This window comes from Clostridium sp. Marseille-QA1073 (assembly GCF_054863625.1).
Map to the genome: position 1 here is coordinate 288358 of NZ_JBSVQM010000001.1, position 57671 is coordinate 346028.

A 57671-nucleotide genomic window follows, 5' to 3' on the forward strand; every position below is an offset into this window, starting at 1 on the left:
CCAGAAAATTCAGCTTTTATACCTAACTCTTTTAAAACACCTATGATAGGCTGTAAAAACTTTTCAAAATCAGTAAAACTTTCTCCGTCATCTCTAACTATAAAAGTAAAATTAAGATTTCCCAAATCATGAAATACAGCGCCACCACCACTTTGTCTTCTTACAACCTTAATATTATTAGTTTTAACATAATCCACATTTATTTCTGACAGTGTATTTTGATTTTTTCCTACAACTATACAAGGCTCATTTCTCCATAAAACAAAATACTCATCATTTCTTTCTTTTAATAAATACTCTTCTAAGGCTAAATTAAAATATGGACTTGTACATGTATTATCTATATATCTCATAACTGTTTACCCCTTGTAAATCTATTTATTTATGCTGTGTATCGCTTCTCCATTTAAAGCTAGTATTGCTTCATAAAAGGCTTCCCCTAAAGTTGGATGACTATGAACTATATCTTTTATATCATAAGCCTTCATTTTTTTATCTATAGCTAAAACCCCTTCATGGATTAAATCCGAAGCATGAGGTCCCATAATGTGAATTCCTAACAATGTATTGTCTTCACTATTGCATATTGCTTTAACAAATCCTTCGCCTTCTCCAAGCGCCAGTGCTTTTCCATTAGCACCAAACAAGAATTTACTCTTTTTATAAGGTATGCCTTTTTCTTTAGCTTCTTCTTCAGTAATTCCAACTGTAGCTATTTCCGGGAATGTGAATATACAATTTGGAATAGAAGGATTGTGGATCTCTTTATTTAATAATATTTTTTCTACCACTTGTACACCTTGATGAGAAGCAGCATGAGCTAATTGGCATATTCCATTTACATCGCCTATAGCATATATACCTTTTATTGAAGTTTCATAATCCTCATTAACTTTAATTTTTTTCCTATCAAAATCTACTCCTATTTTATCTAGGTTCAATCCGTCAAAGTTAGCTATCCTTCCTTTAGCAACCAGCACCATGTCAGCCTTAATTTCTACTTCCCCTTTTTTACTGTCGCACTTTATAATAACTTCTTCTTCTCCACTAATACTTTTTACCACAGTAGAAGTTTGTATTTGAATTCCCGTTCTTTTAGCCATAGCTGTATATCTTTTAGTAATTTCTCTATCTACATCATATAATATAGAATCTCTTGCTACTATAACTGTTACATTAGAACCCAATGCATTAAAGATACTAGCAAATTCCATGCCTATTACTCCACCGCCTATGACAGCTAAAGTTTTAGGAATGTGATCAAAGTCTAAAAGTTCATCACTGGTTATAACTTTAGGATTATTAATTCCTTCTATAGGTGGAATCTCTGATTTAGAACCACTAGCTATAATTATGTTCTTTCCCTTTAATATTGTCTCACCTTCTTTAGTCATGACATTAATAGTATTATTATCAATAAAAGAAGCCTCTCCACTTATAAACTCTACACCATTTCCTTCTATAAGTTTCTCAATACCACCAACTAAAGTATTTACAATCTCGCTCTTTCTATTTTGTATTTTTTCTACATTCACTTCATAGTTATCAACTTTTATACCAAAATCCTCAATATGTTTTAAATTATTTAAAAGTTCAGCTGTTCTATATAAGGTTTTAGTTGGAATACATCCTCTATTAAGACAAGTACCTCCAACTCTATCTTTCTCTATAACACATACTTTTGCACCTAATTGAGCTGCTCTTATGCCAGCTACATATCCACCAGGTCCACCGCCAATTATAATAATATCTTTTATATTATCCATATAAATGCACCTCCACTATTTTAAACAATTCTAATGAAAACCTTGAAACTTTATAATTAATCATCTATAAAATTTGTAGTTTAAGTAAAGGCGTGACTAAACATCACGCCTTATTTTTACCACTTTAATATAGGGGTTCTAGCTGCTTTAACTTGATCTAATCGTCTCACTGGTGCATTATGAGGTGCATCATGTAGTAATTCTGGATTTTCTTTTGCTTCCACAGCTATTTTTTTCATTACCTCGATAAACTCATTAATAGTTTCTATACTTTCACTTTCAGTTGGCTCAACCATAAGTGCTTCTTCAACTATTAATGGGAAATATACTGTTGGAGGATGAACTCCATAATCTATCATTCGTTTTGCTACGTCTACTGTAGAAAGTCCGTTAGGATTATCTTTTAACCCTGCAAAAATAACTTCATGCTTACATACTTCGTCTATAGCTACCTTATAATAATCCTTTAAGGCTTCTTTTATATAGTTAGCATTTAATACTGCATTTTCAGATACTGATTTTAAACCATTACTGCCCATACTTAATATATAAGTATAAGCTTTTACTAGCACACCAAAATTACCATAAAAACTTCTTATTTTTCCTATAGATTCTGGTAAATTATAATCTAAAGAAAATTTATTATCTTCCTTTTTAATTAATGGAACTGGAAGGAATTTAGCTAGTTTCTTATTTACTCCTACTGGAGCTGCTCCTGGTCCCCCTCCACCATGTGGTGTAGAAAAAGTCTTATGAAGATTTAAATGACAAACATCAAATCCCATATCTCCAGGTCTTGCAATTCCCATGATGGCATTCAAATTTGCACCATCATAGTACAATAATCCGCCTGCTTCATGAACTAAATCACTTATAAGCTTTATATCTTTTTCAAACAATCCTAAAGTACTAGGATTTGTAAGCATAAGCCCAGCTATCTCATCATTTAACACACTTTTTAAATCATCTATGCAAACTCTGCCATGTTCATCAGATTTGATTTCTACTATATCAAATCCTGCTACAGCCGCACTAGCTGGGTTAGTTCCATGAGCTGAATCAGGAACTATTATTTTATTTCTTTTATAATCTCCTCGACTTTCATGATAGGCCTTTATAAGTAAAAGACCTGTAAACTCACCATGAGCACCTGCAGCTGGTTGAAGAGTATATTCATCCATACCAGTAATTTCACAAAGTCTTAAAGATAAATCATACATAAGTTCTAATGAACCTTGTACTGTATCCTCATTTTGATATGGGTGTATCTTTGAAAATCCTGGTAAACTTGCTATATCTTCATTAATTTTTGGATTATATTTCATAGTGCAAGATCCTAATGGATAAAATCCTTTATCTACACTATAGTTTTTATTTGAAAGAGCAGTATAGTGTCTTACTACATCTACTTCACTAACTTCTGGAAGATTTAAATCTTCTGTTCTCAACATATCTTTTGGTACTAAATTCGCTATATCAATATCAGGTACATCTAAAGCAGGAAGTTTATAACCTTTTCTACCCTCTGATGATAGTTCAAATATAATTTTATTATACTTTTTCATTATATCTCCTCCATCACTTTTACTAATGTATCAATTTCTTTTCTTGTTCTTTTCTCTGTTACACATAAAAGCATTGAATTTTCATAATGAGGGTATGCTTTAGCTAAATTATATCCACCTAATATATTTTCATTTAATAACTTCTTATTAATTTCACAAGGTGAAGTTTCTGATTTTATTGCGAACTCTTTAAAGAATGGTTTATTAAATAATGGTTTATATTTGCCACTACTTGTTAATGCTTCATAAGCATAATGAGATTTTTTAATACATTGAGTTGCAATTTCTTTTATTCCTTCTTTTCCTAAAGTAGCCATGTACACAGCTGCACCTATAGAAATTAAAGTTTGATCTGAGCATATATTGGAAGTAGCTTTTTCTCTTCTTATATGTTGTTCACGAGCTTGTAATGTTAGAACAAAGCCTCTCTCCCCATCTACGTCCTCTGTTTGACCTGCTATTCTTCCTGGCATTTTTCTCATAAGCTTTTTAGTAGTATTTAAAAATCCTAAGCCTGGTCCACCAAAGCTTATATTAGCGCCAAGTCCTTGTCCATCACCAACTACTATATCTGCCCCAAGTTCACCAGGACTCTTTAATATACCTAATGATATAGGATCTACACTCATAATTAAAAGTGATTTATTACTATGAACTAATTTTTCTATTTCTCCAATTTCTTCTATGATCCCAAAGAAATTAGGACTTTGTATAATAACAGCTGCTATGTCTTTATCCAAAACACTTTGAAGTTTTTCAATATTAGTTGTACCTTCACATTCCTCAATTTCCACCATATTATATCCCTTAAACTTTAGATAAGTCTTAAGCACTCTTCTTGTTTCAGGATTTACTGTGGAAGAAACAGCTATAGTTTTTCTTCTAGTTGCATCTATAGCCATTACTGATGCCTCAGCAGCAGCTGTAGCTCCATCATACATAGCTGAATTTGAAACTTCCATACCTGTTAAATTACAAATCATACTTTGATATTCAAATACACTTTGAAGTGTACCTTGACTTATCTCTGGTTGATATGGGGTATATGCTGTATAAAACTCAGATCTTCCTATTAAATGTTTTATTGTAGCAGGTATATAATGATCATAACTTCCAGCTCCTAAAAAACAAGTAATATCATCTATAGATTTATTTTTTCTTACTAACTCTTTTATTCTATTAGTAACTTCTATTTCTGATAAGGATTTTTCTAAATTCAACTCTCTATTTAGCTTAACTTCACTTGGTATATCTTTAAATAAATCATCCATAGATTTTATTGAAAGAAAATCAAATATTTCCTGTATTTCTTTTTCTGTATTAGGTATATACGGAAACATATTATTCCTCCTTATCACAAATATTTTCATACTCTTTCGAACTTAATAACTCTTTAAGTTCACTTTCATCTTGTAATTCCACTGCTATCATCCAGCTTTCATAAGCATTTTCATTAACAGACTCTGGATTATCAATTATTTCTTCATTAAACTCAAGCACATTACCACTAACTGGTATATAAATATCAGATGCAGCTTTAACAGACTCAACTACTCCAAAAGCGTCACCTTTAGAAAATTCTGTTCCTTCTTCTGGCAACTCTATAAATACTATATCTCCTAGTAATTTTTGAGCATAATCAGTAATTCCAATATAAGCCTTATTTCCTTCCATTTTTATCCATTCATGATTTTTTGTATATAATAAATTATCTAAAACTAACATCTTAAATTCCTCCTTATTTTTGTGTTTTTTTACTATAAAATTTCTTATTAATAACTACAGCCTTTAACTCTCTGTTTCTTACTTTAATAAATATTTCGTTGCCTAATGCTGAATATTTTTCATCAATTAATGCAAATCCTATATTCTTTTTTAATGTAGGTGACATGTAACCTGTAGTAACATGTCCAATATCTTTACCATCTACTATAACTCTATAACCATGTCTTGCAATTCCTTTATCAAGTAATTCAAATCCAACTAATTTTCTTTTTACTCCATCTGACTTTTGCTTTACTAATGCATCTCTACCTATGAAATTATCTTTATTAAGTTTTACAAAGAAACCAAATCCCATTTCTAAAGGTGTTATTGTAGCATCCATTTCATTTCCGTATAATGGTAGAGTTGCTTCAAATCTTAAAGTGTCCCTAGCACCAAGACCAACTGGTTCAACTTCTAAATCTTTTCCCTCTTCTAAGATGGCTCTCCACAATTCAACTAAATTTTTAGGGTCAGTATATATTTCGAAACCATCTTCTCCAGTATATCCTGTTCTTGAAACTAAGCATTTTTTACCTTTAACTTCTACATTTCTTCTAAATTTAAAGAAACCTATTTCTGATAGATCTATAGAAACTAACTTTTGAAGGATTTCTTGTGCTTTTGGCCCTTGAAGTGCCAACTGCCCAATTTCATCAGAAATATTATTTAATTCTATGTCATAGTTTCCTTTATTGTCTAACATCCATTTATAGTCTTTTTCCATATTGCTGGCATTTACTACTAAAAAATATTCTTCTTTTGAAAATCTATAAACAAGCAAGTCATCTACTACACCACCAGTTTCATTACACATGAAGGTGTATAATACGTCATTGTCTTCTAAGGTTTTTACATCATTAGTTATAAGATAATTTACGAAAGTTTCTGCATCTTTTCCCTTGATGATTATTTCTCCCATGTGTGATACATCAAATAATCCGGCTTTCTCTCTTACTGCCTCATGTTCTTCTAAAATTCCCCTAAACTGCACAGGAAGTTTGTATCCTGCAAAATCAACAACCTTTCCTCCATAATTTTTATATTCCTCTATTAGAGGGGTAGTTTTTAATGTATCCATCTTAATCCCTCCTACTATTATAGATTTACTTTTCGGAATACGTTTACACCTCAATTTTATGAAGTATATTATCATAGTATGCCTAAAGTACTTAGCCACTAATTAATCCCTCGAAATATAATGTAAGGAATCTTTAGTAACTTTTTACTCTACAATACATATTATAATATTTATTTCACAATAATTCAAACTATTCTAACTAATTATTAATATATTTTTTAAATTTTATTATATAAATTAACGACTGGATAAACATATTTTGATAATTTATTAACACTTTTTCTTTTTTATTTTATATGTAAATAATTATAATAAATTAATCATATATAATCTATATTAAAGACCTTGTGATTCTTATAATAATTATTATTTTGTTTATTCTTTAACTGTGTATCTTCATAGTTAATGATTATTTTATAGTTAATATTAATATTTTATTAATTCCTAACATTTTATCCATTTTCTTATCAACTATATTTAAAGAAAATATTTTTTCTGTTTATAGTATAGATTTTAATACAAAAAGTCGTAACTAATAGTTACGACTTTTTGTATATATAGTATATTTTTTCTTAATAATTTTCAACCTGAAGTTGTTGTAATTTGCACCTATTTATATATTGATTTAATATTATATTCCCCACCATAAGACAAGCTTATAGAATACACCATATCTTTTCTTATACTCTTTTAATTTATTGTCTTGTATATATTCTTTATGAAGATTTTCAATAGAACTTATTAAATCTTTAGTGGATATTTCATCTTGTAAATATCTACAACTTGGTATTGAATTTATTCTTTTAATATATTTTCCTATATACATCATTTGATGAAACTCATATAAATGATGCTGAGGTATAGTTCCCTCATAGTGACCATTATGGGGATAGCAGAAGAAATCACAAACAAAATGCAGTATTGCACCTAAATCTCTTAAAAATTTATTGTAATTTATACCTTCTTCAATATCTCCATAAATTTTATTAATTAGATTATATGCATATTCAGTATATGCTTCTTTTGTATGATTTCTCATAGTAGTTTCAATCTTTATATCTGGTCTTATATTACCGTAAAAAAAGTTAATCTTTTTAATATTTACATCTAATTCTTTTTCAAATCTTGGTGTAAAATGTGATGCTAAAATTATATGTGTAAATACATTCATCTTCATTACCTCTTATCTAAATTTGTATAAGCAAATTAAAATTTATATTAGGTTAATTTTTAATAGTTGTTTACATAAAAAGTAAAACAATTTGATAGTCAATCTATAACTAAATTTAAGATATAATTTTCTTAGTTTCTAACCTAATACTATTCTTATTATATTAATAATAAACTCATTTTCAAATTAAAATTTTATTAGAAAACATTATCATCCTTAATAATTAATTGTTTTATTATAAGTCTTTATGTTTTATAACTATCTAAGAAGTAAAACTTTTAGATTAAGTATTTGAAATTACATTAAACATAATAAAGCACTATTAAATTATTGAAATTAGATAATTTAATAGTGCTTATTTAAAACTATAAAAGTTTATTAATAAATCTTTTAACAAAAATGTCTTTAAAAAAGTCTTTTTATTTATTCACTTTCTAAAGTATTTGCTAATTTTATGCTATCTAAATTTGTATTATTATTTTCTCTTTCTACTACATTAATAATGACTTTTTTATCCTTATTTTTATTCTCTCCTTCTACACTTTCTATAGCATCATTTTCTTCCGCCCTATATAAAGCTTTCTTAAATCCTAATATAGAAACGAACAATATTGATGCTGCTATACTTATACAAATCCATGATTCGATTCTGTCAAATAAAAATCCAAATATCATTTGTCCTAGTGGAATAGCAGCCATAGCTCCTGTGCTGATTACAGCTCCAACTCTTCCCATCATAGATAGTGGTACAATTTGATTTATCATAGTTCCTGTGGCTATATTCCCAATAACTATCACTAGTCCAATAATAAACATATTAATACTCAAAGTAATATATGGTATAAAATTGCTATTAAATAAATCTAAATATAAAGATGATGATATTATTGCCATTATGCCCATAAATATAGATGTAATAAAAATATCTAAAAATAATATTTTACTTAATTTAACCTTTTTAGAAACTATACTACACAAAAATGGAGCAATAATCATAGCTACTACAATGATTGATTGTAAAGCTCCATATTGATAGTCATTAATTTTTAATATTTCTTTTGAAATATATGGTAGACCTATAGAAAATATAGGATTAAATGCAAAATTAATTATTAGACTTAAAATAATTATATTAAATATTATTTTATTTTGATAAAATTAACACCATCTATAAAATATTTAGAAAAAGATTTTATATTTATTTTTTCAGGTTTTATTAACTTTCGTGGTATATTTATAAACATCTCACTTATTGAAGATAAAATAAAGCTTACTGAATTTATAATCAATATTATAAACATATCAAAAATCCTAATAAAAATCCTGCCAATAGCGGTGCTATAAAATTACCTAAATTCATAATAAAAGAATTTATTCCATTTGCATCTACCAATTCTTCCTTTTTAACAAGAGTTGGTATAACAGTGTTTATAGCTGGATTAAATAATGTTGATATTATAGACATTAAAATGACTATAACATATATATGTAATAAAGACAGCCCTCCATTTATCTTATATATAATAGCAAAAATCCCAATCATGATACCATTTAACATATCTAACAATACTATAATTTTCTTTCTATCAAACCAATCAGCAATCACTCCTGCAATAGGTCCAAAAATCAATTGGGGTATTAAAGCTATAGCTAATACCGATGCAAATTTAGTAGCAGAACCGGTAATTTTAAGTACATAAAGTGAAAGTGCAAAACTTTGCATTTGGCTTCCTATTAATGATACTAATTTTCCTAACATTAATAAGAGAAAGTCCTTATCTTCTAATGGTTCTATTTTCATTTCATTTACTCCTTTTGATGATATTTTCTTTAATCTTTACCTCATCATAAGTACTTAAGATAAATCGTATATTTCTTAGAAACTTAAATTCTAAGAAGATAGTTTATTATAATAAAATTCTTTTGTTTAAATATTTCATTTACCTTAATATTACCATACATTATATTACATTTAAAATTATTTTTTACATTTATTCATTTTTTGCTGCAATCACTGACTAATTATTTGATTTAAGATGATAATTAAAAAGCAGCGACATTAAATCACTGCTTTTAGCTATTTTTTATAGCAATCTACTATTTCTCCATAATATAATACATGGATATCATTATCGCTATATATAGTATTTTTTATTTCTTCATCTAAAAGATTTATATCTAACTCTTGTTTATAAACTATCTTACATTCATAGTGCATAATATTTTTTCCACCTATTACTGGAGTTTCTACTATGTTTGATTTTTCTATGGCTAAATCACACTCTTTAAATTTATTGTAATCTCTTCCAGATTTACTTCCACAAAAGGCTAATTCACTCTTTTTAGAATCATCAAGAGGTACACTTACCGTAAAATTATCACTGTTTTCTATAAATTCATAAGTATATCTTGACTTTCTAACAAGTACAGTAAATATAGGTCTTTTCCACTGATATCCTATATCTCCCCAACTTATTGTCATAGTATTTATTTTGTCTTTGGATTTTACTGTTAAGAATGCTCCTCTAGTATGTAGATTTTCCATAGCTTCTTCTAAATGATTAGTAAAATTTGCTTTCATACTATCACTCCTTTATATTACTGCTATAATAATTATTGGTATCGTTATCATAGAAATTAGTGTGCTTACAAAAACCGCTTTAGAAGCATAACTAGCATCTTTTCCATATCCATTAATAATAATTGGTGCTAAAGTTGCACCAGGCATTGCTTCTATTATAACACAAATTTCCATTAAACTATTATCTATTCTAAAGGTTTTCATTACAAATAAAACTATAAATGGAACTAATATCAAAATATTAAAACTTCCATAATATAAAGATAAATCAGAAAATAAATCTTTTATATTAACTTTAGATAACATAGAGCCTATTATAATCATAGAAATAGGAGTAGTTGTATTACCTAAAAGTTTAACTCCTTCCTTAATTGGTAATGGTAAATCCAATGGCGTAATAAAAAGAATAACTCCAATTAAAACTGCTATCATTGATGGATTGGTCATAGCTTTTTTGAAACTTCCCTTTTCATTACTATCTAAAAGTCTTACTCCTATAGTCCACAGAAATAAGTTAAACCCCATATTAAACATGGCAGCATAAAACACTGCAATTGGGCCTAAAACACTATTTAAAATTGGATATCCCATAAATCCTACATTAGAAAAAGTAGTTACAAATCTTAAAACTCCTTGTTTTTCACTTTTGTTTTTTATATATAAAAGTTTTGTAACTAATAAAAGACTTCCATGTATTATAATAGAATAAATTAAAATTTTTAATGCATTTCCTAAAAGCTCTTTATTATAAGCAATATTAAAAGAAGTAACTATAAGAAAAGGTAAGGTAATGTTAAGTAATAATTCAGACATCCCTTTCTCTACTGTTTTATTTATAAAGCCTTTTTTAGCTCCATAGTAGCCCATAAGCATCATAAAAAATAAAGTTAAAACTTGATTTATTATTTCAATATTATTCACATAATTCCCACCATTTATTTCATATTAACTTTTATTCAATATAATATTTACTTACATAAGATGAAGTCATGGCCTGTAATAAACATCCATATTTTACATCAAACTCTACAATATCTCCAACTTTGTACTCATATTGACATTCTGTTATATCTAAAATTAAATGATCACTACTTGCTCCTAAAATTCTCATTTTTTCATCTCTGGGGTCCATAGCATCCATTTTAATATCTTGTCTACCTACTGCAACTATAGCTCTTTTTCTAATTCCAAGATCTTCAAACTCTGGAACTTCCCCAAAAGCATTTAATCCTATTGTACCTATAGGTATAGAAGGTTTGCTTTTTACCTCAACAACTTCTGCTTTTAATGTAAAAACATCACTGTGAGTATTAGGTATTCTTTTTGCAAAGGAAGATTCTGTACCTAAAAGTATACCTTCTCCAATTCTAAGTTGAGTAATTCCTTTTGGAATTGTACCATTCATAATCATATAAAGACTACTAGAATTTCCACCTGAAACTATTGGAAGATTTATATTTAATGTCTCTTCTAACATTTGTTTCATTTTAATAAGGTTTCCTAGATTATTTTCATCAGCTAATACTCCACCATAACAAGTTAAATTAGTACCTAATCCAACTAACTCTATATTAGGTAATTTTATTATTTCCTTTACTGTATCTAAAAGGTCTTCTTCAAATATCCCTTCTCTTAAGTCACCTAAATCTACCATAAGTATTATTTTATGATTCTTATTTACACTTTCAGCTGCTTCTGAAAGCTTTTTAATAACTTCAAGCTCAGAGTTTAAACTTATATCAGAATACTTGACAACATCTAAAGCTTCACTTCCCATAGGAATTCTCACAGTATATTTTGTACATTCTAAATGTTCCGAATTTTTTAGATTTAAAAGTCTTGCATCACCAACATTCTTAAGCCCTGCTTCTACAAGAGCTTTTGTTATTGGTTCTTTTGCACAATATCCTTTTGTAATACCAACAACTTCAATATTATGTTCACCACAGATATTCATAATAGTCTGAACATTATGCTTTATTTTGGGTAAATTTACTTCTATACACGGATAAACTCTCTTCATATGCCTAAACTCTCCTTTAATAATAAACTAGCTGCCTCTTTATCTTCTACAGATAAAACGCCTGCACAAGCCATTATATACATATTATCTAAAAGTATCTTAGCTCCAACCTTAGGGTACATAGTTAAATCTTCATTTAAAGCTCTAACTCCACTTAAAAATTCTTCTCCATTTGGAAGTCTTGTAAGTGCACCACCTGTTCCTATAATATATTTAATCATAGACAAGTCCTTACCATAGGCTAAAAAGTTTTTTCCTGCGCCATATGCCCTTTTAATATGGCCAACATGTCTTTTAATGGCAGTATCTACTGCTTTTTTAGTTAAAATTCCACTCCATTTTTTATCTTCATCTTCTGTAGGTATAGGTTTTACATGGGATTTTATTTCCTCTAAAGATAAACCATTTCTTTCCCTTTCATCTAAAAGTCCAATAACATTATCACTGTTTATATATACCCCCAAGTCTCCTTCCACAGTTCTCTTAGCTTTAGGTTCTGGAGTTACCAGTATATCTAAAATCTCAGTTGAGCCTTCTGTTACGGAATGTACATCCGTAGTTGCTCCACCTACATCAAAAACCACTACATCTCCCATAATATCATAAATTAGCTTTGTAGCCTCCATTACAGCACCTGGTGTTGGCATTATAGGACCATCTACCATTTCTTTTATTTTTTCCATGCCTGGTGCCTTAACAATATTTTTCTCAAAAGCTTTTTGAATCATGGCTCTAGCTGGCTCTACATTAAGCTCATCCACTCTAGGATAAACGTTATCAATTATATAGAGCTCTTGATTTTCAAATATATCCTTAATCTCCTCAACATTTGCTATATTTCCACAGTAAACAATAGGTATATTTAGCCGTTCACTGCTCAGCAATTCCGAATTATAAAGTGCCGTCTCTCTCTCGCCATAGTCAGTTCCTCCTGCAATCATAATAAGATTAGGTTTAATTTCTTTAATTTTTTTAATATCACTTTTTCTAAGCTTTCCTGCTGTTACCATTTTTATAATTCCACCAGCACCTAGAGCTGCCTCTCGTGCTGCTTTTACTGTCATATCCTCTACAAGTCCATGAACAGTAATCTTAAGCCCTCCTGCAGCGCTGCTAGTTGCTAGCATCTTTCTATATTCGACCTTTTCTCCGATTTTCCCTTCTATTTCTTCTAATGCTTTTTTTAAACCTATAGTTACATCTCCATCTAATACTGTAGTAAAGTACTTACCTTGTCCTATTATTTCTACTCCATTTTTAAAATTAAAAGCAGTAACTAATGTTGTAGTACTCCCTATTTCTGCTATTAAATAATCAGCCTTCATAATAATCCCTCCTAAATATTATATAAATAAACTATTTAAAAAATTAATATATAGCTGAATATAGCTATTTCAACTCACAATGCAAAATTCATAATTATAGTGGCGAACAGTGTTCACCAGCTATCTATTGAAATAATTTATGTACTTTTTAAATTTAAATTATGAGATTTTATTTAATTAAAGGCATACATGGTTTTATGTATGCCTTTTTAATATTATTCTTCTTTTTTCATTAGAGTTTCAATTATAAATGAAGCTACATCATTACCATGAGTTCCTCTACCAAAGCCTGCATCCATACCATTTGCTTTTGCAATTTCATCACTGACCTGAGTTCCTCCAGATACTAATATAAACTTATCTCTTACACCTTTTTCTATACAAAGGTCATTTATTTTTCTCATATTTTTAATGTGTACATCATTATGAGTTATTATTGTACTCGCAACTATAGCTTGAGCTTTAGTTTCTATAGCTGCATCTATCAATTTTTCCACTGGACAAGAAGTTCCAAGGTAAATACATTCTATGCCGTACTTTTCCATACCTCCATGTTTGATATCTATAATTTCTCTTAATCCTACAGAATGTTCATCTTCTCCAACAGTAGCAGCTACTATTTTAACTGGGTTATTTTGAACATATTCCTTCATCACTACATCACTTAAAAGTTGTTTTTTCTCCGGAACTTTTAGCTTACTCTTGTCAATTTTAAAGGATACTCTTCCTTTTATTTCAACTAATGTACCTTCTGCTTCTTGCATTACCTGTTTATGAATAACCTCAACATCAGTTAAATTCATATTTTTTCCTATTTCCAGTGCAGCAGCTTCAGCTATTCTCTCACTTTCAGGTAAGAATAAGGTTACTGATACATATCCATCTTTACTCCACTCAACTTCAGGTGTTATAGTTCCGTCCTCTTTAACCTTTTCCAATCTCTTAAAGACATTATCTTCTTCATCCAGTTCATCTATATATTGAATTTTATCATGATTACAAAGTGTACACTCTCTTATAGCATCACAAGGTTTATTATATTTTTCAGGAGCATTATTATATCCAAAGTGAGCACAAACCGGTGCAAAATAATCTTCATCCCTCTTAACTACTGTGTCTACACCAATACCTCCATCAATTTTTCTTGCTATACCATCACTATTTCTAGCAGGATATTCTCCTGAATCAACAAAGAATCCTTTTTGAACAGCTTCAAAATAGCCACCATTCTCGATTATTTCCTCTAAGAATAGTATTGCTCTTTCTTTAAGTTCTCTAACCTTTGCTGGCAAGTACCCATCTTTTTTAAGCTCAACCATATCCATTAAGCCATCCATACCAATTAGAGCTTGTTTTGCAGTATTTACAGCATGAATATTATTATAATGCCAAGGTACATTTCTTCCTTCATCAGGAGTTATTGTACTTTGAATATCTACTGAAGTAAGCTTAGAAATTAATAGATTTAAACTATGAGTAACAGTAGCTTCTCTTGTACATGAATCCATATATTTGGTGTTCATTTGAGCTCTCATTTTATAGTTTTTAAATAAATCTCTAAGGGCTACAGCATATGGAAGGTCATATGTTAGACAAGGTGCTGGTGGTGCTGTAGGAGGAACTGTTGAAAGTGCAATATTTTCACTCTTCATTCCTACCTTTTCAGAATACTTAGAGTTAATAGCATGCTGAACCATAAGCTCTGGCATTACATTATATCCCTTCATAGCAGTTGCATTAGCATTATGTGCTCCATCTATTTGAACAATATCTCCCCATGCCATAAGCTTTTTAGCTACTGCTGCATCTACAAAGGAACGAACCATATTTATATTTCTATATAACACATTATATTGAGGATCTTGGTGTGCTCCATTTACCCCTTCCTCCGCAAACATAACTGCAATATCTGGTCCAGCTACACCAGATACATAAGAGTGAAAATTTATTTCTCTTCCTACTTCTTCCTCAATTAAATCTAAAGCTTTTCTTGTAGCTCTAACTTCTTTTCTTGTAATTGGAACTCCGCCTATACCTTCTGGTGATCCTTCAATTAATCCATCGTAATGACTCTGCCCAGCTGTTCTTATAACCATTATATGATCCGCTCCATGCCAAGCAGCCATTCTCATCCTTCTTATATCATCTTCAAATCTACCAGAGGCAATTTCTGAAGTTATAACTGGTATTGGTTGAGGGTCTATATTTTCAAAACTTCTTGCTGATGGTAAAGCTCTACTTTTCTTAAGGGGAGCAGAAATTTCTTTATATTTAAATTCCCCAACATTTCCATCATATTTTTCTCTCCAATGCCACCCTCTTCTTTTAGGTTTATATTTATCTAAATCTTTAAGAATTTCTTCAACATTTATTTTTTTATTCTCTTGTAGCATTACTTACCCCCCCTAAAAAGTTCAACTACTTCATTCCATCCTTTTCCTTCCCCTAGCATTCGTCCTGCATCTAAATAATCAATACCTTTAAGCTCACTATATTTTAGAACAACATTTCCCATCCCTTTAGAAAGTAGATTTACCTTAGTACCTTCTATAACTATTTTAGATGCTTCTATACTTGAAAATCCCATTCTGAGTAATACTGAACGCTCTATTGATGGAGAAGTATGGTTATGAGCAAGATCTACTAATGGGTTAACTATCTCTTCTGTTAGTGACCAAAATCTTTCATATAATTCTTCATCACTTAGATTCTTTAAATGTTGCCTTCTTGATTGAAAATCATCTTCTCTTTTCACAAAAGTTCCCCCCTAAACTTTTATTTTATATATATTCCCTCTTGAGATAAAATGTCTAACATTTGAATTTTTGATAATTTAGTTTCATTGCATAAAAATTCTACATCTACTATATCTAACATATTTTTTTCTAATTTTTTCAAAGTATTTTTTATTAAAGATTTCCTATAATTATTTAAATCCTTTTCTTTTATTTTTAATTCCTTAGGATGTCGTGGTAGAATCAAATTTTTTCCTGGAATCTCCTCACTTGGATCTCCAATTAAAATTTCTATACCATTATCTTTAGCAAAAGTAAGTTGAGGCAATATATGTTTTCCTGCACCTGTATATTCTGTTTCCTGTACTACAATTATTGCATCATCTTCCATATCTTGAGCTAATACAAAGGCTGCTGCTAAGGATGTATTACCTGCTGGTCCTCTCTCTAACCCCTCAAGCTGTGCTAAAAGTTCCGTCATATAAAAAATTTGTCCTTGAGATACAGTTACATATCTATCTAAATATCTAAGTGGCCTTGCAGCACTTCTTGGTACATCACTTCTATCAGGCCACACCATAAAAGGTATTCCAAAGCCTGTATGACCTGTAGTAAAAGATTTTTTATTAAAATCACTATCACTAGCCATATGAAGACCTTCTAAATCTGCTGATGCACCTATTATTTTTGTATATAATGCTCCAGCTTTTATAAGCCCTCTAGCTGTACCTGTAACGTTTCCTCCACCAGCATGAGTTGCTAGTACCATGTCAGGATCTTTTCCAAACCTTTCTCTACATTCTGTTGCTATTTCATATCCTAAAGTTTCAATACCTGCAATGCCATAAGAAGAGTATAAAGAAGCATTATAGTAACCTGTTTCTTCAAGCATACTCAAGAAAGTATAAAACAGTTCAGGACCAACAGTAAGCTGCATGACTTCAGCCCCTAAGCAGTCACATTTTCTTCCTTTTTCTATTATTTCAGGCTGTCCTATTTTTTTAGAATCATAGCATTCCTGTACTATAATTGCCTTTAATCCATGGATTGCAGCTTGAGAGGCTACTGCCGCACCATAATTTCCTGAAGTAGCTGAGGCTACACCTTTATATCCTCTTTTTTTTGCATCATAGACAGATACACTTGCTCTTCTGTCTTTAAAACTACCAGATGGATTACAGCTTTCATCTTTTACAAAAATTCTTGCTGCTTTCCCACTTTTAGAAACTTTTCTTGCTAGATTAGTAATATTTTTTAGTTCAAGTAAAGGAGTATTACCAACTCCTACTTCTCTTTGAATCTTCATAATATCACTTAGAGAGTATCCAATATCTCTCATCATTCCTTCATAATCAAAAGAAATAACTCCAGTTTCATACTTTGAGAAGTCTATTCCTACAGATTCAATCATTATTTCATTTTTTCTAGCCATTAAAGCTTCATATTTATTCAACATTATCACCTACTTTAATAAAAAACTTTTCTATGCATTATTTACATTCTATTGCTCAAATAATATTTTCTTTGCCTGCTTTCCTATATAAGAAATTTCCTCTACATGTCTTCCAAAATCATGATTATAATAAGGCTCTATCTCCACTACTACTCCACTAACTATTCTCCCTATAGCAGTTTCTATTTTAACTTCCTCACCTAACTCACAATCTTCTAAAACATGTCCTCTTACCCACATCTTAAGAGGAGTACTTTTAGTATCCTCTGGTATGGATTTAGCTCTATCTTCTATAGATAAAACTTCACTAATAATCTCAACGTAGGTACCTTTCTTAATCATAAAATCACTACCTTTAAAAATAATTTTACTTATAAGTAATTAGAAAATTCATTCAATTTTACTTGTATATTTTTAATAGTCAATTTCTTTAAATCTATTGTCTGTAATAATTAACTTGATCATTAAAACTATTTTCTATAGCATGTGGAAGTGGTAAATCTATCATAGTTTTAAGCCCTGAAGAAGCTGTTATAACCTGTGGAATCATATTTATAGCCATTGCCATTGTTCCTATTCCACCTGGAGTTTCTGGTTTAATTGAAAGATGTAAATCAGCATCTCCATATACATCAATATAATCCCCTGTATCAATGGCTTCACATTCTGGATGAATTTGTTGAGGATGCTCTAATGTAATAACAGGTTTTCCATCTTTATAAGCTGTAGCTATATGATTGCATCCTGCAACCATACCTGGTTCAACCGCTACGCATGGTGTTTCCCTATGTGTATTAGATATAATAGGCTCTCTTGTCTCAACAATTTCATCATACTCAAGTCCTAATGCCTTAGCTACCATTGGAATGGATTGAGCAAATCCTATATGACCAACTATAGAACCATCTTCAAGCCCAGCTTCAAATTGTTCCAAAGTTGTACCTACACCTTGAGTTCTCATAACTGTAGCTCCAAATGGAGATAAATCATTAATTCTTGCAGCTTTTATTGATTTTACACTTCTACATCCAGCAGATAACATTAGTATTAATGAATCCAAAACAAAACCTGGGTTTACTCCTGTTCCCAAAATTGTCACGTTATTTTCTTTAGCTAAGCTATCCATCTCTGCAGATAATTTAGGTTCAATCACGTATGGATATGCCATTTCTTCTGCAATTGTTATGCAATTTTTACCACTTTTCACAATAGCTTTTATTGCCGGGAATACGGATTTTACAAAAGAATCTATAGCCAATATAACTATGTCTGCTTTAACATTATTTATAACTTCTAACTCATTTTCAGATATAGATATGGCTTTCTTTTCTAGACCTAAATATTCTCCTAAATCTTTGCCAATTTTATTAGGGTCTTTATCTATTGCACCTACTACCTCTATTCCTTTCTTCCCTAGTGCCATTTTAGCCATTCCACTTCCCATAGCACCTAATCCCCAAAATATTACCTTAACATTTTCCATATATAAATCCCCTCCTATAATTAATAAAATTTTAATTATATAATTAAAATCTAAATATTAATTCTCTAAAATAACCAGTCAAAGATATAGTGATATTCTGTATCAAATAAGGAGGCAAGTTATTCTCATAATTCAGTTATGAGCAAATTTTAATTACATAGTATGATTCAAAATAGACTAGAATATTGACTAGTTATTTTTGAGATTCCTTATATTATTAACTATAGCAATTACTATGCCAGTTTATTTAGTAAAAAAATACATATTTCAATAGTAAAACACTAAAAATTGATCTATTTTTTAATATAAGTTTCAATTTTCTGAAAATATTTTGCATCAAATGCAAAATATTTTTACAAGTTATTTCTTCCAAACATCGCCTTAATAGCATCGTTAATAAAAAAACAAGCTGAGTGCAAGTATACTTGCACTCAGCTTTACTATTTATCTAGTAAACTGTATTTTTTTAATTTATATTGCAAACTTTGACGAGAAACTTTTAATTCTTCAGAAGTTTTAGTTACATTATAAGAATGTTTTTTAAGGCATTTTTCAATAATTCCCTTTTCTATACAATCTAAATAATCTGGAAGAGGCATATCTCCATCATAAGATGTATTATCATAAGCATTACCATATTGAACTATCTTATTTTCAAAAAACTCTTTAGTAAGTATTTCACTGTCATCTATCATATTCATAGCAGACTCAATAACATTTTTTAACTCTCTAATGTTTCCAGGCCAATTATACTCTAAAAATTTCTCTATAACTTCTTTATCTATAGATTTTACACTCTTAGATAAGATTTTATTATAGTAATTTAAAAAGTAATAAGCTAATGATTCAATATCCTCTTTTCTTTCTCTTAGTGGAGGTATATCAATTCTTAACACACTAAGCCTGTAATAAAAATCTTTTCTTAGCTTTCCTTCACTTATTAACTTCTCAGGTTCTTCATTTAAAGTAGCTATTATCCTAACATCAATGTCAATAATTTTGTTACTTCCTAAAGGTCTAATATAACCATCTTGAAGAACTCTTAAGAGTTTAGATTGTAAATATGGCTCCATAGAGTTTATCTCATCTAAAAGCACTGTACCTTGATGTGCTTCTTCAAAAAGTCCTTTTTTATTTTCTGCACCAGTAAAACTTCCTTTTACTGTACCAAACAACATTCCTTCTAACAGTGCACTTGGTATTGCTGCACAATTTATTGGAATAAAAGGTTTGTCCTTTCTTATTCCGCCATAATGTATACTTTGAGCAAAAACTTCCTTTCCAGTTCCTGTTTCACCATATATAAGCACTGAAGAATTAGAAAGACTAGCTCTAACTGCTTTATTTACTTCATTTCTTATCTTTACACTATCCCCAATAATATTTTTAAATACATGATGTTCTTCATATTTATTATTATTATTTTCAAGCTTGCATACCTTTTCATTTAGCTTTCTAATTTGAGTCATATCTCTAGCAATTTCTATTGCTGCTATAACATTGTCATTTTGAATCACAGGAATAGTAGTATTTATAGAAGTAATATTTTTTCCTTCTTTGCTAGAATAGTGTTGTATAATATCTCTATATTGCTTTTTTTCTTTTAAGGCATTCATAAGAGTTGAAATATCTTCCATGCCCTTTAGATATTCATAAACTTTTTTTCCAAGGACATCCTCTTTTTTAAAACCCTCAATTTTCGCCATAGGATTGTTATAATATATAGTTTTTCCTTTGTTATCTACAATATGAATTCCTTCGTTGAGATTTTCTATTAAACACTCTAAAATATGCTCATTTTTATTCATATTAATATAACCTTACTTTATTAATATAATGGATATCTTTTACAAAGCTCATGTACTTTTGCTTTCACTGAACTTAAGTCTCCTTCTCTATTGTCTATAGCCTCATTTATAAGTCTTGCAACTTCTCTCATTTCTTCTTCTTTGAAACCTCTACTTGTAACTGCTGGAGTACCTATTCTTATTCCACTAGTTATAAATGGACTTTTAGTTTCAAATGGAATAGTATTTTTATTTACTGTAATTCCAATAGAATCAAGAAGCTTCTCAGCATCCTTACCAGTTAATTCTTTGTTAGTTAAATCTACAAGCATAACATGATTATCAGTGCCACCAGAAACTATTCTAAATCCATACTTAGTTAATTCTTCACTAAGTACTTTAGCATTCTTAACTACCTGTTCCATATAAGTTTTAAAATCCTCTTCCATTGCCTCTTTGAAACATGCTGCTTTAGCTGCTATTATATGCATTAGTGGTCCCCCTTGCATTCCTGGGAATACAGATTTATCTAATGCTTTAGCAAATTCTTCTTTACATAAAACCGCTCCACCTCTAGGACCTCTTAATGTTTTATGAGTAGTAGTGGTCACAAAATCTGCATATGGTACTGGTGATGGATGTAAGCCTGTTGCTACAAGACCAGCAATATGTGCCATATCTACCATAAAGTAAGCTCCTACTTCATCAGCAATTTCTCTAATTTTCTTAAAATCTATTATTTTAGAATAAGCACTAGCACCAGCTACTATTAGCTTAGGTTTAGATTCTAATGCTAATTTTCTTAACTCTTTATAATCAATAGTTTCAGTTTCACTATTAACTCCATAAGAAACAAAGTTATATAATAAACCTGAAAAGTTTACTGGACTTCCATGAGTTAAATGTCCTCCATGGCTTAAATTCATTCCTAGAACTGTATCCCCTGGTTTTAATACAGTTAAATAAACTGCCATATTAGCTTGTGAACCTGAATGTGGTTGAACATTAGCATGATCAGCACCAAATAATTTTTTCATTCTTTCTCTTGCTAAGTCTTCAATCTTGTCCACTACAAAGCATCCACCATAATACCTCTTATTTGGATATCCTTCTGCATATTTGTTTGTCAATACTGAACCAGCAGCTTCCATTACTGATCTAGAAACAAAATTTTCTGAAGCAATAAGTTCAATATGTTCTTCTTGCCTTTGTTGTTCTTGATTTATTAGTTCAAGTAACTCTCTATCAGTTTTTTCTAAATGAGTTAAATTCATTCCTTCCACGCCCCTTTTATTTATAAATAAATTGTAATAATAACTACTACAACTTAATTATAGTTTTTTATTGAATAATAATCAATAATAGTATTTATTTAACAAGGCTTACTACCTATTAAATATTAAAAATACTCAATGTTATATAACTTTTAAATTGACATCTAATTAAATATATAAAATTAAGAAATAATATCTATAAATGTAGTATAACACTTATACAATTGAGAATTATTGATACTTCTCTTTTATAAGAGAAGTTTTCAATTGATTTCTTTTTTAAACTTATATAAAGGACTAGCAATATATTACTAGTAAACAACTAATTAAAGAAATTTCCTTAATTAAAACCGATTTTAATAACATTAACTTAAATTTATAATAACTGTTTAATTCTTATTTAGAATAAGGTTTTTCTTTGTAAGAATTTAGGTTATATTAATTATAATTAAAATTTTCAAACAATTCTGCTTTGTATTGAATTTTATTTAATTTGATATATAATATGAAAGGCTGAGAAATTTTTGGTTAGAAGGGAGTAGCTATGTATACTGATAATATAGTTCATATTGCTGCAGATGCAGGGAAAATAATACTTGAGAACGGTGGAGAGACTTATAGAGTAGAAGAAACGATTTCTAAAATTTGTGAAGCCTATAATATCAAAACTGTAGAAAATTTTGTTACTCCAACAATTATAGTAATATCTATAATTAATGAAAATTCAGAAACAATTACAGTAGTTAGAAGAATAAAATATAGAACAGTTGATTTAAAAAAAGTTTCATTAGTAAATGATTTATCTAGAAGCGTTTATACTAAAGCACTTTCCATGGATGATATTAGAAATGAACTTAAGTATATAGATACACTCCCTAGATATAGTGATGAAATGACCACATTTATGTCAGGACTCAGTGCAGGTTTTTTTACACTATTATTTGGTGGAGCAATTAGAGATTTTATAGTATCTGTTTTTATAGGAATAGTAATTAGTTTAATTATTAGATTATTTAACAAATATCAAGTTAATAGCTTTTTTTCCAATGTTTGTGGAGGGTTATTGGCTGCTTCTGTAGCTATAGTAATATCACACTTTTATCCTAGTTTTAATGTAGATACCATAATTATAGGCTCTATAATGCTTTTGGTACCAGGACTTGTAATTACTAATGCGATAAGAGATACCTTAGCTGGAGATTTATTATCTGGCATTTCTCGTTCTGTAGAAGCATTAATGATAGCTGCAGGTATAGCAATAGGTACAACAATAGGCTTTAAGATATGGCTCTATATTTTAGGAGGTGCATTATAATGTCAGCATATTTCTATGCCTTTATGAGTTCTTTAGGTTTTGGAATACTGTTTAATGTTAGAGGTAAAGATTTATTTTTTGCATCTCTTGGTGGTGGAATTGGGTGGTTTTTTTATACTCAAGTTCTCTCTCTTACCAGCTCTGAAGTTATAGCATTATTTATTGGTACAATATCACTTAGTATACATTCTGAAATTTGTGCTCGTGTATTTAAAAATCCTGTTACTTTATATTTAATATGTGCTTTAATACCTCTTGTGCCTGGTAGCGGAATGTATTATACCATATTTGAAGCAGTTAAAGGAGATTATAATGCTTCTTTAACAAAAGGAATTCAAACTCTGTTTAATGCAGGATCTATAGCAGTAGCAGTAATGTTTGTATCAACTATAAGTAGAGTTATAATTGCATTGTCTGCAAAAAATAAAAGAAGAAAAAGATCTTAAAAAAACTATGACTTAGTGCCATAGTTTTTTAATTTAAATTTTTTAGTCAATTTTTAATATAGGTATTTGATTCCTAATATAGAACTTCACAATGAAAATTTAATTTATACATTATTTTAATTTACATAACACAAATTCTTTTCTATGAATTAAAATTTAAGAATGAAATATGCGAATTATAGCTAAAACTCCAACCTCAAAGCTTTTGAAGTTTTTTAAAAAATTTTGTTTTAGAAATTCACCAAGAGTGAATTTCATATCTAATTCTTCATTCTTAAATATTAATTCTTAATTTTTAAAGTGTTAAACTTTTTTAGAAAATTTATTTTCCAAAGTATATTTAAAATTTTCGTATTGGATTTCTATATATTATATGTCATAAGTTTTAATAATCATATTCTGAAACATTTTGACAAAGTGATATTTTTAAATTTTTTTCTTTAATGACTTTCTTGTAAGAACATAAAAATTCATTTAATTCATTATCCTTTAAATTTATATTCTTTGGACTTTTTAATATTACTTTTTCTTCCTGAAGAATAATATCTAATGTATTTAAGTTATTATGGATTTTATATATAGTTACTTGACTAAGAGCTATCCTATCTTTATATTTTTCATGAAAGCTTACAGTTTTTCTTATGTCTTCATAATTCTTATTTAAGTTTCCTAATCCTAAGCCACTCATATCAACACCAAATGACTTCATTTGATTCTCTAAATCTGATACATCTAGGCCATATCTTTCCATAAGTTTTTTTTGTATATTCATAAGCTTTTCTTCGGATATATTGTTCTTTTCCATATATTCTCTAAGACTCTTAGTAAATTCCATTATGTTTAAGTCACCTTGAGCCATAGAATAATATAATCCATAAATATATTGTTCAAACTTATCTAAATCTTTATCACTTGCTCTATTTTTTAATTCATTAAAATCAATTACATCACTCATTTTTACACCTCCAATAATAAGAAATTATAAAAATTTTTATTAAAAAAGGTTGCAATAATTGCAACCTTTTAAATTCTTATTAATTAATCCCCACCATGCCGTTTCCAAGGTATATTTGAACCCGTTCTCCAACGGGCGGAAACCTCCTTCATTGCTTCTGGTACCCGAGTCGTGCTCTAGTCAACACTCCACATGAAGAGTTAATTTCCTATTGTATCAATGTTGGCTCAACATAGACCTATTCAACGCACACAGCAGGAGAAAAATCAAATGCTTTTTACTTTGTATTTATATTATAAAACATATTTTTAAATTTTTCAAATAGTTATAAGTTAAATTTAATAAAATTTTATATTGTTATTTTATCTCTAGCTCTAACTATCATAGAAATAGTTGATAATTACTCTTCTTTTCTTGCATTTGTGGCTAAGGACAACTCATCTAACTGTTTTTTATCGACTACATTTGGTGCTTCACTCATTGGACAATAAGCATTTTGATTTTTAGGGAAAGTAATTACATCTTTAATATTATCAGTTTCTGCTAAGAACATAACCATTCTATCAAGCCCATAAGCGAGTCCACCATGTGGAGGTGGTCCATATTTAAATGCCTCTAATAAAAATCCAAATCTCTCCCAAGCACTTTCTTTAGTAAATCCTAAAAGATTAAACATTTTCTCTTGTAGGTTAGAGTCATGTATTCTTATGCTTCCTCCACCTAGTTCTTCTCCATTTAAAACTATATCATAAGCTTTTGCTCTTACCTTTGATGGATTAGTTTCTAAATGCTCTAAATCTTCATCCATAGGTGATGTAAACGGATGGTGAAGAGCTACATATCTTCCTTCTTCCTCATCGTATTCAACAAGAGGGAACTCCGTTATCCATACAAAGTTAAATTCTTTATTATCCTTTAATAGTTCAAGCTCCTTTGCAAGCTCAAGTCTTAGTGCTCCTAAAGATTGCAGTACTACACTGTCCACATCTGCTACTATCAGTACTAAATCTCCTACTGTAGCTTCTGCTTTATCCAATATAGCTTTCATTTCTTCTTCACTAAAGAATTTAGCTATTGGAGATTTTATTTCTTCTTCTTTATAAGCTATCCATGCAAGACCTTTAGCTTTATAAGTTTTAACAAATTCACCTAGCTTATCAATTTTTTTTCTTCCCATGTCTGCTGAATTCTTAACAGTTATGGCTCTTACTGATCCACCATTTTCTATAGCATTTTTAAACACAGCAAATTCAGTATTCTTAACAGCTTCTGTAATATTTTTTATTTCCATACCAAATCTTAAATCCGGTTTATCAGAACCATACTTTTCCATAGCTTCATTATATGGCATTCTCTTTATTGGAAGTGAAACATCTACATTTTTAATTTCTTTAAATACTCTTTGAATTAATCCTTCATTAAGCGCAATGACATCATCCATTTCAACAAAGGACATTTCAAGGTCTATTTGTGTAAATTCTGGTTGCCTATTTGCTCTTAAATCTTCATCTCTAAAGCATTTTACTATTTGGAAGTACTTATCGTATCCTGATACCATTAATAATTGCTTAAATATTTGAGGTGATTGCGGCAATGCATAAAACATTCCTGGATAATTTCTACTTGGAACTAAATAATCTCTAGCCCCTTCTGGTGTACTCTTAGTTAACATTGGAGTTTCCATTTCAAGAAATCCATTTTCATCTAAATAGTCTCTAACAATCTTAGTTGTTTTATGTCTTATCATAAATATTTTTTGCATATCAGGTCTTCTAAGATCTAAATATCTATATTTTAATCTTATATTTTCTGAGGCATCTAAATCTTCTTTTATATATATTGGTGGTGTTTCTGACTCAGATAATATTTTAATACTTTCTCCTTTAAGTTCTATCATTCCTGTTGGTAAATTTGAGTTTGGAGATTCTCTCTTTACTATTTTTCCACTTACAGCAATACAATACTCAGACTTTGCAAGATCTGCTCTTTCAAAAGCCTCTTTATTTATTGCTTCTCCAAATACTACTTGTAAAAGTCCAGTTCTATCTCTTAAATCTATAAAAACTAGACCACCTAAATTTCTTTTTCTTTGAACCCAACCCATTACAGTTACTTCATTAGATATATGTTCTTCTCTAAGCTCGCCGCACATAATGGTTCTTTTAAGTCCATTTAGTGATTCTCCCATGTCCATTCCTCCCAGAAATTTTAATTATTATTTACAATATTAATTATCTCTTCTATTTTATCTAAACTAACTTCAAATTGTGCACCATCACTCATGTTTTTTAATTTGAAACTTCTATTTTTGATTTCATCTTCACCTAATATTCCTGTAAAATTAGCACTTATTTTATTAGCATATTTCATTTGTGCTTTAACACTTCTATCAAGATGATCACAATCACACTTTAATCCTTGTTGTCTTAGTTTATGAACTAATCTTACTGCTTCTAATTTTCCTTCATTCCCCATAGAACCTATGTAAACATCCATATAATTTGGTTTTGGAATATCTATTCCTTTTTCTTCAAGGGTCAAAAGCAATCTTTCAATTCCCATACCAAATCCTACTGCTGGTATCTCAGGACCACCAACTTCACTTATTAAATAGTCGTATCTTCCTCCACCACAAAGAGTAAATCCATTGTCCATAACCTCAAATATAGTCTTACTATAGTAATCTAAGCCTCTAACTACTTGAGGATTAACTTTATATTCTATACCCATGGCAGTTAAATATTCTTTTAATCTTTCAAAATGCTCACTACACTCTTCACAGATAAAGTCTAATATAATAGGTGCATCTAATACTACTTCTTTACATTTATCAACTTTGCAGTCTAATATTCTAAGTGGATTTTTTTCTAGCCTTGTGTTACAAGTTGTACAAAGTCCTTCTTTCTTTTCTTCTAGGAATTTCTTTAAAGCTTCATTATATTTTTTTCTACACTCAGGACATCCCAAACTATTTATGTTAAGTTCTAACCCGGTTATTCCAAAGTGCTTATAAACATCCATTATTATACTTATTATCTCAGCATCTACAGACGCTTCTTTTGCCCCAAAAACTTCTACTCCAAATTGATGGTGTTCTCTTAGTCTTCCCTTTTGCATTTTTTCATATCTAAAAGCTGGAGTAAAATAAAACATTTTTGTAGGTTGAGTATCACTGTATAGTGAATTTTCTACAAAAGCTCTAACTGTTGGTGCTGTACCTTCTGGTTTCAAAGTAATACTTCTACCACCTTTATCTTCAAAAGTATACATCTCCTTTTGAACTATGTCAGTAGTTTCACCAACACCTCTTTTGAAAAGTTCAGTGTTTTCAAACATAGGAGTTCTTATTTCTCTACAACCATAACTTGAAGCTATATTTCTCATTAAATTTTCTATATAATGCCATTTATAAACCTCATTTGGTAATAAATCTTTAGTACCTTTTGGCGCTTTTAAATCCATATTCACCCTCCTTTATTATTTATATATAGAGTTTAGAAGCTCTATCTTTTTTTCTATCATCTCATCAATTCTTTTTATGTATTCCCTTATATCTTTAACATTTCCAAATCTTTCAATTCTGTTTTCATCTAAAAAAACTATTTTAGAAACTGCATCTGCCCCTAGTGCTATTATAGTTTGCTTTTCTTCTATCATCTGTATGTTGTAAATACCTTCTTTACCCTCTAGTGCATATCCTACGTTTTCCATGTTTCCAACCATATTTTTTTGTCTATACATATAATAAGGTTTCATATTGAGTTCTTTAGAAAGCTTAACTGTTCTTTTATACATAGCATTCAATTCATCTTGATCTGGAATTTCAAAACTTTTATTGATAATCATATTTTCATAAAGTTTAGATGCCCTTTTGATAGACATTCCATGTATGGTAATACTGTGAGGCTTTAGCTTAAATATCTCATCACAAGTCTTGTCTATATTAAGTAAATTTTCCCCTGGAAGTCCTACAATCAAGTCCATGTTAATATTATCAAAGCCTAAATCTACTGCTAAATTAAACTTTTCAATTACTGAAGGCACATCATGATTTCTTCCTATTAACTTTAAAGTATTATCATTCATACTCTGAGGGTTAATACTAATTCTTTGAACTCCATACTTTTTCATAGATAAAAGTTTATTTTCAGTTATACTATCTGGTCTTCCACATTCTACTGTAAATTCTTTGATATTTCTACCATCAACAAAACCACTATAAATATGCTTCATAGTTTCTTCAAAATCTTCATCGTTTACTGAAGTAGGCGTACCTCCTCCAAAATAAACACATTCTATTTTCAAATTTTTCTCTTTAATATAAGTACTTAACGCTTCTATCTCTAAATAAAGAGATTCTAAATATGGTTTTACTATATCTTTACATATACCTATTGGATTTGATGTAAAAGAACAGTATGCACATCTTGTTGGACAAAATGGCATACCTATATAAATACTTACTACCTTCTCATCCTTATTTACTATATCTCTTTCCCATTTAGCTACATCTATACATAACTTAGCTTTCTCTTCTGAGGTTAAATGTCTGTCATAAAAGTCTTTTATTATTTCTTCCTCACTATATCCTTTTTCTAAAAGCTCCAAAGCTTTTTTAGAAGGCCTTATTCCAACTAAAGTTCCCCAAGGCAGTATTTTATCTGTTTCTTCACTTAAAATTTTAAATACTGCCTTTCTTAACTCTTCTTTTACTTTATATTCTTTATTTACTTTTAATATCTTTATCTTATCATTGCATTTTATATTTATTGCTTCATCATCAACTTTAATTTCAATGTGAGGATTTTCATTAACAAATTCTATATCACTAAAGGGATAAAATAAATTTATCATTTGAAAAACATCATATCTAAAGTCTAAATTATTTAACTTTACTTTAATTACTTTATCTACTTTATACAATTTTATCAAATCCTTTATAAAACCTCTATCCTTTAATAAAAGGATTCATAAGCTTTTCCTTTGCTAATGTGGAACTTGGTCCGTGTCCAGGGTAAACTACGGTGCTCTCAGGTAAAATCATTATTTTTCTCTTTATAGATTCCATTAATGTTTCATAATCTCCACCAACTAAATCTGTTCTACCTATTGAACCAGTAAATAACGTATCACCAGTGAAAAGATTATTATCTACTTTAAAGCAAAGTCCACCTGGAGTATGACCTGGGGTTTCAATACACTCTACTACAAAGTTTCCACATTTAATTTGGTCTTTTTCCTTTAAAAATAAACTTATTCCAGCAGCAATCTCTGCTCCATAAACATAAGTACCTCTTTCCATTAAAATATGATCTTTTTCACTTATGCCTATTTTACTATTAAAAATGTTATGAAGTTCATCAACACCACCAGTATGATCTAAATGTCCATGAGTTAAAAGTATATATTTAACTTCTGCACCTAAACTAATTATAGCTTTTTCTATATCATCAACGTCTCCGCCGGGATCTAAAACTATTGCTTCCTTAGTATTCTCATCCATGATTATATAGCAATTAGCACCATAAATCCCTGCTACAACTCTTTTTATAACCATATTTTTCACCTCTAGAAATCTTTTTTACTTTCCAGTAATAATGTTACTGGACCATCATTCTGAATATAGACCTGCATATCTGCTCCAAATTCTCCTGTTTGAACTTTATCTTCACCTAGTTGTTTTTTAAATTCAGAAACAAGCTCATTATACATTTGCTCTGCAATTTCTCCACCTTGTGATTTCATAAAGTCTGGTCTTTTTCCTTTTCTACAATCTCCATATAAAGTAAATTGAGATATTAATAAAATACTACCATCTATATCTTCTACTGAGAAATTCATCTTATCGTTTTCATCTTCAAATATTCTCATTCCTAATACCTTACGAACTATATATTCTATATCTTCCTTCGTATCTTCTTTACTAACACCTATTAATACATTCAATCCTCGATCAATTTGTCCAATCACTTTATTTTCAACTTCAACTCTTGACGTCTTCACTCTTTGAACAACCGCTCTCATAACCTATCCATCTCCTCAATTAATTTTTAATTCTATAGACATCATGAACTCCATTAAGACGTCTTATCTTTTTTTGGATTTCTACTAATTGCTCTGCACTTGTAATAGAAATTTTAATATTTATTATTACTTCTCCAGTTCTAGTAGCCTTAGCATTTACTGAATTTATTGATGTTTTGGCTTCATTTAATAAATTAATAGCTTCTGTTAATATTCCAAATCTATCTTCAGCCTTAATTTGAAGCTCTGTTACATACCTACCTGAAATTTTTTCGCTTCCCCAGCTTACCTCTACAATTTTATTATCATCACTTTTTTGAAGTGCAATAAGATTTTTACAATCTTTTCTATGGACAGAAACCCCCTTGCCTTTAGTTATATAGCCTATAATCTCATCCCCTGGCACAGGATTACAACATTTAGCATATCTTATTAAAAGATTACTTTCACCTTTAACTTGAACTTGAGATGAACTATCTTTTTTATTTGAATTTTTATTATTATATTTACTTATTTTTTCTTCAATGCTCTTATTTTCTTCCTCTTGTGTTAAAGCTTTTTTAGATTCAACAAGTGGTTCTTTAAGTTTATTTACAATATTATTAGGAAGAATTTCATTTACTCCTAAAGTTGCATATAAATCTTCTAAATTTTTTAAATTATACCTTTTAAGAGTTTTTTCTAACGCCGATGATTTTATTAATTCATTTACCGTAAAGCCCTGTTTTTTAGCTTCTCTTTCAAGATATTCCTTACCTTTTTCAATACTCTCATCTCTTCTTGACTTTTTAAACCAAACCTTTATTTTACTCTTAGCCCTGTTGCTTTTTGCAATGTTGATCCAGTCAATACTTGGTCCTTTGGAATTAGGTGAAGTTATAATTTCAACTATTTCTCCAGTTTTTAAGCGATATGTTAGCTGAACTATCTTACCGTTAACTTTAGCTCCAGTACATTTATGCCCTATATCTGTATGTATACTATAAGCAAAGTCTATTGGCGTTGAGTCATGTGGAAGACTTATAACATCTCCTTTAGGTGTAAACACAAAAACCTCATCAGAAAATAAATCTATCTTAAAGCCTTCCATAAATTCTTCAGCATCTGCAGTTTCCCCTTGCCATTCAAGCATCTCTCTAAGCCAAGAAAGTCTAGATTCTAGTGAATCGTTACTTCCTTCTATTCCTTCTTTATACTTCCAGTGAGCAGCAATACCATACTCAGCAGTCCTATGCATGTCATAGGTTCTAATTTGAATTTCTACAGGTTTACCAAAAGGTCCAATCACTGTAGTATGTATAGATTGATATAGATTAGGCTTAGGCATAGCTATATAATCTTTAAATCTACCTGGAATAGGCTTATACATTGTATGGACAATACCCAATGAAGCATAACAATTGCCTATGTCATCAACTAATATTCTAACTGCTGTTAAATCATATATTTGATCTATAGTCTTGTTTTTAGTAATCATCTTTCTATAAATGCTATAAAAATGTTTAGGCCTTCCCTCTATTTCTGATTTAATTCCAACCATATCTAAATTAGATTTTAATTTAGATATAATGTGCTCAATTTGCTCTTCTCTTTCTGCTCTTTTTTCTGAAATTAATTTAACTAAATCATAATATTCAGTGGGATTTAAATACCTAAGTGCTAAATCTTCGAGATCCCATTTAATTTTAGATATACCTAGTCTATGTGCTAGTGGTGCATAGATATCTAGTGTTTCTTTTGCCTTTTCTCTTTGTTTAGCTTCTGGCATATATTTTAAAGTTCTCATATTATGTAATCTATCTGCAAGCTTAATTAGTATAACTCTAATATCTTTAGCCATGGCAAGTAACATTTTTCTAACATTATCCGCTTGCTGTTCTTCTTTAGTTTTATATTTAATTTTTCCAAGTTTCGATACACCTTGAACTAAATCTGCAACCTCCACACTAAAAATATTGCAAACTTCCTCATAGGTGTACTCAGTATCTTCAATTACATCATGTAAAAGACCAGCAACTATAGTAGATGTATCTAACCCTAGCTCTGCTAATATACAAGCAACCTCCACTGGGTGAATAACATAAGGCTCCCCTGATTCTCTTTTTTGATTTTTATGAGCGTCTACAGAAAAGTTAAAGGCCTTTGTAACCAATTCTATATCTACATTATGACAATTATTTTGAATCTTATCTAATAATTTTTCTAGCATTGAGATTACACCCCTAAAACTAAAGGCTGGTTACACAACCAGCCACTATTTTTTACTAATAATAATATTATATAATAACCATTATATTTATGCAATTTGCTTTGTGTAATTTAGTAGTAACAATGTATTTTATTATATGTTGTATTGTACTACAGACATAATATCGTAGTTATCAATCTTTTTTCTTCCATTCAAATCAGTAAGCTCAATAACAAAGTCTAGGGATACAACTTCTCCTCCAACTTCCTCAACAAGCTTAGCTACTGCTGAAACTGTTCCTCCTGTTGCTAGTAAATCATCAACTATAGCAACTCTTTGTCCTGGCTTTATAGAATCCTTATGAATTTCTAATGAATCAGTACCATATTCTAAATCATATTCAACCTTCATTGTGTCATATGGTAATTTCCCTGGCTTCCTAATAGGTACAAACCCTATACCCATGGCATAAGCTACAGGTACTCCAAATAAAAAACCTCTTGCTTCTGGACCAACAATTAAGTCAATATTTTTATCCTTTAAGTGCTCTACAATTTTATCTATAGTTAATTTTAAAGCTTCTCCATCCTGTAATAAAGTTGTAATATCCTTAAAGCTTATACCTTCCTTTGGGAATCCATCAATAACTCTTATTTTATCTTTTAAATCCATCGTTATTCCCCCTCTATAATATTCTGCACGAACATTTCTATAGTAAGTAATTTAATCATACAGTTTATTATATATTTAAAACTATAATTTATGCAATAAGACCTCTTAAATAAATTAACTAATCAAAATATGATAGATATTTTATAGCAGACATATCTACGAAACTCGATTCTAGTATCCTATTATAGGACGCTAGAAAATAAACTATCATGATGACTAGCTATTTTTTAAGCTATCTAAGCCTAATTTAACTTTTCATTATACAATTTGTAAACTCATTTGTATTTCTTTTTTATTAATTATTTTATTATTCCTTTTTATCTCATTGTATAAATACTTTGAAATTTGTTTTGCTCTATAGCTATCATTAGTAGTAAAAAGTTCTATAGCTATTTTTGCATTATCTATGCGTCCCATTGAGTTTGACTTAGGAAATATATCAATAGTTAAATTGCTATTAATAAATTCTTCAATATTATTAACATTATTATCATCTAACAATGCTCTTATACCATAATTATTAGTATAAGATAATTGTTTTAAACCTTCCTCAACTATATAGCTATTTTCTCCTATTATAGGACTACCCTTAGATATAGTTCCTAGCATTACTAAATCCGTATATTTATTTATACAACTCATTTTATAATAAGAGGATATAGTTTGTGCTAACTTATAGGCAACCCCTACTGCAGAGAGATTTTTAAAAGGATAATTACATCCTCTTTGATTAGGATTAACTACAATTATATCTTCCATATCATTTGTAGTTTTATGATAATCAGTCACAATAATATCTATATTTAGCTCTTTACAAAGCGCTATTTCCTTTTCTGAGTTTATAGTTGAACCTACAGTTATTATAAGGTCTGCACCTAAGTACTTTATGTAATTTTGTATATCATTATCATTTAAGTTTCTATTTGCTCTAGCTTCGTTAGGCTGAAAATACTCCACATCTGCGTTAAGATATCTCAAAACTAAAATTAAAAGAGATATAGCTGTAATACTATCAAAATCATAATAACCATAAACAACTATCTTTTCTCTCTCATTTATAGCTTGTATTATTCTTCTTAGAGCATTTTTCATACCTTTAAGTAATAGTGGATTATAGGTATTTTTAATGTAGTGTTCGTCCATAATATGCTCCTCCAAAATAATAGAAAACAAATATATTATAATTTAAAATCATTGATATTACAAACCTTTTTGCAAAAAAACATGAAAAACAAAATTTTAATTGCTTAAAATAAAATAATTAGAGAAAAATAAGACGAATCTTTTGTACCAAATAAGAAATAAGCTCCACTATTAGCTATGCTATTAGTAGATTTTAATCACAAAGTATGACACAAAAGTCATTATACTAACTATTTTTAAGGTGCTTTAAATTAATATTTCAAATTGCAACTAAAAATATTTAAAATTTCATGGTTTTTATAAAGGCTTATAGTTACACATATATAACTTCAACTATAAAATATTAAAATTATATATCTATAACTATACATAGGATCCCTTAGCCAAAATTTAACTTATATCTGATTTTGATTTCCATAACAAAAATTCTTTTTATCAGTTGAAAATTAAGAATGAGTAATGAAGAATTAAGGTTAAAACTCTATCGTCAAAGTCTTTGAAGTTTTTTAGAACAAATTTTATTTTAAAAAATTTATTCTTAGTGAATTTAATCCTAAATATATTAAGGGTTAATCTATACATTTATAAAATAGATTAAAAAAGTCAGAAATGGAATGTATTTAATTCTCTTTCTGACTTTATTTTATTTATTTAGTAGCAGGAGATAGCTTTCTTTTTTTAAGTATAACCCAAATAGGACTTGCTATAAAAATTGAAGAATAAGCTCCTGTTGCTATACCAACTATTAATGGAAATGAGAACTCTCTTATAGTTGGAACAAAGATATAAACTGCTGTTATAGTAAATAACGTAGTTAATGATGTATTTATTGACCTTGATAAAGTTTGATTAATACTTACATTAGCAATTTCATCTACGCTACCTTTTCTCATTTTCTTAGAATTTTCTCTTATTCTATCAAATATAACTATAGTATCATTTATAGAGTAACCTACAATTGTAAGTATTGCAGCAATAAAAGGTGTGTTTACAGGAATACCTAAAATTGCATATACTCCTATAGTAACAAGAACATCATGAACTACAGCTATTATTGCAGCAGCCCCAAAACTAAATTCAAATCTCATGCCTATATAAACAAGCATTGCTAAGTTAGCTACAATTAAAGCTAACAAAGTTTTTGTTTTTAGTTCTTTACCTATTGTTCCTCCTATAGTTTCTTTATCTAAAATAGCACTATCATCTAATGAAAATTCCTTTTTAATTTCATTTACTAACTCATTGGTCTTTTCTTCATTAAGAACATCTGCTTGAACTATTATTTCAATTTCTTTTCCCTCATTTGCAATCTTCGTTGCATATTTATCCTTAGCATATTTATCTAAAATTGAATTTACTTTCTCTTTTTCAAACTCTTTGTTCATATTTATATTTATTAGGGTACCACCTTTAAAATCTATACCAAAGTTTAGTCCTTTAAATAAAGTAAATCCCATTCCAACTAAAATAACTAAAAGTGATATGGTAAACCATACTTTTGTTCTTTCTATTATCTTAATCATACTCCTACCCCCTCTTCACACCAAAATGGGAAGGTTTGCTAATAAGTCCCATTTCAATAGTTTTTCTTAATAAAAACTTAGTAACGGTAAGAGCTGTAAATATACTTATAATTATACCTATCATTAATGTTAAACCAAAACCTTTAACTGCCCCTGTTCCTACAAAATATAATGATACAGCAGCAATTATAGTTGTAATATTTGAGTCTAATATAGATGAAAATGCTTTGTCAAATCCTGATTCTACTGAGGTTTTAACAGATTTTCCTGTTTTTAATTCTTCTTTAATTCTTTCAAATATAAGTACGTTAGCATCAACTGCCATTCCTACAGTAAGTAGGAATCCCGCTATACCTGATAAAGTTAAAGTAACATTAAATATAGCGAAAGTCATAAGAAGTAAAACTATATATAAAACTAGTGAAAAACAACACACTACTCCTGGTGCTCTATAATAAAGCATCATAAACAACATTACAAATAATATTCCAACTACTGCTGCTTTTTTGCTTAATCCTAAAGCTTCCATTCCAATAGTTGGGCCTACTGTTTTAACAGATACTGCTTCAACTGGTACTGGTAGGGCTCCTGACTTTATTATATTTGCTATTGATTTAGCTTCTTCTAGTGACGCCATTCCAGAGATAACTGCTTTCCCTTCTCTTATAACTTGATTAACTACAGGATTAGTTAATACTTCTTCGTCCATAGTAATAGCAATTTGTTTACCTATAAATTTTTCCGTTGCTTCAGCAAATTTTTTAGTTCCTTCATCATTAAGTTCAAGTCCCACAACAGCTTTTCCGTCCTGATCATAATGTGCTACAGCATCTTTAACATCTTTACCTGTAAGCACTACTTCCTTGTCTGGTCCTACAAACTTTAGCTCTCCGGTTTTTCCAACAGTATTTAATACTGCCTTAGTATCAAATTGACCTGGTATTTCAATCCTTATTCTTTTTTCACCTTCACGGGTTACTGCTATTTCACTAACACCTAGCTTATTAACCCTCATAGAAATTAACTCTATAGTTCTGTCTACTGTACTAGAATCAACTTTATCCGCTTTTACTTCCATAAGTAGAGATGAACCACCTTGTAAATCAAGTCCTTTATTTATTGCGGATCCAAAGGATTTAATTCTATAATCAAAGACTTCTAGTCCAAAGTAGCCTGCATAAGCTAAAAAGGCTATTATACCTATAGCAATAATAAATAAAGCACTACTTTTACCTTTACCTTTCTTCATGTTTATCCCCTTTCCCATCTAAGTTAATCTTTACTTTTCTAAGGCGTCTAAAATAAAATAACTTGGAAAAGATGCAGTAAACATTTTGTGTCATACAAAGACACATAACCCGCTGTGAGTAGTGCTATGAGCAGGTTGCGCCGATGTAGTATGGCACAAAATAGACTAGCATACTGATCAATTATTTTTTTGAGGATGCCTAAAGTAAATTATATCTCCTATAAAAATAATAGTCAATGTTTTCAAAGATTACATTACTCTTCCATAAGTTTTGTCTTTAAAGCAATTGCACACTCTACCCTTTTCTTTTGCATTTCACATCCTACTTCATAAGGAATGTGCATGTCTCCATTGAAGTTAAAGTTATTTGCCTGACATCCTCCACTACAATAGAATCTTGCCCAACACTTTTTACAAGTTGGCTTATTATATATATGAGCATCCTTAAAAGTCTGAACTAAATGCTGATTTTTTATGCCATCATAAATATTTCCTAGTAAATAATCTTCATTTCCAACAAATTGATGACAAGGATAGATATCTCCATCTGGTGTAACAGCTACATATTCATGCCCTGCACCACAGCCAGAAATTCTCTTATAAACACATGGGCCCCCTTGAAGATCAATATTAAAGTGATAAAATCTAAATCCTTTTCCTTCTTTATGTCTTCTTAACATATCCTCATATAATTTATCATATTGCTCAAATATTATTGGCAAATCTTCACTTCTTAAAGATAATTCATGTTCATTTGGAAGAACAACAGGTTCAATAGATATTTCCTCAAAACCTAAATCAGCCATATGTTTAACATCCTCAAAGAAGTCCGTATTTTCTCTTGTAAAAGTTCCTCTTACATAATAAGATTTAGACTTATCTCTCATATCTACCATCTTTTTTATTTTAGGTAGAATACTATCATAACATCCGCTGCCATCTACTCTTATTCTTACTTTATCATTAATTTCTTTTCTTCCATCGATACTTAAAACTAAGTTACCCATATTTTCATCTAAATACTTCATATTTTCATCATTTAATAAAGTAGCATTAGTTGTCATTGTAAATCTTATATTTTTATTATAGATTTTTTCTTGCTCTCTAGCATAATCAACTATTTCTTTAATAGTATCAAAAGCCATTAGTGGTTCTCCACCAAATAAATCTATCTCTATATTCTTTCTACTTCCTGAATTTGCTATAACAAAATCTATGGCCTTTTTTCCAACTTCAGGTGACATTGCTTTTCTACATCCATGATATTCACCTTCATCTGCAAAACAATATTTACATCTTAAGTTACAATCATGAATTATATTTAAGCAAAGAGCTTTTATATAAGATGGACCTTGTCCACTTTTTTTCGCTATATTTTCGTATAAATCTAATGAATATAATATACCTTCACTAACAAGTTCTCTAAGTTCGTCGTAAACTTCTTCAATTTCTTCTATAGAATATTTTTCTTTAAACTCTTCAATTAATTCTTCTTTACTTCTTAATTTATTTTCATCTAGTAAATCATAAACTAGTTCATCTACCACATGTACTGCTCCAGAATTTACATCTATTACATAATAATCATTACCTTGTACAAATTTATGAATTAGTGACATTTTTTTCCTCCCAGCTAAATATAAAGCAGTAACCCTAAGTTACTGCCTTTTCTAAATATTAATTTTCACAAGCTAAGTTAGCTACTGTGCATGAAGTTTTACATGCTGATTGACAAGAGTTAGCACACTCTTTGCATCCTGGCTTCTTTAAGCTTTCTTTAATATTTGATTTGTTTACTGTTTTGATGTGTTTCATATTGTGATTTCCTCCATCCTAATTATTTATATCTATATAAATTTTATAGATTTACAGCTATCATTCCAGAAAGGGCACCAACAATTAGTGCTAAAGTTAATCTTACAAATTCTTTTATGCCAAAAGCAAACTCTCTACCGCATATTATGCCAACTATAAAAATCGCCAACATGTAAAAAAGAGCAACTAAAATACCCATTAGCCATCCATTATGGCCTGCTTTCATAGTAGCATATATAGTCCCATAAAGGATACTTAATGTTGTTAACACCACAAAAAATACTGATGTTACCACAGCATTGACAGAAATAAAACTAACGATTAGTGAATAAATCACTAAACAAAACATAGTTAAAATAAAGGCTCTTAACACTCCATGCCCTATACAAGAATATTTTATTTTTTTTAACATTTATAATACCCCCCATCTATTTAATACATATGAATAGATGGGAGAAATTATTCATTAATCTTCTTTAGTTAAAGCTACTTCTGATGCCTTTACAACATGATTGATACCTTGTTTTGCTATTTTAATTCTAGCTCTATCAGGACCGCTCTCTAAAATAATGTGATCATCTTGTATGTTAACGATTTTTCCCATTATTCCACCTTTAGTCATTATTTCATCATTCATCTTTAAACTTGTTAACATTTCTTCATATTTTTTTCTTCTTTTCTTCTCTGGTATAAAAACCATGATATAAAATAATCCTAACATCAATACTATAGGTAATAAACCCATTAATTGTTGCATACTCTCCCTCCTTTCAGTTTCTTATATTATATCTAAATAAAATTTAACATTGGCATATTATGCTTTTCCACCCCATTGAGATAACTTTTCACTTTTAAAGTCTTCAAAGTAATCTCCATCAATAGCAGCTCTTATATCTTCCATAAGCTTGTTATAGAAATATAAATTATGTAATACGCAAAGTCTCATTGCAAGCATTTCCTTAGCTTTAAATAAGTGTCTTATATATGCTCTTGTATAAGATTTGCATGCTGGACATTGACACCCTTCATCTATTGGATTATCATCAAGTTCAAACTTTGCATTCATAAGATTTATTTTACCATATTTAGTGAATACGTGTCCATGTCTTCCATTTCTAGCCGGAAGCACACAATCAAAGAAATCTACTCCCCTTGAAACTGCTTCTAAAATATTACTTGGAAGTCCTACTCCCATTAAATAAATTGGCTTATCTTCTGGAAGATGTGGAACAACGGACTCAATTATTCTATACATTTCCTCATGAGTTTCTCCTACTGCAAGGCCTCCGATAGCATAGCCATCTAAATTCATTTTAGAAATAGTTTTAGCATGTTCTATTCTTATATCTTCATAAACTCCACCTTGATTTATTCCAAATAACATCTGCTGCTTATTTATAGTATCTGGAAGAGAGTTTAATCTATCCATTTCTTTTTTACATCTTTCAAGCCATCTTGTTGTTCTTGCCACGGATTTTTCAACATACTCTCTTGAAGATGGATTAGGAATACATTCATCAAAAGCCATTGCTATGGTTGAAGCTAAATTGCTTTGAATCTGCATACTTTCCTCAGGTCCCATAAATATTTTTTTACCATCTATATGAGAGTTAAAATAAACTCCCTCTTCTTGTATTTTTCTCATACTTGATAATGAGAAAACTTGAAATCCACCTGAATCTGTTAATATTGGTCTATCCCAGTTCATAAACTTATGTAGTCCACCCATTTTTTTTACCACTTCATCACTAGGTCTCAAATGTAGATGATATGTATTTGAAAGTTCAACTTGACATCCTATTTCTTTTAAATCCATTGATGATACTGCCCCTTTAATAGCTGCAAGTGTACCAACATTCATAAACACTGGAGTTTGAACCACTCCATGAGGTGTAGTAAACTCTCCTCTTCTCACATTTCCACTTTTCTTTAACAATTTATACATAACTAAAAATCTTCCTCCTAATTAGTTAAAACAGCTGAATAAAATAATTGTTCAAAGATGTGTCATCTATTTTGTATCAGACAAGGAAATAGGTTTTACTCATAATTTAAACTATGAGTAAGTTCTGTTGATCCAGTATGATAGAAAATAGACTAGTATCTGATTAGTTATTTTTTGAAGATGCCTAAAGTTATTTAGTGTAAAAACATTGCATCTCCAAAACTGAAAAATCTATATTTATTCTCAACTGCTATTTTATAAGCATTCATCACAATATCTCTATTTGAAAAAGCACTAATTAACATTATAAGTGTTGATTCTGGAAGATGAAAGTTTGTTATAAGCGCATCTACAATTTTAAATTTATATCCTGGATATATAAATATATCTGTATATCCAGATGCTTCTTTTACTCTTCCACTTTCGTCACTAACACTCTCTAATGTTCTGTTAGAAGTAGTTCCTACTGCTATTACTCTCTTTCCTGCTTCCTTTGTGGCATTTATAATATCAGCAGTTTCTTTAGAAAGATAATAATACTCCGAATGCATTTCATGTTCTTCTATATTTTCCACTTTAACCGGTCTAAATGTGCCTAATCCTACATGTAAAGTAATAAATACAACTTTAACTCCCTTGCTTTTTATTTGCTCTAAAAGTTCTTCTGTGAAATGAAGTCCTGCTGTAGGTGCTGCAGCGGAGCCAACCTCTTTTGAATAAACTGTTTGATATCTTTCTCTATCTTCAAGCTTTTCTGTTATATATGGTGGAAGTGGCATTTCACCTAGCATATCTAAAACTTCCTCAAAGATTCCATCATACTCAAAGCGAACCTTTCTATTACCATTCTCTAATACTTCAATTATTTCAGCTTTAAGTTCACCATTACCAAAAATAAATCTTGAACCTAATTTCGCTCTTTTTCCTGGCTTAACTAGTGTTTCCCATATATCTTTTTCTAATCTTCTTAAAAGAAGAAATTCCATTTTAGCTCCTGTTTCTTCTTTTATTCCATGTAATCTGGCTGGTAATACTCTAGTATCATTTAAAACTAAAGTATCTCCTTCTTCAAAATAATCTATAATATCTTTAAATTTTTTATGCTCTATTTCTCCATTAATTTTGTTTACCACCATAAGTTTAGATTCATCTCTTTTTTCAAGTGGTACTTGAGCTATAAGCTCTTGTGGTAAATCAAAATAAAAATCTTTAACTTTCAAATTTTACACCTTCTTAAATTTAAAATAAATTTATTCCATAGGTAAATTATTGTACCATTATATGAATAATATAACAAATACTATTTTTTCTCTGGCATTTTTCTTCCTAAATGATCATAGGCTTTAGCTGAAGCTATTCTTCCTCTAGGGGTTCTAATTATAAATCCTTTTTGAATCAAATAAGGTTCATAGACATCTTCAACAGACCCAAGTTCTTCACCAATGTAATAAGCTAAAGTCTCAATCCCTACTGGTCCCCCATTAAAATTATCTATAATTGCTTCTAAAATTTTATTATCTATTTTATCGAAGCCTTCACAATCAATTTCTAAAAGCTCAGATGCTCCTTTTACAGTATTAAAATCTATGACTCCATTCCCCTTTACTAGGCAATAATCCCTTACTCTTTTTAGAAGTCTATTTGCTATTCTTGGAGTACCCCTTGACCTTTTAGCAATTTCTATAGCTGCATTTTCTTCAATAGAAACATTTAAAATATTAGAAGAACGAACAACTATTTCTTTAAGCTCTTCTTCATTATAGTATTCCATAGGGGAAAGTACTCCAAATCTATCTCTAAGAGGAGAAGTTAGAAGTCCTACTCTTGTAGTTGCACCTATCAATGTAAATTTAGGTAAATCCAATCTAATAGATTTAGCAGAAGCTCCTTTTCCTATAACTATATCTAGGGAGTAATCTTCCATAGCAGGGTATAAAATTTCTTCTACTGCCCTATTTAATCTGTGTATTTCATCTATAAATAGCACATCAAAATTAGAAAGACCAGTGAGTATAGCAGCTAAATCTCCTGCCCTTTCAATAGCTGGTCCTGAAGTTACCTTTAGGTTTCCTCCCATTTCTTTTGCTATAATATTAGCTAAAGTAGTTTTTCCAAGTCCTGGTGGTCCATATAATAGTACATGATCTAATGGCTCTTCTCTCATCTTGGCTGCTTTTAGAAATATATCTAATCTTTCTTTAACCTTTGACTGGCCTATATATTCTTTTAATCGCTGAGGTCTTAATGAATATTCAACATCTAAATCTTCTTCTCTTAGCTGAGAAGTAATTACTCTATCTTCCAAAAGAAGTTCACTCCTTTAAACTTTCAATAGGTAGTTAAGACATTAAATGTCTTAAACATCTCTTAATCATCTCTTCAACAGTTCCATCTTTACCAACAGCTTTAACTGCTTTTTCAGCCTCTTTCTCTGAATATCCTAAAGCTATTAATGCACCAAATACTTCATTTACTACTGAATCCATCTCTATTATAGTTTCATGAGATACATCATCTTCCATCATATCTTCTAAATGAATTTTATCCTTAAGCTCCAATATAATTCTTTGTGCTGTTTTCTTACCTACTCCTGGTGCTTTTGTTAAGGTCTTCTCATCTCCTGTTAAAATGGCATATTTTAAATTTCTAACAGTACATATAGATAAAAGAGAGAGAGTTGCTTTTGCACCTACTCCATTAATAGTTAATAACAAATTGAACATTGCTAATTCATCTTTAGTTATAAATCCATACAGTCCAATAAAATCTTCTCTTACAATTTGCTGAACATAAAGCAAAACTTCTGAATCAGTAGGTGGCATTTGAGACATTGTATTTCCTGAAGTAAATATTTTGTAACCAATATTGTTATTATCTACGACTACATAATCCTTATTTATACCAATAAATCTACCTTTTATATATTCATACAAAATAATCACCTTCCTACTTTAATTTACAACTACATATTACTTTACCATCTTAACTTATACAATTCAACAAAAAACCTTATTGAATTTACAATGCTATGCAATTGAGAACTGTTGATCCTTCTCTTTTATAAGAGAAGTTCTAATGTTAAATTAAAATACTTAAAATTTAACTTAGAATCTAAAAAGTCTTAAGAATTTTTCATTCTTAAGACTTTTTGAATCCTTGTTTATATTTAAAAATTAGTTTTAGAAATAGGATTTACGAACTACATAATGCTTGCGCATATTCTATTGCTTCCTCTTTGGTTTTAAATTGGTATTCTTTTTTACCTTTATATAAAGATTCCATAAGATTTCCTTTGTCCTTTATATAATCTAAAGTTATTGCTTTATCTTCTTCGCTTCTTACATTTTTAATTAAAGATTCCTCAATAGTTATATTTCCGTCCTGTTTTTTATTATATATAACTACATTATTTTCTCCTATACCTATAAAGTAATTATCCGCTTCATAGTTATATCCTTCAATCTCTTTTATAAAAATAACTTGATCCTTTGTAAACTTTTCTAACTTATATCCATAACTTTTATAAATTTCCTCTAGCTCTGTTTCTTTTAATCCATTAAGTTTATCTTTATCTCTTTCTACCATTTCATTCATTTGAGTATCTTCTATAAAATCTTTACAATTACTATATTTAATAAAAAATTCTATTTTATTCTTTGAATTAAATTTTAATGGCTTGGAGTTTGTAGAGCTTGCCTCCTTAGCTAAAGAATAAACATTTTCTTTACTTAATATATTAGTATATACAAAATAACTCGATAAAAAGATTATTATACCACCAAGAATATATGTTAATATTTTTTTATTTTTTAAAAACTTTTTGAACATAAAATAAATCCCTCCTTAATGAGGGATTTTATCCATAATTAGCTTATTTATACATATAAACTTCAATAATTTGTAATTTTTTTCAAATTTATTTACTCAACTCTATGAATTTTTCAATATCCTCTTCAATAACTTTTAATGAGCTTCTCCAAAAGTCTATTGAATGTACATCTATATTCATTAGCTTAGTGAGCTCAGCTATATCCATTTTTCCTGTTAAGCTCAATAATTTATCATATTCTTTTATAAATTCTTCTCCTCTTTTTAGATAATCTGCATATAATCCCTTAGCAAATAATAATCCAAAGGCATATGGAAAATTATAGAAGCTTAAGCCAGCACTATAATAGTGTCCCTTGCATAACCACATATACGGATGTAAATATTCTTTATCTAAACCATCACCATAAGCTTCAAGTTGGGCATTAATCATAAGTTCTTTAAGCTCAGTACTACTTAAAGAGCTTTCTTCTCTCCTATTAAATAAATTAGTTTCAAATATATATCTACTTAATATATCCACAATAACTTGAGTACTATCACTGATTTCCGCTTCTAAAATTGAAAAAGCTTCTTCTTTACTAGCAGTTTTAATAGCAGCCTTTTTAATTATTGTTTCGCAAAATGTTGATGCTGTCTCTGCTATAGGCATAGGATAATCACTGTTTAAGATGCTCTCCTCTTTTAAGCACTCTCCATGATAACCATGTCCTAGTTCATGAGCAAGAGTAACTACATCACTAAAGGTATTTCCATAGTTAAGCATTAATCTACTTTCTCCTAACATATGAAGTCCAGCACAAAATGCTCCTCCAACCTTACCCTCTCTAGGATAAACATCTATCCAGTTATTATCAAAAGCTTTTCTCGCAAAATCTGCTAACTTATCACTAAAAGTTCTAAAGTTATCTTCAACAAATACTTTGCCCTTCTCATATTCAAATTTCATATCTACATTACCCATAGGAGCAAATAGCTCATAAAAAGGCAATCCATTTTCATATCCTAAAAGTTCTGCTTTTCTCTTTAAATATTTTCTAAAAATAGGTAAGCTTTCCTTCATTGCTGAAATCATAGCATCTAAAGTCTCTTTATCCATCCTTGAATTAAATAGTGTTTCCTCTAGTGGAGATCCAAATCCTCTTAATTTACAAACAGTTATAACTTCACCTTTTATTCCATTTAATGAAGCTGCTACTGCATCCTCTATTTTTTCATAGCCTTTAATTTCTGCTTCATAGGCTTTTTTTCTTATATCTTTATTTTTATCATAGGCTAAATTTCTAACTACTGATAATGGAAGTTGTTTTATTTCTCCCTCTTCTTCAATATCAACTTTTAAATTGGAAACTAAAAGCTCCATCATTTTATTCCAAGCTGAAGATCCACTATTACTCATTTTAGCAATAATACCTTCTTCTTTATCACTTAGTAGGTATTTACTTCTTTTAGATATTTCATTTAAATAATACTCATGTTCTTTTAATAATTGGGAATCTTCAATTATATGCTGTAAATTTTCAATAGAACCTATAAATTTATTTATTTTAGCCAATGGTTCAGCTGTTTCACTATATTTATTTTCAAGTATCTCTAAATTTTTAGGGCAATTTCATTTTTAGTATCTACATAATATTAAGTGAAGCATAGCTAATAATTTATTAAATAAAGTAGTCATATTTTTATAGAGAGAAATGTACTCTTCTAAAGTTTTTTTCAAATTACCACTATAACTTAATTGATTTCCAAAATCCTTAAAACTGTGGATATAATCCTCTAATTTAGCCATATCTTCTTTAAACACAATACTTTCAAAGGAATCATATAGTTCCTTTAAACTCCATTTATGCTCCATTTTTTCTCCTCCAATTCAATATAACTTTAGGTTAGAATATTTATTAAATTAGTCTATTATTCTAGTTTTCTTTAAGTATATATCAGTATCCTAAAAAATAACTAGTAAAAATTTAAATGAATATTTTATATCATATAAATATGACTTTTTTAATAATGCAGGATTATGAATCTAATCTGTAAGTATATAGTATGAGAAATAAACTAGTAGTTTAATCTTATACTCTCTAATTACTACGCATATATATTAAATCCCTTTTATTATATATTAGAAAGTTTATAAATATATTTAAATGTAAAAATTTATTTAAAAAGCTTATTAAAACTATAATAAATTTTATGTTAAAATTAGCATAAATGTATTTCTAAAGTAAAATTGGAAAGGATAAAACCATGTATATTAATGATCTTACAAATAATAAAACCGAAAAACTGAAAAAAAGCATTATTGCCTCTACTTTTGTATCTATTGCAGCCCAAATGCATATAAACTTATTATTAACTAATTTTAAGATATCTATAGCCATTATTTTATTTCCTATCTTTTTATATATTTTTGAAGACTTAGATATAATAATAACTACTATTTTTTCTGCATTTGGTGTGTATTTTTTAAGAGTACTTGTGCATTTTGTTAATACTGGCGTTTATCAAGATATTCTGTATGCATATTTTCCTGAAATATTTTTTTATCTTTCTTATGGTATACTTTTCAGCTTTTATAAGAAATTTAACTCTAAATTTAAAATTAAGAAAATTTTTATAAGTTTTGTAATTATTGATTATTTAGCTAACTTAGTTGAAATAACTATAAGATTAGGTCCTGGTATCTTTGATTTTAAAATTCAACAAGGTATTTTGTTTGTAGCTATAATACGTTCTTTTCTAATTTGGGTCTTATTAACGTCTTTAGATTACTATGGAATATTTCTTTTAAAAAATGAACATGAGCAAAGATATAAAAAACTCTTATGGGTTACTTCTAAGCTTAGAACAGAGATATTTTGGATGGAGAAAAATATGTATCATATTGAAAGCACCATGACCACCTCCTATAAGCTTTTTGAAAAAATAACCGATAATGAAGATAGCGAAACTTGGGCAGATTCAGCTCTTACAATAGCTAAGGATATACATGAAATTAAAAAAGAATATTCTTTAGTAGTAAGAGGTGTTAAAGAGGCATTGGAAGATAAATTAAATGATAATGGTATTTATTTTAAAGATATTATGAAGATATTAAAGGAAAGTATGGAGAAAGAAGTGGAGTTCTTAGATAAAGACATTAAACTCTATTTTTATTTTGAAAGAGATTTTTTTACTAAAAAGCATTATTATCTTATGTCTATATTTAGAAATATAATCATGAACGCTATTGAAGCTATTAAAGATAAAGATAAGAGTAACTCAATATGGTTTAAACATACTGAAAATGAAATGTACCATATATTTAAAATAAAAGATACTGGTTCTGGTATAAAAGATGAACATCTTAGCTTAATATTTTCTCCTGGCTTCTCTACTAAAATAAACTATACTACTGGTGAAATTAATAGAGGTCTTGGCTTAAGTTTAGTAAAAGATATCATAACAAACGCATTGCAAGGAGAAATTGAAGTAAATTCTATAATTGAAGAAGGAACTACTTTTATCATACGAATTCCTAAAAATGTATTGGAGGAAATTTAATTATGAGATTTTTTTTAATTGATGATGATATAAGTATAATTAATATATTAAAACTTATTATTGAAGATAGAAACCTCGGAAAGGTTATTGGTTATGCAACTAATGGTATTGATGGTTTTGAAGATATAAAGGAATTAAAGCCTGATGTAGTAATTGTAGATTTGCTTATGCCCTATAAAGATGGCATTACTATAGTAAAATCTTGTAAAGAATCCAATTTAAAAATTAATTTTATAATGCTATCTCAAGTTACTTCAAAGGATATGATAGCAAAAGCCTATGAAAACGGAATTGAATTTTATATTCAAAAACCTGTAAATGCTATAGAAGTTGAAAATGTAATTAAAAAAGTAACAGAAAATATAAATATGAATAGAACTTTAGGTAAGATTCAAGATTTATTTGTAACTGAAACACCTCTAAATATAGAAACTCCCAAAAAAGATAATACCTACATAAACAAATTAAAAAACATACTTCAAAAGCTTGGTATCATGGGTGAACTTGGCAGTAAAGATATCATTTTAATTATAGAATATTTACAGAAACATAATGAAACTATCTCAGATTACACTTTAAGAGAGCTTTGCAGCAAGTTTACTGATAATCCTAAATCTATGGAGCAACGGATTAGACGTGCTGCTACTGTTGGAATGATAAATATAGCAAATTTAGGCTTAGAGGACTATATGAATGAAACATTTATTGAATATTCTAACGGGCTGTACAATTTTGAACAGATAAAAAAAGAAATGGATTGTATCAGAGGTAAAACCAATATTCACGGAAAAATTAATATAAAAAAATTCATAAACGGTATAATTTTTTATAGTGAAAGATAATACTTATGCAATTGAAAATTGACGATTGGCAATGGATAATTGTGGATAATTTTCCTTACGGAAAAAGTTTTGAATTGATTTCTTTTTGAAATGACATAGTCACTTTTATTTTAAAAGACTATTAAAGAAATTAATTTGTAAGAATTAATTTCAACCATAATTGTCAATTGTCCATTCTCAATTCTCCATTGATTAAAGTTGTGAATTAAACATCCAAGAGGTTAGCTATATTGACTTTTTAAGTAATTTATCTCTAAATGAAGTCCTTAATCAATATTGAAGTGCACCATTCATTTGTTTGCTTTTTATCAAGAAGTGTATAACCATATTTATTTACTTCAGTTATAACAAGATCAAAGGTCCACTCTACAAGACCAGATATCAATAGTTTTCCACTTTTTTTCATATGACGATCTATAAAGTCCATAAACATTTGTGTTTCTTCTCCACCAATATTTATAAATATGTAATCATAGCTGTCTATAAGAGTGATTTCATCATCTAAGGCATTACCCACTAAAACATCTATGTTTTCTAACGAGTTTAAGGAAGCATTTAGATTTATTTCTTCTTTTACATCTCTTATATCTATGGAAGTTACTTTTTTAGCATTTTTAATAGCTGAAGCTATTGATAATATGCCGGAACCTGTACCAATGTCTAAGACAGTCTTATTTGTAAAATCTTCTTCTAATATAAAACGAAGGCAGTCTTGAGTTGTCTCATGAAGTCCTGTACCAAAAGCTCCTTGTGGAATAAAGTTTATTTTGTTTTTTCCTTCTACAGTATAATCTGGAGATGCAATTATCCATCCATTATTTAAATCTATTGGTTCAACATTTTGATTAAACTCAACATTTTTTATTTCAGTTATAGATACATTAGATAAATTAAGAGTACTTGCTACTATACTTTTTTGTTTTTTTGCCTCGTTGTAATTTTCACTTTCTACAACAATATTGAAATTTATTTTTTCATCTTTATTTTCGTAATATCCATATCCGTAATCCGTAGTGGTTATAGTTATTGGAGTTTCATAAAATACATTGTATATATCTACAATATATAATTTCTCTGCTGCTTCTTCAGCTTTTGAAAGAGGGTAATCAAAAGTAAGTTTATACATAAAAGTGTTCCTCCTTATTTGTTTATCTTTAGTATTGACATTATTTTTTAGTTTCTTAACTACAATGAGGTATTGCTTTAGGCGTAGATCCTGTAGTTAATGCGACTTTAATCAATATTGGAGAAATGATTTCTATAGCAGCAGAGCAATCTCCTTATTTAATGGGATTCCTACTAGGCGGAATTATGAAAATGATTTGCACATCTCCATTAAGTTCAATGGCATTAACTGCTATGCTTGACCTTAAGGGTTTAGCAATGGGTATTGCATCTATTGCCTGTGTAGGTGGTTCATTTACAAACGGAATGATTTTCCACAAATTAAAATTAGGAAATAAAAGCAATGTTGTCGCTGTAATGCTAGAGCCTTTAACTCAAGCACATATCGTAACTGCCAATGCTATACCAATATACGTTTCTAACTTTTTTGGTGGTGGACTTTCAGGATTAGCAGCTGCACATTTTAAAATTATAAATAATGCTCCAGGAACAGCTTCTCCTATTCCTGGGTTATTAGCACCTTTTGGCTTTAACAATCCTCTAAATGTAGTTTTAGCAGTAGGTCTTAGTGTTCTAGGTGGATTACTAGCTGGTGAAATTGGAAGTAGAGTATTTAAAAAACGAAAGCTCCTCAAAATATCAATACTATAAATGAGGTTGCATAGACTTTATATAATTAAAAATTTATAAAAATTTTGAAGGCTTCTCTTTTGTAGTAGAAGTCTTTAATTTTATATATTAAAAATTATCTTTACCTTGCCAAGAATAGTAATTTCATATATATAAGTTTAAACTTCCGAACAATGTTCACCCCTACAAAATACCACCTATTATTAAGAATTAAAAATAAAGAATTAAGGTTAAAGCTCCAATGCCTTTGAAGTTTTTTAAGAAATTCGCTAAAAGTGAATTCCTTCCTTAATTCTTCATTCTTAAATATTAATTCTTAATTTTTATACTTGATATCTATAACACTTATGTAATATTTTCTTACATATCACATTGCTCTATTTCTACCATCCATGCTCCACATTCTTTACATACAATTATACTTACTATAAAATCATTATCTATAGCTTTTCTCTTATATAGGTCAGTATATATACCTTCTTCATAATCCTTTGAAATAGTACTTATAATGTATTTATTGTTTTTAGTAAATACGAAGAAGTGATATTCTAGAAAATCATAATGTTTTCTACCTTCTCCCTTACCAGCCTCACATACATCACAACGTCCATCAAAATATTCTAAATCAAAACTAACTTTATCACTGTTATTTAAAAGTTCTATAAGGGTTTCATACTCAAAGCCTTCAATGTTTTCATCATAAATATATTCAAGGTTGTCTTCTTTTAGCTCATATTCTCTATTTTCAAAGTTAAATTTATATTTCATTGTAAAATCACCTCATATAATATATTAAGTATATTATATATTTTTATATAATCATTTATTAAATTCTCAATTTATGTATATTTACATAAAATAATTATTCAAATCATAGGAAAATATTTTATAAATTATATATTAAAGTTCCTAAACAACTTTATATAAAGAAAAACTGTAATAAGATCACAGTAATATAATGGCTGTATATAAACAATAAAAGTTTAAAGAAGGAAATAGTATTATTTTCTATTATTTTATAAGCTAAAATAATTAATTTATAAAACAAATAAAAATACTATAAGAAAAAGCCCTATTAATATTGCTAATGATATTGCAGTAATTTTCCAGCTTCCAGCTGTGATAAATTTATTAGGATCATATCAACTCTTTCTACATTGATCTTTATTCTTTGATGCTTTATTAAAAGAATTTAATGGCATGCTATTTCCTCCTTATGATTTATCTAATATATATCAAATTTTTAGAAATTAAATATTAATAATCTAGAATAAAAAATTAAAGACTCTTATATTTAAATATCTGCATAGATTTCAAATGCTAATAAGTAAACTTAGTATAATTATTAACCTTCCATTGTTTGTTTTCTTGTTCTAAACATATAGATTTTGATATTTCTTTTACTTCATCTTTATTATCACTACTTTTCTTCCAGAATGTAATTTTATAAGTGTAGGTTACATAACCAGCATTTTTTTCTGTTTTCTCTAGAACAATATTATATACACTTAAAGTTTCTTTCTTAGAGATATATTCACTTAATCTATTTATATATTTCATATCATTTATTAATGTAAGCCGTGCATCACTAGTCATACAAGATGCTAGTGAATCTTCAAGCAATTTAGCAACCTCTTTTTTGTTTTTGCTGTTATTTCCTAACGTCCTCATTAAGTCATATTCCTTTGATCCTACAGTATAAAACTTATTTATAAATTCTCTAGCTGCCTTATCTATTTTATCTTGTTCATTTTCAAGAGTCACTTTATATGTCTTTTCTTTACAATTATACTCTGAAGGTATCTTTGAAGGTATTGATATCATAGCAGTTTTTTCATTATTCCAGGTTATAAAAGACGCACCAATAAGATTTTTGGCTTTTATAACATTTCTACCATCTTTAATATAGCCAGAAATTACAGGTACTATATTTTCTTCAATTATTGTAACATCTTTAATTTTTCCTTCACTAAAAGTCCCTCCATAAATATTTACATTGCCAGTACTATCTTTAAGTTGGTAATAAATTATTTTATTTTCATGTGGAGATAAGCTATATATTGGTATCCACATGCCCTTTTCATTTCTCCCGCCTGCTATTAATTTATTTATTGAATTTTTGGAAGCATTATAATAAAATATTCCTATACTTTCATTATAAATCCCCCTAAAAATAATATTACCATCCTTTAATACATTGAAATTGCATATAAAATCCTCTTTTTTAGGTAGTGTAATTACGGATTCAACTTCTTTCATATTATCAGCTTTTACCTTATAAATACCTTCCTTATCTGATGCAGCATTAAAATAAATATTTTTTCTATCATCACTTTGAGTTTGAAGATTATATGGTCCATCTTTTCTTTCCATATTCAACAATTCCAATTTTTCACCAAAAAGTTTTAATTTTACCATATCACCACTTTTTCCTAATTCTTCTGGAATAACACTATATGATGGTTTGTAGGTAGCATCCCAAAATTCTCCATCAAATATCTCTTTTTCTTCTATTAATTTCTTAGTTATTTCTAACTGAGAATCTTCTTTAGAAGCTTGCGATAGATTTTCTTCTAAAATTACTGCATTATCTTTTAGATGTGTACCACATCCACTAAGAAACACTACAATTATACTTAGTAATATTGTGATTCTTTTTTTCATTTTTAAATCCCCCCAAAATTTCAACACTTCTTATATAAATTTTAGCTTGTATATATTGCCATAGTTTATCTACTTATTGCCAAAGTATTGCTAATTTAAAGGGATTTTAAATTTTACTAGTTTAAATTCATTATTTATATCCTCTATGGTAAAAATACCTTTGTGAAGTTCTATTATATTTTTACATATACAAAGCCCTAATCCCCTACTTCCAACTTCTTTTTCTTCATTATCTGCAAATTTGTTTTTAATATCAATCTCATAGTAATTATCAATAATATTTGCCTTTACTTCTATAGTACTATTAGACTTACCATATTTTATACTATTATCTAAAAGGTTAATTATAACTTGTTTTAATTTACTTTCATCTCCATAAATATATATATTATCCTGTACATGATCCTCTATATCCATATTATATTTATTTGCTTTAAAGCTCATATGATAACACAAATTCTCTAATAGTTTAGAAAAATTGAATCTTTCAACTTCTATCTTTTTATGGTCAAAGGAATCTAACTTTGATATTTCTAGAAGTTCTATGACCATTTTTTCTAATCTGCCGCTTTCATCTTTTATATGATTTATGGCCTTTTTTGAAAATTCCTCATCACTAAATTCTTCTTCATTAAGAATTTCTGCATACCCTGATATTGTGGTAAGAGGAGTTTTTAATTCATGAGTTACATTATCAAAAAATTTTTTTCTATATGCTTGAATTTCCTTTAAAGTTTCTATTTGGCTTTTTATTTTATCCTTCATGTTTATAAAATCTTCAGAAAGTTTTCCTATTTCATCCTGGGACTTTATAGAAATCTCTACATCATAATTACCTTTAGCAACTTCTCTAGAAGCCTCACTTAATTTCATAATTGGATTAGTTATTTTTATGGACAAAAGATAGGAAAAAATAAAAATTATTGTAAAGGTTATTACAACAATTATTCTTACTATATTTAAAAGATTATTATTTCCCTCATATAAATAGGTATAGTCCTTACTAAATCGTACTATCCCTAAGAAATTTTTATTAATATATAATGGATAAGATAGATTTACAATGGTTTTGTTTTCTATATTATTCACTAAAAAAGAAAGCTTGTCTTGTTTTGCCATATTTAAATCTTCATTACTTCCTAAAATTACATCCTCTTTAAAATTAGGAAAAACAGTAACATCTTCACCACCATAGGAACTATTCAGTATATTACCATCTTTATCATATAATGAAACATTACAATTATTTTTATCACTAAGTTCTACTATTATATCTGTTGTATTATCTTTAAAACCTTTTTCACTTATCTCTATAGAATTTAAAACAAAATACTGTGTTATATAACTTTGAGAGTTTTGATAAAGAATCATCATCTCTTTACTTAAGATTACTTTGTTGTTTTTCTCTATATTCTTACTTATAAAAAAATTTAATATATAAAAAGCTATAGAAAATACAGCTAAAAATCCTATCAAAAACTTATATTTTAACTTCATGACCTTACCTCATCTTATATCCAACTCCAAATATAGTTTCTATAATAGAAAGATTGTTTTTATCATCCAACTTTTTTCTAAGCCTTTGAACATGGACATCAACAGTGCGAATATCTCCATCATAATCCATAGTCCAAACACTATCTAAAAGAGTTTCTCTCGAAAAAACTCTCCCTTTATTTTCACTAAATAGCAGCAATAAATCATATTCTCTCGGCTTTAATTTAATTTCTTCGCCATTCTTTTTTACTATTCTGCTTTTAGGTATAATCACAATATTTTCTGATACTATGATATCCTTCTCCTGATATTTTTCTATATAATTATTATTAAAATTTTCTATTCTTCTCAATGCTACCTTAACTCTTGCTACTACTTCTCTAATATTAAAAGGTTTTGTTATATAATCATCAGCTCCCATTTCAAGTCCTAGAACCTTGTCCATAATATCGTCTCTTGCAGTAACCATCAAAATAGGAATCTTATATTTTACTGTTATTATCTTGCAAATTTCAAAGCCATCAATATCTGGCAGCATAAGATCCAATATTATTAAATCTGGTTTAAAACTTTCTACTAAAGCCATACCTTCCCTTCCATTTAATCCATATACAACTTCCATTCCTTCTTTTCTAAGGGAATAGTACATTATATCAATAATTGATTTTTCATCTTCTATAATTAAAATTTTATTCTTATTAACCATGTCCCCACCCCATAAATATCATTATCATAATTTTACAATAAAGTTATTGCCAAAGTGTATACTTGTTGGGTTTAATAATAAACGCCTTCAGTAACTGCTTAATTTATCCAATGCTCATTTACTTAAATACCACATTAGCTTATGTAAGACTTTATACATACTAGCTAATATTCTCATTATTAATAATCTTTCTGTTTCTAAAAAAACAAAAAAGATTAGATTACCTAATCCTTTTATACTTTCGTTAATAATTACTTTTTCTTCTATAACTATTCTTTTTCCCCTAGCTATTTATCTTTTCTATTCTATACATGCTTTCATCACTACTAATATTACTCTCATTATTATTATTTGCATTGACCACTTGTTGTTTTTCTAAGACTAACTAATGATTTTTCCTTATTTATAATCAATGTTACAAAAATTTCATATGCATCTGAATCAAATCTTAAATATGTAATTTCATTTTTATCATCAATTACTTCCATGACAGTTTCTCTGTTGTCAACAACTTCTCCATCTTTTCCTTTTGTATATATATCTCCTATCCTAGTAAAAAAATTAATATTTTTAGTTAGTATTTTTATCTTTATATATTGTTTTATTTTAAGATTTTCCGGGCTAACATTGCCAAAAAAGTATAGCTCTTTACCATCTAACCACACTTGAAAGTCTCTATTTGCTATTACTTCATTTCCATATTTAAAATGGATAATATGCAACTTAAAAGTTTCTTCAGGAATTTTATAAGTCTCTTTAATTTCCTTTTCTTCAATAACACTTTTCTTCTCTGGTTTAAATATAAAATAAATTAAAGCTACCATCATAACAATAAAAGGTATAGGGTATTTAACTATAAGTCCTATTACCAGTAAGATAAAAAATCCTTTAATATAACATCCCATTTTTAAAATCTCCATCACAATTATTATTGATATTTTTATAAAAATTTATATATTCTATAACTTGTCCATTAATGTTTAACCATGTTTAATTTTTTTTTAACTTTAATGTAACATCTTTTCTTACCTTATTGAATAAACTATCATAATAATTGGACAACTCTTCTGAATATTTTTTATTACCTTTAATAATCTAGTATATTTTAGCTCTTTCTCCCATAGTTCTTCCCTAACTTTTTAGATTTAGTTTTCCACTATATTAAATAAAAGTTAGCATTAAAATCAAAAATAATAATCTTTTAATTTCTCTCTTAAATTCTAAATTGCTATATCGAATTTATCATATATTTACAATGATTTCAATAGTTTCATAATTTAACAAATACTATTCTATAGAACATTTTTATTTATATATCAAGCTTAAACTCTTTTGCAATCTCTTTAAATAAATCAAAACCACCTTTAATATAGATTATTTACTAAAAATCTATATTAAAGGTGGTTTAAAATTTTATAAATGGAAAATTAATTAAGCAAAAGCTTATATATCGAAATTCAAGCCTATTCTTAATATTTATATTAATTTTTATAATTTCTACATATTATAAAATTCATTGATTTATAAAACTTTGAAATTTATTCTTCAAATCC

General features: G+C 28.8%; 50 protein-coding genes, 1 other RNA gene and 2 pseudogenes (1 of these 53 running past the window's edge). 5 read left to right on the forward strand and 48 right to left on the reverse strand.

The features are described from left to right. From ACY1IQ_RS01260 to glyA, 20 genes are all read right to left on the reverse strand, one after another. On the reverse strand, positions 1-353 hold the 5' portion of the coding sequence (locus tag ACY1IQ_RS01260) for a lipoate--protein ligase (RefSeq protein ID WP_461612238.1). Its footprint begins 631 nt before the window's first position; 353 of the gene's 984 nt are visible here — the first part of the coding sequence; its start codon is at positions 351-353; its stop codon lies beyond the left edge, outside the window. 21 nt (positions 354-374) lie between these two features. Next, entirely contained in the window at positions 375-1766 is a 1392-nt protein-coding gene (gene lpdA / locus ACY1IQ_RS01265; protein ID WP_461612239.1) for a dihydrolipoyl dehydrogenase, read from the reverse strand. 116 nt (positions 1767-1882) lie between these two features. After that, positions 1883-3331 carry an aminomethyl-transferring glycine dehydrogenase subunit GcvPB gene (gene gcvPB, locus ACY1IQ_RS01270; protein WP_461612240.1) on the reverse strand — a complete coding sequence of 483 codons (1449 nt, stop codon included), beginning with the start codon at positions 3329-3331 and terminating at the stop codon, positions 1883-1885. After that, positions 3331-4671 carry an aminomethyl-transferring glycine dehydrogenase subunit GcvPA gene (gene gcvPA / locus ACY1IQ_RS01275; protein ID WP_461612241.1) on the reverse strand — a complete coding sequence of 447 codons (1341 nt, stop codon included), beginning with the start codon at positions 4669-4671 and terminating at the stop codon, positions 3331-3333. The genes gcvPB and gcvPA overlap by 1 nt, the downstream gene beginning before the upstream one ends. A 1-nt stretch (position 4672) precedes the next feature. Next, a complete protein-coding gene (gene gcvH / locus ACY1IQ_RS01280) occupies positions 4673-5056 on the reverse strand; it encodes a glycine cleavage system protein GcvH (protein WP_461612242.1) in 384 nt (127 codons plus the stop codon). 13 nt (positions 5057-5069) lie between these two features. After that, complete coding sequence (gene gcvT / locus ACY1IQ_RS01285) at positions 5070-6176, reverse strand: glycine cleavage system aminomethyltransferase GcvT (RefSeq protein WP_461612243.1); 1107 nt, start codon at positions 6174-6176, stop codon at positions 5070-5072. 631 nt (positions 6177-6807) lie between these two features. Next, entirely contained in the window at positions 6808-7347 is a 540-nt protein-coding gene (locus ACY1IQ_RS01290; RefSeq protein ID WP_461612244.1) for a zinc dependent phospholipase C family protein, read from the reverse strand. A 423-nt stretch (positions 7348-7770) separates the two neighbouring features. Beyond that, positions 7771-8490, reverse strand: coding sequence for an MFS transporter (locus ACY1IQ_RS01295; protein WP_461612351.1), 720 nt, complete (start codon positions 8488-8490; stop codon positions 7771-7773). A gap of 148 nt (positions 8491-8638) precedes the next feature. Next, complete coding sequence (locus ACY1IQ_RS01300; RefSeq protein ID WP_461612245.1) at positions 8639-9148, reverse strand: MFS transporter; 510 nt, start codon at positions 9146-9148, stop codon at positions 8639-8641. Between the two features lie 276 nt (positions 9149-9424). Continuing rightward, the gene (locus tag ACY1IQ_RS01305; RefSeq protein WP_461612246.1) at positions 9425-9928 is read right to left on the reverse strand and encodes a flavin reductase family protein; all 504 of its coding nucleotides are present in this window, start codon (positions 9926-9928) and stop codon (positions 9425-9427) included. 12 nt (positions 9929-9940) lie between these two features. Then, positions 9941-10849 (reverse strand): AEC family transporter, encoded by a 909-nt coding sequence (locus ACY1IQ_RS01310; RefSeq protein WP_461612247.1) that lies wholly within the window; start codon positions 10847-10849, stop codon positions 9941-9943. 31 nt (positions 10850-10880) lie between these two features. Continuing rightward, on the reverse strand, positions 10881-11951 hold the full coding sequence (gene orr, locus ACY1IQ_RS01315; RefSeq protein WP_461612248.1) for an ornithine racemase Orr: 1071 nt from the start codon (positions 11949-11951) through the stop codon (positions 10881-10883). Continuing rightward, entirely contained in the window at positions 11948-13276 is a 1329-nt protein-coding gene (locus ACY1IQ_RS01320) for a GlmL-related ornithine degradation protein (protein WP_461612249.1), read from the reverse strand. Before ACY1IQ_RS01320 ends, orr begins: the two co-directional genes overlap by 4 nt. 215 nt (positions 13277-13491) lie before the next feature. Then, positions 13492-15669: a D-ornithine 4,5-aminomutase subunit OraE gene (gene oraE / locus ACY1IQ_RS01325; protein WP_461612250.1), complete on the reverse strand. Its 2178-nt coding sequence runs from the start codon at positions 15667-15669 to the stop codon at positions 13492-13494. After that, on the reverse strand, positions 15669-16031 hold the full coding sequence (locus ACY1IQ_RS01330) for an ornithine aminomutase subunit alpha (protein WP_461612251.1): 363 nt from the start codon (positions 16029-16031) through the stop codon (positions 15669-15671). Before ACY1IQ_RS01330 ends, oraE begins: the two co-directional genes overlap by 1 nt. Before the next feature lie 20 nt (positions 16032-16051). Further along, positions 16052-17467, reverse strand: a complete 1416-nt coding sequence (gene ortB / locus ACY1IQ_RS01335) for a 2-amino-4-oxopentanoate thiolase subunit OrtB (protein WP_461612252.1) — start codon at positions 17465-17467, stop codon at positions 16052-16054. Positions 17468-17512: 45 nt separating this feature from the next. After that, entirely contained in the window at positions 17513-17806 is a 294-nt protein-coding gene (gene ortA, locus ACY1IQ_RS01340; RefSeq protein WP_461612253.1) for a 2-amino-4-oxopentanoate thiolase subunit OrtA, read from the reverse strand. Positions 17807-17900: 94 nt separating this feature from the next. Beyond that, positions 17901-18947, reverse strand: coding sequence for a 2,4-diaminopentanoate dehydrogenase (gene ord / locus ACY1IQ_RS01345; protein ID WP_461612254.1), 1047 nt, complete (start codon positions 18945-18947; stop codon positions 17901-17903). A 440-nt stretch (positions 18948-19387) separates the two neighbouring features. Next, a complete protein-coding gene (locus tag ACY1IQ_RS01350; RefSeq protein WP_461612255.1) occupies positions 19388-20755 on the reverse strand; it encodes a sigma-54 interaction domain-containing protein in 1368 nt (455 codons plus the stop codon). Between the two features lie 20 nt (positions 20756-20775). Beyond that, the gene (gene glyA, locus ACY1IQ_RS01355; protein ID WP_461612256.1) at positions 20776-22008 is read right to left on the reverse strand and encodes a serine hydroxymethyltransferase; all 1233 of its coding nucleotides are present in this window, start codon (positions 22006-22008) and stop codon (positions 20776-20778) included. A gap of 544 nt (positions 22009-22552) precedes the next feature. On the opposite strand from glyA, the gene ACY1IQ_RS01360 reads away from it, so the two are divergent. Both ACY1IQ_RS01360 and ACY1IQ_RS01365 read left to right on the forward strand, forming a co-directional pair. Then, positions 22553-23323, forward strand: coding sequence for a threonine/serine exporter family protein (locus ACY1IQ_RS01360; RefSeq protein ID WP_461612257.1), 771 nt, complete (start codon positions 22553-22555; stop codon positions 23321-23323). Further along, positions 23320-23769 carry a threonine/serine exporter family protein gene (locus ACY1IQ_RS01365; protein WP_461612352.1) on the forward strand — a complete coding sequence of 150 codons (450 nt, stop codon included), beginning with the start codon at positions 23320-23322 and terminating at the stop codon, positions 23767-23769. Before ACY1IQ_RS01360 ends, ACY1IQ_RS01365 begins: the two co-directional genes overlap by 4 nt. Positions 23770-24154: 385 nt before the next feature. Here the strand turns inward: ACY1IQ_RS01365 and ACY1IQ_RS01370 are convergent, their stop codons facing one another. The 22 genes and pseudogenes from ACY1IQ_RS01370 to ACY1IQ_RS01475 all read right to left on the reverse strand — a co-directional run bounded on the left by ACY1IQ_RS01370 (position 24155) and on the right by ACY1IQ_RS01475 (position 46966). Beyond that, positions 24155-24724 (reverse strand): DUF3867 domain-containing protein, encoded by a 570-nt coding sequence (locus ACY1IQ_RS01370; RefSeq protein ID WP_461612258.1) that lies wholly within the window; start codon positions 24722-24724, stop codon positions 24155-24157. Between the two features lie 83 nt (positions 24725-24807). Further along, a non-coding RNA gene (ssrS, locus tag ACY1IQ_RS01375) (6S RNA) lies at positions 24808-24988 on the reverse strand. A gap of 136 nt (positions 24989-25124) precedes the next feature. Continuing rightward, positions 25125-26912: an aspartate--tRNA ligase gene (aspS, locus tag ACY1IQ_RS01380; protein WP_461612259.1), complete on the reverse strand. Its 1788-nt coding sequence runs from the start codon at positions 26910-26912 to the stop codon at positions 25125-25127. A 20-nt stretch (positions 26913-26932) separates the two neighbouring features. Then, positions 26933-28186, reverse strand: a complete 1254-nt coding sequence (hisS, locus tag ACY1IQ_RS01385; protein WP_461612260.1) for a histidine--tRNA ligase — start codon at positions 28184-28186, stop codon at positions 26933-26935. 15 nt (positions 28187-28201) lie between these two features. Further along, on the reverse strand, positions 28202-29578 hold the full coding sequence (locus ACY1IQ_RS01390; RefSeq protein ID WP_461612353.1) for a coproporphyrinogen III oxidase: 1377 nt from the start codon (positions 29576-29578) through the stop codon (positions 28202-28204). Between the two features lie 94 nt (positions 29579-29672). Continuing rightward, a complete protein-coding gene (locus ACY1IQ_RS01395) occupies positions 29673-30281 on the reverse strand; it encodes an MBL fold metallo-hydrolase (protein WP_461612261.1) in 609 nt (202 codons plus the stop codon). An 11-nt stretch (positions 30282-30292) separates the two neighbouring features. Beyond that, the gene (gene dtd / locus ACY1IQ_RS01400; protein WP_461612262.1) at positions 30293-30748 is read right to left on the reverse strand and encodes a D-aminoacyl-tRNA deacylase; all 456 of its coding nucleotides are present in this window, start codon (positions 30746-30748) and stop codon (positions 30293-30295) included. 19 nt (positions 30749-30767) lie between these two features. Beyond that, positions 30768-32957, reverse strand: coding sequence for a RelA/SpoT family protein (locus ACY1IQ_RS01405; protein ID WP_461612263.1), 2190 nt, complete (start codon positions 32955-32957; stop codon positions 30768-30770). Positions 32958-33089: 132 nt separating this feature from the next. Next, entirely contained in the window at positions 33090-33608 is a 519-nt protein-coding gene (locus tag ACY1IQ_RS01410) for an adenine phosphoribosyltransferase (protein ID WP_461612264.1), read from the reverse strand. A gap of 258 nt (positions 33609-33866) precedes the next feature. Then, positions 33867-34751, reverse strand: coding sequence for a DHH family phosphoesterase (locus ACY1IQ_RS01415; RefSeq protein WP_461612265.1), 885 nt, complete (start codon positions 34749-34751; stop codon positions 33867-33869). A gap of 647 nt (positions 34752-35398) precedes the next feature. Further along, positions 35399-36274 (reverse strand): protein translocase subunit SecF, encoded by an 876-nt coding sequence (secF, locus tag ACY1IQ_RS01420; protein ID WP_461612266.1) that lies wholly within the window; start codon positions 36272-36274, stop codon positions 35399-35401. Between the two features lie 4 nt (positions 36275-36278). Continuing rightward, positions 36279-37541 (reverse strand): protein translocase subunit SecD, encoded by a 1263-nt coding sequence (gene secD, locus ACY1IQ_RS01425; protein ID WP_461612267.1) that lies wholly within the window; start codon positions 37539-37541, stop codon positions 36279-36281. A 236-nt stretch (positions 37542-37777) separates the two neighbouring features. Further along, on the reverse strand, positions 37778-39142 hold the full coding sequence (scfB, locus tag ACY1IQ_RS01430) for a thioether cross-link-forming SCIFF peptide maturase (protein ID WP_461612268.1): 1365 nt from the start codon (positions 39140-39142) through the stop codon (positions 37778-37780). Positions 39143-39200: 58 nt separating this feature from the next. Next, positions 39201-39338 (reverse strand): six-cysteine ranthipeptide SCIFF, encoded by a 138-nt coding sequence (gene scfA / locus ACY1IQ_RS01435; RefSeq protein WP_010292964.1) that lies wholly within the window; start codon positions 39336-39338, stop codon positions 39201-39203. 43 nt (positions 39339-39381) lie between these two features. Further along, on the reverse strand, positions 39382-39750 hold the full coding sequence (locus tag ACY1IQ_RS01440; protein WP_461612269.1) for a TIGR04086 family membrane protein: 369 nt from the start codon (positions 39748-39750) through the stop codon (positions 39382-39384). Positions 39751-39804: 54 nt separating this feature from the next. Further along, positions 39805-40095 carry a preprotein translocase subunit YajC gene (yajC, locus tag ACY1IQ_RS01445; protein ID WP_461612270.1) on the reverse strand — a complete coding sequence of 97 codons (291 nt, stop codon included), beginning with the start codon at positions 40093-40095 and terminating at the stop codon, positions 39805-39807. Between the two features lie 57 nt (positions 40096-40152). Next, a complete protein-coding gene (gene tgt, locus ACY1IQ_RS01450) occupies positions 40153-41283 on the reverse strand; it encodes a tRNA guanosine(34) transglycosylase Tgt (protein WP_461612271.1) in 1131 nt (376 codons plus the stop codon). 194 nt (positions 41284-41477) lie between these two features. Continuing rightward, entirely contained in the window at positions 41478-42503 is a 1026-nt protein-coding gene (queA, locus tag ACY1IQ_RS01455) for a tRNA preQ1(34) S-adenosylmethionine ribosyltransferase-isomerase QueA (protein ID WP_461612272.1), read from the reverse strand. A gap of 80 nt (positions 42504-42583) precedes the next feature. Beyond that, positions 42584-43588 carry a Holliday junction branch migration DNA helicase RuvB gene (gene ruvB / locus ACY1IQ_RS01460; RefSeq protein ID WP_461612273.1) on the reverse strand — a complete coding sequence of 335 codons (1005 nt, stop codon included), beginning with the start codon at positions 43586-43588 and terminating at the stop codon, positions 42584-42586. 34 nt (positions 43589-43622) lie between these two features. Further along, entirely contained in the window at positions 43623-44216 is a 594-nt protein-coding gene (gene ruvA, locus ACY1IQ_RS01465) for a Holliday junction branch migration protein RuvA (protein WP_461612274.1), read from the reverse strand. 259 nt (positions 44217-44475) lie between these two features. After that, positions 44476-45111: a hypothetical protein gene (locus ACY1IQ_RS01470; protein ID WP_461612275.1), complete on the reverse strand. Its 636-nt coding sequence runs from the start codon at positions 45109-45111 to the stop codon at positions 44476-44478. Between the two features lie 88 nt (positions 45112-45199). Beyond that, positions 45200-46966, reverse strand: a pseudogene (locus ACY1IQ_RS01475) (M3 family oligoendopeptidase). Between the two features lie 392 nt (positions 46967-47358). Between ACY1IQ_RS01475 and ACY1IQ_RS01480 the strand changes: the two are divergent. Both ACY1IQ_RS01480 and ACY1IQ_RS01485 read left to right on the forward strand, forming a co-directional pair. Continuing rightward, positions 47359-48654, forward strand: coding sequence for an ATP-binding protein (locus tag ACY1IQ_RS01480; protein ID WP_461612276.1), 1296 nt, complete (start codon positions 47359-47361; stop codon positions 48652-48654). A 2-nt stretch (positions 48655-48656) separates the two neighbouring features. Continuing rightward, positions 48657-49496, forward strand: a complete 840-nt coding sequence (locus tag ACY1IQ_RS01485) for a response regulator (protein WP_461612277.1) — start codon at positions 48657-48659, stop codon at positions 49494-49496. Between the two features lie 253 nt (positions 49497-49749). Here ACY1IQ_RS01485 and ACY1IQ_RS01490 read toward each other — a convergent pair whose 3' ends face one another. Beyond that, positions 49750-50622, reverse strand: coding sequence for a 50S ribosomal protein L11 methyltransferase (locus ACY1IQ_RS01490; RefSeq protein WP_461612278.1), 873 nt, complete (start codon positions 50620-50622; stop codon positions 49750-49752). Positions 50623-50693: 71 nt separating this feature from the next. Here ACY1IQ_RS01490 and ACY1IQ_RS01495 point away from each other — a divergent pair. Continuing rightward, positions 50694-51272: pseudogene (locus ACY1IQ_RS01495) on the forward strand (PTS sugar transporter subunit IIC); the annotation flags it as partial. A gap of 339 nt (positions 51273-51611) precedes the next feature. On the opposite strand, the gene ACY1IQ_RS01500 reads toward ACY1IQ_RS01495, so the two are convergent. The 5 genes from ACY1IQ_RS01500 to ACY1IQ_RS01520 form a co-directional block, all read right to left on the reverse strand. Next, positions 51612-52019: a DUF3785 family protein gene (locus tag ACY1IQ_RS01500; protein ID WP_461612279.1), complete on the reverse strand. Its 408-nt coding sequence runs from the start codon at positions 52017-52019 to the stop codon at positions 51612-51614. A 552-nt stretch (positions 52020-52571) separates the two neighbouring features. Beyond that, entirely contained in the window at positions 52572-53915 is a 1344-nt protein-coding gene (locus ACY1IQ_RS01505; RefSeq protein WP_461612280.1) for a hypothetical protein, read from the reverse strand. Between the two features lie 90 nt (positions 53916-54005). Continuing rightward, the gene (locus ACY1IQ_RS01510; protein WP_461612281.1) at positions 54006-55412 is read right to left on the reverse strand and encodes a HAMP domain-containing sensor histidine kinase; all 1407 of its coding nucleotides are present in this window, start codon (positions 55410-55412) and stop codon (positions 54006-54008) included. A gap of 4 nt (positions 55413-55416) precedes the next feature. Continuing rightward, positions 55417-56118 carry a response regulator transcription factor gene (locus tag ACY1IQ_RS01515; RefSeq protein WP_461612282.1) on the reverse strand — a complete coding sequence of 234 codons (702 nt, stop codon included), beginning with the start codon at positions 56116-56118 and terminating at the stop codon, positions 55417-55419. Between the two features lie 347 nt (positions 56119-56465). Then, on the reverse strand, positions 56466-57023 hold the full coding sequence (locus tag ACY1IQ_RS01520; protein WP_461612283.1) for a hypothetical protein: 558 nt from the start codon (positions 57021-57023) through the stop codon (positions 56466-56468). Positions 57024-57671: the final 648 nt, after the last annotated feature.

Bases quoted from the DNA above. Each gene is read 5' to 3' on its own strand.
- ACY1IQ_RS01390 (WP_461612353.1), bottom strand. From the start codon at position 29,578: ATGATAAATTTATTTTATCCCTTTAGTGATATAGAATTTGTTAATGAA.
- ACY1IQ_RS01485 (WP_461612277.1), top strand. From the start codon at position 48,657: ATGAGATTTTTTTTAATTGATGATGATATAAGTATAATTAATATATTA.
- ACY1IQ_RS01320 (WP_461612249.1), bottom strand. From the start codon at position 13,276: ATGAAGGCTGATTATTTAATAGCAGAAATAGGGAGTACTACAACATTA.
- lpdA (WP_461612239.1), bottom strand. From the start codon at position 1,766: ATGGATAATATAAAAGATATTATTATAATTGGCGGTGGACCTGGTGGA.
- ACY1IQ_RS01520 (WP_461612283.1), bottom strand. From the start codon at position 57,023: ATGGGATGTTATATTAAAGGATTTTTTATCTTACTGGTAATAGGACTT.
- gcvPA (WP_461612241.1), bottom strand. From the start codon at position 4,671: ATGTTTCCGTATATACCTAATACAGAAAAAGAAATACAGGAAATATTT.
- scfB (WP_461612268.1), bottom strand. From the start codon at position 39,142: ATGTCACTAATTCATAAATTTGTACAAGGTAATGATTATTATGTAATA.
- ACY1IQ_RS01440 (WP_461612269.1), bottom strand. From the start codon at position 39,750: ATGTTAAAAAAAATAAAATATTCTTGTATAGGGCATGGAGTGTTAAGA.
- hisS (WP_461612260.1), bottom strand. From the start codon at position 28,186: ATGGATTTAAAAGCGCCAAAAGGTACTAAAGATTTATTACCAAATGAG.
- ACY1IQ_RS01395 (WP_461612261.1), bottom strand. From the start codon at position 30,281: ATGGTTATAAAAAGAGTTGTAGCAGGGATTTATGGTGCTAATTGCTAT.
- secF (WP_461612266.1), bottom strand. From the start codon at position 36,274: ATGATTAAGATAATAGAAAGAACAAAAGTATGGTTTACCATATCACTT.
- ACY1IQ_RS01360 (WP_461612257.1), top strand. From the start codon at position 22,553: ATGTATACTGATAATATAGTTCATATTGCTGCAGATGCAGGGAAAATA.
- ACY1IQ_RS01505 (WP_461612280.1), bottom strand. From the start codon at position 53,915: ATGAAAAAAAGAATCACAATATTACTAAGTATAATTGTAGTGTTTCTT.
- tgt (WP_461612271.1), bottom strand. From the start codon at position 41,283: ATGTATAAATTGTTAAAGAAAAGTGGAAATGTGAGAAGAGGAGAGTTT.
- ACY1IQ_RS01490 (WP_461612278.1), bottom strand. From the start codon at position 50,622: ATGTATAAACTTACTTTTGATTACCCTCTTTCAAAAGCTGAAGAAGCA.
- glyA (WP_461612256.1), bottom strand. From the start codon at position 22,008: ATGAATTTAACTCATTTAGAAAAAACTGATAGAGAGTTACTTGAACTA.
- ACY1IQ_RS01300 (WP_461612245.1), bottom strand. From the start codon at position 9,148: ATGAAAATAGAACCATTAGAAGATAAGGACTTTCTCTTATTAATGTTA.
- gcvPB (WP_461612240.1), bottom strand. From the start codon at position 3,331: ATGAAAAAGTATAATAAAATTATATTTGAACTATCATCAGAGGGTAGA.
- ACY1IQ_RS01350 (WP_461612255.1), bottom strand. From the start codon at position 20,755: ATGAATAAAAATGAGCATATTTTAGAGTGTTTAATAGAAAATCTCAAC.
- ord (WP_461612254.1), bottom strand. From the start codon at position 18,947: ATGGAAAATGTTAAGGTAATATTTTGGGGATTAGGTGCTATGGGAAGT.
- scfA (WP_010292964.1), bottom strand. From the start codon at position 39,338: ATGAAACACATCAAAACAGTAAACAAATCAAATATTAAAGAAAGCTTA.
- ACY1IQ_RS01510 (WP_461612281.1), bottom strand. From the start codon at position 55,412: ATGAAGTTAAAATATAAGTTTTTGATAGGATTTTTAGCTGTATTTTCT.
- ACY1IQ_RS01500 (WP_461612279.1), bottom strand. From the start codon at position 52,019: ATGAAATATAAATTTAACTTTGAAAATAGAGAATATGAGCTAAAAGAA.
- ACY1IQ_RS01370 (WP_461612258.1), bottom strand. From the start codon at position 24,724: ATGAGTGATGTAATTGATTTTAATGAATTAAAAAATAGAGCAAGTGAT.
- ACY1IQ_RS01290 (WP_461612244.1), bottom strand. From the start codon at position 7,347: ATGAATGTATTTACACATATAATTTTAGCATCACATTTTACACCAAGA.
- dtd (WP_461612262.1), bottom strand. From the start codon at position 30,748: ATGAGAGCGGTTGTTCAAAGAGTGAAGACGTCAAGAGTTGAAGTTGAA.
- gcvT (WP_461612243.1), bottom strand. From the start codon at position 6,176: ATGGATACATTAAAAACTACCCCTCTAATAGAGGAATATAAAAATTAT.
- ACY1IQ_RS01410 (WP_461612264.1), bottom strand. From the start codon at position 33,608: ATGGATTTAAAAGATAAAATAAGAGTTATTGATGGATTCCCAAAGGAA.
- aspS (WP_461612259.1), bottom strand. From the start codon at position 26,912: ATGGGAGAATCACTAAATGGACTTAAAAGAACCATTATGTGCGGCGAG.
- ACY1IQ_RS01470 (WP_461612275.1), bottom strand. From the start codon at position 45,111: ATGTTCAAAAAGTTTTTAAAAAATAAAAAAATATTAACATATATTCTT.
- ortA (WP_461612253.1), bottom strand. From the start codon at position 17,806: ATGATTAAGAAAGGTACCTACGTTGAGATTATTAGTGAAGTTTTATCT.
- secD (WP_461612267.1), bottom strand. From the start codon at position 37,541: ATGGGAAAGGGGATAAACATGAAGAAAGGTAAAGGTAAAAGTAGTGCT.
- gcvH (WP_461612242.1), bottom strand. From the start codon at position 5,056: ATGTTAGTTTTAGATAATTTATTATATACAAAAAATCATGAATGGATA.
- ACY1IQ_RS01305 (WP_461612246.1), bottom strand. From the start codon at position 9,928: ATGAAAGCAAATTTTACTAATCATTTAGAAGAAGCTATGGAAAATCTA.
- ortB (WP_461612252.1), bottom strand. From the start codon at position 17,467: ATGTTGAATAAATATGAAGCTTTAATGGCTAGAAAAAATGAAATAATG.
- orr (WP_461612248.1), bottom strand. From the start codon at position 11,951: ATGAAGAGAGTTTATCCGTGTATAGAAGTAAATTTACCCAAAATAAAG.
- ACY1IQ_RS01480 (WP_461612276.1), top strand. From the start codon at position 47,359: ATGTATATTAATGATCTTACAAATAATAAAACCGAAAAACTGAAAAAA.
- oraE (WP_461612250.1), bottom strand. From the start codon at position 15,669: ATGCTACAAGAGAATAAAAAAATAAATGTTGAAGAAATTCTTAAAGAT.
- ACY1IQ_RS01515 (WP_461612282.1), bottom strand. From the start codon at position 56,118: ATGGTTAATAAGAATAAAATTTTAATTATAGAAGATGAAAAATCAATT.
- ACY1IQ_RS01415 (WP_461612265.1), bottom strand. From the start codon at position 34,751: ATGGACGAACACTACATTAAAAATACCTATAATCCACTATTACTTAAA.
- ACY1IQ_RS01405 (WP_461612263.1), bottom strand. From the start codon at position 32,957: ATGCTAGAAAAATTATTAGATAAGATTCAAAATAATTGTCATAATGTA.
- yajC (WP_461612270.1), bottom strand. From the start codon at position 40,095: ATGCAACAATTAATGGGTTTATTACCTATAGTATTGATGTTAGGATTA.